At 60.2% G+C, this 45,786-nt stretch carries 36 protein-coding genes and 3 rRNA genes (1 of these 39 only partly in view); 15 read left to right on the plus strand and 24 right to left on the minus strand.

Going from position 1 to position 45,786, the window contains the following annotated elements:
• The 11 genes from pgaA to M2400_RS05940 form a co-directional block, all read right to left on the minus strand.
• Window positions 1-1,313, minus strand: the 5' portion of a protein-coding gene (gene pgaA / locus M2400_RS05890; protein WP_259195141.1) for a poly-beta-1,6 N-acetyl-D-glucosamine export porin PgaA. It extends 1,141 nt beyond the left edge of the window; the window shows 1,313 of its 2,454 coding nt (coding positions 1-1,313); its start codon is at window positions 1,311-1,313; its stop codon lies off the left edge, out of view.
• Window positions 1,314-1,494: 181 nt separating this feature from the next.
• Window positions 1,495-2,991: a YdgA family protein gene (locus M2400_RS05895; protein ID WP_177042380.1), complete on the minus strand. Its 1,497-nt coding sequence runs from the start codon at window positions 2,989-2,991 to the stop codon at window positions 1,495-1,497.
• Window positions 2,992-3,240: 249 nt separating this feature from the next.
• Window positions 3,241-3,873: an NADH:ubiquinone oxidoreductase subunit N gene (locus M2400_RS05900; RefSeq protein ID WP_177042382.1), complete on the minus strand. Its 633-nt coding sequence runs from the start codon at window positions 3,871-3,873 to the stop codon at window positions 3,241-3,243.
• Between the two features lie 95 nt (window positions 3,874-3,968).
• Window positions 3,969-5,411 (minus strand): efflux transporter outer membrane subunit, encoded by a 1,443-nt coding sequence (locus M2400_RS05905; protein ID WP_177042384.1) that lies wholly within the window; start codon window positions 5,409-5,411, stop codon window positions 3,969-3,971.
• The gene (locus M2400_RS05910) at window positions 5,408-6,298 is read right to left on the minus strand and encodes an efflux RND transporter periplasmic adaptor subunit (RefSeq protein ID WP_177042386.1); all 891 of its coding nucleotides are present in this window, start codon (window positions 6,296-6,298) and stop codon (window positions 5,408-5,410) included. The genes M2400_RS05905 and M2400_RS05910 overlap by 4 nt, the downstream gene beginning before the upstream one ends.
• Window positions 6,295-6,504, minus strand: a complete 210-nt coding sequence (locus M2400_RS05915; RefSeq protein WP_003218193.1) for a DUF1656 domain-containing protein — start codon at window positions 6,502-6,504, stop codon at window positions 6,295-6,297. The genes M2400_RS05910 and M2400_RS05915 overlap by 4 nt, the downstream gene beginning before the upstream one ends.
• Window positions 6,501-8,579 carry an FUSC family protein gene (locus M2400_RS05920; RefSeq protein ID WP_259195137.1) on the minus strand — a complete coding sequence of 693 codons (2,079 nt, stop codon included), beginning with the start codon at window positions 8,577-8,579 and terminating at the stop codon, window positions 6,501-6,503. The genes M2400_RS05915 and M2400_RS05920 overlap by 4 nt, the downstream gene beginning before the upstream one ends.
• The gene (locus M2400_RS05925) at window positions 8,576-9,007 is read right to left on the minus strand and encodes a MarR family winged helix-turn-helix transcriptional regulator (protein WP_010168758.1); all 432 of its coding nucleotides are present in this window, start codon (window positions 9,005-9,007) and stop codon (window positions 8,576-8,578) included. Before M2400_RS05925 ends, M2400_RS05920 begins: the two co-directional genes overlap by 4 nt.
• Before the next feature lie 218 nt (window positions 9,008-9,225).
• Entirely contained in the window at window positions 9,226-10,695 is a 1,470-nt protein-coding gene (locus M2400_RS05930; protein ID WP_259195136.1) for a Fic family protein, read from the minus strand.
• Between the two features lie 101 nt (window positions 10,696-10,796).
• A complete protein-coding gene (locus tag M2400_RS05935; RefSeq protein WP_177042391.1) occupies window positions 10,797-11,042 on the minus strand; it encodes a DUF2789 domain-containing protein in 246 nt (81 codons plus the stop codon).
• A gap of 73 nt (window positions 11,043-11,115) precedes the next feature.
• The gene (locus M2400_RS05940; RefSeq protein ID WP_405046148.1) at window positions 11,116-12,723 is read right to left on the minus strand and encodes a glycosyltransferase family 39 protein; all 1,608 of its coding nucleotides are present in this window, start codon (window positions 12,721-12,723) and stop codon (window positions 11,116-11,118) included.
• Window positions 12,724-12,932: 209 nt separating this feature from the next.
• Between M2400_RS05940 and M2400_RS05945 the strand changes: the two genes are divergently transcribed.
• The 6 genes from M2400_RS05945 (at window position 12,933) to M2400_RS05970 (ending at window position 17,976) form a co-directional block, all read left to right on the plus strand.
• On the plus strand, window positions 12,933-15,095 hold the full coding sequence (locus tag M2400_RS05945; protein WP_259195135.1) for an outer membrane assembly lipoprotein YfiO: 2,163 nt from the start codon (window positions 12,933-12,935) through the stop codon (window positions 15,093-15,095).
• Between the two features lie 3 nt (window positions 15,096-15,098).
• The gene (locus M2400_RS05950) at window positions 15,099-15,806 is read left to right on the plus strand and encodes a DUF3142 domain-containing protein (protein WP_177042395.1); all 708 of its coding nucleotides are present in this window, start codon (window positions 15,099-15,101) and stop codon (window positions 15,804-15,806) included.
• Between the two features lie 77 nt (window positions 15,807-15,883).
• Complete coding sequence (locus M2400_RS05955) at window positions 15,884-16,609, plus strand: hypothetical protein (RefSeq protein WP_259195134.1); 726 nt, start codon at window positions 15,884-15,886, stop codon at window positions 16,607-16,609.
• Window positions 16,606-16,812, plus strand: a complete 207-nt coding sequence (locus tag M2400_RS05960) for a hypothetical protein (protein ID WP_256352174.1) — start codon at window positions 16,606-16,608, stop codon at window positions 16,810-16,812. Before M2400_RS05955 ends, M2400_RS05960 begins: the two co-directional genes overlap by 4 nt.
• 88 nt (window positions 16,813-16,900) lie before the next feature.
• Complete coding sequence (locus tag M2400_RS05965; protein WP_256352175.1) at window positions 16,901-17,308, plus strand: hypothetical protein; 408 nt, start codon at window positions 16,901-16,903, stop codon at window positions 17,306-17,308.
• Window positions 17,305-17,976, plus strand: coding sequence for a protein phosphatase 2C domain-containing protein (locus M2400_RS05970; protein WP_177042399.1), 672 nt, complete (start codon window positions 17,305-17,307; stop codon window positions 17,974-17,976). The genes M2400_RS05965 and M2400_RS05970 overlap by 4 nt, the downstream gene beginning before the upstream one ends.
• Window positions 17,977-17,978: 2 nt before the next feature.
• Here M2400_RS05970 and M2400_RS05975 read toward each other — a convergent pair whose 3' ends face one another.
• The 9 genes from M2400_RS05975 to M2400_RS06015 form a co-directional block, all read right to left on the minus strand.
• On the minus strand, window positions 17,979-18,554 hold the full coding sequence (locus tag M2400_RS05975) for a hypothetical protein (protein ID WP_259195130.1): 576 nt from the start codon (window positions 18,552-18,554) through the stop codon (window positions 17,979-17,981).
• Between the two features lie 98 nt (window positions 18,555-18,652).
• Window positions 18,653-20,095 (minus strand): efflux transporter outer membrane subunit, encoded by a 1,443-nt coding sequence (locus M2400_RS05980; RefSeq protein ID WP_177115424.1) that lies wholly within the window; start codon window positions 20,093-20,095, stop codon window positions 18,653-18,655.
• Window positions 20,092-21,150, minus strand: coding sequence for an HlyD family secretion protein (locus tag M2400_RS05985; RefSeq protein ID WP_177134520.1), 1,059 nt, complete (start codon window positions 21,148-21,150; stop codon window positions 20,092-20,094). Before M2400_RS05985 ends, M2400_RS05980 begins: the two co-directional genes overlap by 4 nt.
• Before the next feature lie 26 nt (window positions 21,151-21,176).
• Window positions 21,177-22,712 carry an MFS transporter gene (locus tag M2400_RS05990; RefSeq protein WP_177042406.1) on the minus strand — a complete coding sequence of 512 codons (1,536 nt, stop codon included), beginning with the start codon at window positions 22,710-22,712 and terminating at the stop codon, window positions 21,177-21,179.
• Between the two features lie 228 nt (window positions 22,713-22,940).
• Entirely contained in the window at window positions 22,941-23,861 is a 921-nt protein-coding gene (locus M2400_RS05995) for a LysR family transcriptional regulator (protein ID WP_177042409.1), read from the minus strand.
• 198 nt (window positions 23,862-24,059) lie between these two features.
• The gene (locus tag M2400_RS06000; RefSeq protein ID WP_003218225.1) at window positions 24,060-24,908 is read right to left on the minus strand and encodes an ABC transporter permease; all 849 of its coding nucleotides are present in this window, start codon (window positions 24,906-24,908) and stop codon (window positions 24,060-24,062) included.
• Window positions 24,909-24,920: 12 nt separating this feature from the next.
• On the minus strand, window positions 24,921-25,772 hold the full coding sequence (locus tag M2400_RS06005) for an ABC transporter ATP-binding protein (RefSeq protein ID WP_259195129.1): 852 nt from the start codon (window positions 25,770-25,772) through the stop codon (window positions 24,921-24,923).
• 1 nt (window position 25,773) lies between these two features.
• Complete coding sequence (locus tag M2400_RS06010) at window positions 25,774-26,799, minus strand: ABC transporter substrate-binding protein (RefSeq protein WP_177042412.1); 1,026 nt, start codon at window positions 26,797-26,799, stop codon at window positions 25,774-25,776.
• Between the two features lie 14 nt (window positions 26,800-26,813).
• On the minus strand, window positions 26,814-27,707 hold the full coding sequence (locus tag M2400_RS06015; protein WP_177042414.1) for a TauD/TfdA family dioxygenase: 894 nt from the start codon (window positions 27,705-27,707) through the stop codon (window positions 26,814-26,816).
• Window positions 27,708-28,005: 298 nt separating this feature from the next.
• Here M2400_RS06015 and M2400_RS06020 point away from each other — a divergent pair, with 298 nt between their 5' ends.
• The 5 genes from M2400_RS06020 to M2400_RS06040 all read left to right on the plus strand — a co-directional run bounded on the left by M2400_RS06020 (window position 28,006) and on the right by M2400_RS06040 (window position 34,653).
• Window positions 28,006-28,716 (plus strand): GntR family transcriptional regulator, encoded by a 711-nt coding sequence (locus M2400_RS06020; protein WP_177042416.1) that lies wholly within the window; start codon window positions 28,006-28,008, stop codon window positions 28,714-28,716.
• 375 nt (window positions 28,717-29,091) lie between these two features.
• Window positions 29,092-29,856, plus strand: coding sequence for a DUF3050 domain-containing protein (locus tag M2400_RS06025; RefSeq protein WP_259195127.1), 765 nt, complete (start codon window positions 29,092-29,094; stop codon window positions 29,854-29,856).
• Window positions 29,853-30,800: a diiron oxygenase gene (locus tag M2400_RS06030; protein ID WP_177134530.1), complete on the plus strand. Its 948-nt coding sequence runs from the start codon at window positions 29,853-29,855 to the stop codon at window positions 30,798-30,800. The genes M2400_RS06025 and M2400_RS06030 overlap by 4 nt, the downstream gene beginning before the upstream one ends.
• The gene (locus M2400_RS06035; RefSeq protein WP_259195126.1) at window positions 30,797-34,177 is read left to right on the plus strand and encodes an amino acid adenylation domain-containing protein; all 3,381 of its coding nucleotides are present in this window, start codon (window positions 30,797-30,799) and stop codon (window positions 34,175-34,177) included. Before M2400_RS06030 ends, M2400_RS06035 begins: the two co-directional genes overlap by 4 nt.
• A gap of 26 nt (window positions 34,178-34,203) precedes the next feature.
• Window positions 34,204-34,653 carry an SRPBCC family protein gene (locus tag M2400_RS06040; protein WP_259195124.1) on the plus strand — a complete coding sequence of 150 codons (450 nt, stop codon included), beginning with the start codon at window positions 34,204-34,206 and terminating at the stop codon, window positions 34,651-34,653.
• Window positions 34,654-34,769: 116 nt separating this feature from the next.
• Here M2400_RS06040 and M2400_RS06045 read toward each other — a convergent pair whose 3' ends face one another.
• Window positions 34,770-36,650 (minus strand): methyl-accepting chemotaxis protein, encoded by a 1,881-nt coding sequence (locus tag M2400_RS06045; RefSeq protein ID WP_177042422.1) that lies wholly within the window; start codon window positions 36,648-36,650, stop codon window positions 34,770-34,772.
• 279 nt (window positions 36,651-36,929) lie between these two features.
• On the opposite strand from M2400_RS06045, the gene M2400_RS06050 reads away from it, so the two are divergent.
• From M2400_RS06050 to M2400_RS06065, 4 genes are all read left to right on the plus strand, one after another.
• Window positions 36,930-37,430 (plus strand): sigma-70 family RNA polymerase sigma factor, encoded by a 501-nt coding sequence (locus M2400_RS06050; protein WP_177078910.1) that lies wholly within the window; start codon window positions 36,930-36,932, stop codon window positions 37,428-37,430.
• Complete coding sequence (locus tag M2400_RS06055; RefSeq protein ID WP_177042424.1) at window positions 37,427-38,410, plus strand: FecR domain-containing protein; 984 nt, start codon at window positions 37,427-37,429, stop codon at window positions 38,408-38,410. The genes M2400_RS06050 and M2400_RS06055 overlap by 4 nt, the downstream gene beginning before the upstream one ends.
• Before the next feature lie 105 nt (window positions 38,411-38,515).
• The gene (locus M2400_RS06060) at window positions 38,516-41,008 is read left to right on the plus strand and encodes a TonB-dependent siderophore receptor (protein WP_259195121.1); all 2,493 of its coding nucleotides are present in this window, start codon (window positions 38,516-38,518) and stop codon (window positions 41,006-41,008) included.
• A gap of 71 nt (window positions 41,009-41,079) precedes the next feature.
• Window positions 41,080-42,255, plus strand: a complete 1,176-nt coding sequence (locus M2400_RS06065) for a PepSY domain-containing protein (RefSeq protein ID WP_177042426.1) — start codon at window positions 41,080-41,082, stop codon at window positions 42,253-42,255.
• Between the two features lie 70 nt (window positions 42,256-42,325).
• Here the strand turns inward: M2400_RS06065 and rrf (M2400_RS06070) are convergent.
• The 3 genes from rrf (M2400_RS06070) to M2400_RS06080 all read right to left on the minus strand — a co-directional run bounded on the left by rrf (M2400_RS06070) (window position 42,326) and on the right by M2400_RS06080 (window position 45,716).
• Window positions 42,326-42,441: ribosomal RNA gene (gene rrf / locus M2400_RS06070) — 5S ribosomal RNA — on the minus strand.
• Window positions 42,442-42,550: 109 nt separating this feature from the next.
• Window positions 42,551-42,666 (minus strand): 5S ribosomal RNA (gene rrf / locus M2400_RS06075).
• 156 nt (window positions 42,667-42,822) lie between these two features.
• Window positions 42,823-45,716, minus strand: a 23S ribosomal RNA gene (locus M2400_RS06080).
• Window positions 45,717-45,786 lie beyond the last annotated feature (70 nt).

Raw genomic sequence — 45,786 nt, forward strand, 5'->3', positions numbered from 1 at the left:
TTGCCGGGAGCCTGTTGCACCAGGGCTTCCAGGCCTTTTTCGCTGGCGGGCAGGTCGGCGCCATAGGTGCCGGCCTGGGCGGCCAATTGTTGGGCGTCCATCCAGGCATCGTTGGGGTTGCCGATGGGCAGGCCCTTGAGTTCGACCCGGGGTTTCTGGGTACTTGCCAGGTTGTCGGCGACTTCGCGAGCCTCTACGACCTGATCGTTTTCCAGCAAGGCGTAGAACAACGCGGTGCTGTCTTCGACGTGATCGCCGGCGTCTGCATCGCTCGCCGCCAGGGCCTGGCGATACAGCGGCGCCGCCTTTTCCGGCTGGCGCTGGTCGAGGTAGGCGGCGGCGACCCAACGCAATGCGTAGGTCGGCAGTTGCACGCCTTCGCCCTTCAGCACTTCGTAATCGCGCACTACGTCGGCGGTGCGCGCCCGGGCTTTCAGCGCGCCCAGACGGTCGATGCGCCAGCGCACCACGTCGTCATGGGCACTGGCATCCGGCGTCCAGGTGGCGAGCAGTTGGTCGTAATCCTTGAGGGCGCGGTCGGCAATCACGTAGCGCTCTTTCTCACTGCGGGTGGCGAACTCGGCCAGGCGCACGCGTTCGGCGGCCAGGTCGCCTTCGAGGCGGCGCTGGGTGACCGGGTCCAGCAGGCCCGGGCGCTTGGCAGCCAGGCGCAACGCCGGCTCCGGCAGGCGTGCGCGCTGCAGGGCGATGATGTATTCCCGGGCGACTTCCGGTTTGTTGCCGGCGCGGATGAACGCCTGGTCGAATTCGAACAGCGCGTCATAGGTGGAACCGGCGCGGGTCAGCGCGTAGCCCAGGGCCATGCGGCGATCGGCGTCGTCGGGCTTGGCGGCCACCAGGGCACGGGTGCGCTGCACGGCTTCGGCGGTCTGGCCGGCGTCCGCCTGCGTCAGGGCCAGGCCCAGTTGCAGGTCGGGGTTATTCGGTTCGCGTTGCAGCGCCTGGCGATACACGGCAATCGCCGGTTCCCAGCGCTGCTGGTTGCGATAGGTGCGGGCGACGGTGGCCAGCGCTTGGGTAGTGAGGCTGCGATTGCGGCCCTGGGCCTCGTAGACCGTCAGCACTTCGGCGTCCTGGCGCGCCCAGCTGGCGATCAGCAAATGATCACTGACCTGCCCCGGCGTCTGGCGCTCGGCAGGCAGTTGGCGCAGCAGGTTGAGGGCCGGACCGTAGTTGCCGCTGCGGGCCTGGTTGATCAGCGAATCATAGGCCGCATCGGCCGAGGCCACGACGGGCCACAGCAGTTGGCTGCAAAGCGCCAAGCGGATAAAGGGATGAACATTACGCGACATGTCGTCAGCTTCCTCACCTGGGAAAGCTGTAGCGATAAATTCACCTGCACGACACACCAGGCGGCCGACATCTGATGACGCGGCCAAGCTTTCCTGGGGCGCAATATCCTTGAGAGGGGTACAAAAAAGGCCAATTCAGAACAATTGTTCAGAATTGGCCTACATCACTTTAAGCCGAGTCTTATTGAGCGCCGCTGACCGCGCCGAACTTGCCCAGCACAAAACCAATGAATTGCTCGACGGTCATTTTCTGGCCGTTGAAGGTCACTTCATTGTTGGCGTAGTGCAGCTTGGACACGATATCGGTGCCCACCAGGGTCGCCAGTTGAGTGCCCACGGCCATGCCGCTGATCATCTCGCTGGCCGCCTGGGATTGCTGCTCGATGGCTTTCGGATCGGTCAAACCACCGATCTGCGCCTGCAGGCCGGCAACGTCCTGGATCATCGGCTTGGACAGGCTCAGGTTGGCGTCCAGCAGCGCAACGATTTGCTTGCCCAGTTCAACCGGCGGCAAGTCCATGCTCGACGGCTTGGCCAGGTCCAGCACCAGGTTGAAGCGGCTCTCGCCATTGGTGGTTTTCAGCGACAGGTTTTCTACCGCCACTTGCGGCTTGGCAGCCAGCAGTTGGTCGACGTTGGCCTGGGCCAGGGCCTGCTCGGCTTCGGTCAGTTGCAACTCAGGCACCGGCTTGCCGGCAGCCGCAGCGGCCTGGGCTGGTTGGACTTTTTCCTGGTAGAGCTTGGTCAGGACCAGCATCGACGGGATATCGACGTTCTTCATGCTGACCGCCATGGCGGCCGAACCCACTGGCTTGCCCTGGTAACCGATCTCGTCGATCTTGTAGTCGACACGGCCGGCCAGGTTGTTGTCCTTGGTTTCGCTGCTGTCTTTCTGCTCAAAGTTCTTGAGGGTCAGCACCGCTTGCTGCGGGCCGAAGGTGACCTTGGTGTTGGTCAGCTCGACAGTGTTCTGCCCGGTGTAGAAACCGAAGGTGGTTTTTTCCAGGTTGCTGGCGATGGTCAGGCCGCTGAGCTCGGCATCCAGCTTGGCGTTGTTGGCATCGACGACCGAGACCTTGAGGCTGTCCATGTAGCCGCTGGCCTTGACCTTCTTGCCTTCGGCAGTGGAGTCGAAGTCCAGGTTGGCGCCGGAGAAGCTCACGGCCGACTTGTCGTCCTTGAGTTCCAGGGGCAGCAGTTCAATGTTGCCGGTCACCGAGCGGTCATAGCCAATGTTGGCCACGCCTTTGAGGGGCGATACGTCCTTGCTGGCGGCGAACCATTTTTCGGTGGTGGGGTTTTTCTCGAGTTCGTAGTGACTGGTGGCCATGACCGGCAGCCACTTCAGCGACACCAGGCGCGAGAACGGCAGCGGGCCGTGTTCGATATGGTCGACGAACAGCAGTTCGGTGTCCTGGTGGTTTTCGCCGAACACCGCGCCCTGGGCCTTGAGGCGATAGTGGGCGGTACTGCTGAACAGCTGGCGGTCGAGGGAGACCAGTTCGAGGGTCACGGTGCCGTCGACCCCGGCCATGGAGGTCTGCAGCTCCTTGTTGGCGTCCTGGATAGCGGTTTGCAGCACCGGCTCCAGTTGCTTGCCGGTGTACCAGGCACCGCCTGCGCTGATTGCACCAATGGCGACGACGATACCCAAGAGAACGACTGCTGGCTTATTCATGTAGTGACCTGATCAAATCCTGTGAAGTGGGCTGTCTTCCCTGAACCCCGTAGGGTGTCGGCTCAAGCCCGCCGAAATCCGGGGAAGATTAGCACTGGGTGAGGTGCAGAGCCCAGTTTTTCACTGACAGGGGACTACCGTGGCGAATATTAAATCGCCATCGCAGGCAAGCCAGCTCCCACATTCGATCGCATTCCACATGTGGGAGCTGGCTTGCCTGCGATGGCGCCAGTAAAGCCACCACAGCGCTCAGGAATACTCAGTCTCGATCTCATCGAGCTGATGGTCAAAACTCTTCAGCCGCGCCGTCCACGTATACACCAGCACTTCAAACTCACGATGAATCACCGCATTGCCCGGCGTATCCGACTTGGGGTCATAAAAATCCAGCTGGTAACGCTCCCGCGCCATCGCGGTGGCCACGTCGGATAATTCCCGCGCGTTATTCAGCCAATGCCGTCCGTCGGCCGTTTGCCGATCGAGCATCACGCATTGTTTTTTCAGGGCTTCGAGGCTTTTTTCCAGGGGCGTGCCGGTCAGTTCGCCCATGACTTCCTGGAATGTGCGCCCCGGTTGCCAGTAGCTGCCCCAGAAGTAGCGGTCGAACACGGTCTCGACCCGGCGCAGGGCGACCTTGGTGTCCCAGATGGCCACGCGAGTCTTGCCTTGTTCAAGAAGTCTTCGCTTGATGCGTTGGCCCTGGTAAGAAGCCCAGGCCACCACGCCGATGGACAACACCGCGATCAGCGCGCTGGCGCTGTCGAGGAACACCATGGCCTTGTCGATTTGATGGGCCAGCATGATGCCGTAGAAGTAAGTCGCCGATAGCAACACCAGTGCGAAGAACACGCACCAGAAAGCGGGAGCATAAGGGTTTTTCATTATTGGAATCCCCATGAGCAAACGCGAGCAGTGACAAGCGGCTGCCCCACTTATAAAAAGCACGGGAGGCCGCCTGTCAAAGCATAGCAATCAGCTCAGGGTTTGCTGGCTTGTGTGGCTTGCGTTCGTCCACTTTCCCAGCCGCCGCCCAGGGCCAGGAACAAATCGATCTGGCTCATGGCAACCTGGGTGTTCGCCGCAGCCAGTTGCGCGCGCACATCGGTGTAGGTGCGGGTGGCTTGCAGGTCGGCCAGGAACGACGCGCGGCCTGCCTGGAAGAACCGGTGCGTCTGCTCCGCCGCCTCTTTGGCCGACGCGCCGGCATCGGCCAGTGCATCGCGGCGTTGCAGTTGCGCGGTGTATTGCGCCAGGCCCGTCTGGGTTTCGCGAATGGCGTTGAGCACCACGCCGTCGAAGTGCGCCAGGGCGCCCTGGGTCGCGGCTTCGGCCTCGTGGATGCGCGCCCGGGCGCCGTTGGTCGGCAGCGTCCAGCTGATCAGCGGGCCAAAGCCCCAACGGTTGGTGGCCGGGGTGCCGAGGTCATCCAGGATGCCGACGGTGCCCACGGTGGCGCCGATGCTGATATCCGGGTACAGCGCGCCGGTGGCCACGCCGATACGCGCGGTGGCCGCCGCCAGTTGGCGTTCGGCCTGGCGCACGTCAGGGCGGCGCTTGAGCAGCGTCGCGCCATCGCCTACCGGCAACAGTTGAGCGATATGCGGCAGCTCGGCGCACTGGGCGGTGCCGGCTGGCAGTTGATCCAGCGGTTTGGCCAGCAACATCGACAGGCGGAACAGCCCGGCCTGGCGCAGCGCTTCATAGCGCGGCATTTCAGCGCGCAGGGATTTGTATTGGGTTTGCGAACGGGTGACCTGGGTTTCATCACCGCGCCCGGCGTCTCGCAGGCGTTGGGTGAGGTGGGTGCTCTGGGCTTGCAGGTCGAGGGACTCGTTGGCGATCGCCAGCTCTTCGTTGGCCGCACACACCTGGGTGTAGGAGCGCACCACGTCCGCCACCAGGGTGATGCGGGCAATATCGGCGGCCGCCTGGGCCGCATCGGCAGTGGCCTGGGAGCTTTCAATGCCACGCTGCAAGGTGCCGAACAAATCAAACTGGTAGGAGGTACTGATGCTCGCGGCGCCGATATTGGCCACCGGGACTTTTTCCGTCAGCAAATAGGCTTCGCCGGACTCTTGCAGGCGCTGGGCCTCAGCCTTGGCGCCGACACTCCAGCCCCCGGCCGATTCGGCTTGCTGCACCTGATAGCGCGAGCGCTGCAAGTTGGCCGCGGCCACCCGCAGGTCGGTGTTGGAGGCCATGGCCTGCTCCACCAACTTGTCCAGGCGCGGGTCTTGATAGAGCTTCCACCAATCCGCCGGCACCGGCGCCGACACCACGTTGTTGCCCTCACCGGCCAACTGGCCCTGGAGGTCACCACGGTTCAAGGCCGCCTTGTCCGGCAGTTTGTAATCGGGCCCCACCACCTGGCAGGCCGACAGCAACAACCCCAGCCCGGCGGTTGCTAAAAGCCGTTTCATGGCTTGGTCTCCGACTGGGGTTTGTCGCCGATGATCGATACCGTGGCGGTGCGCCCGGCAATCATGCGGAAGTCTGCCGGCACGTCGTCAAATGCGATACGCACCGGAATCCGCTGGGCCAGGCGCACCCAGCTGAACGCCGGGTTGACGTTGGGCAGCAGGTTGGAGCCGCTGCTGCGGTCGCGGTCTTCAATGCCGGCGACGATGCTCTGCACATGCCCGCGCAGGCGGGCGTTGTCGCCGATCACGCGGATGTCGACGCTCATTCCGACATGGATACCGTCGAGCTTGGTCTCTTCGAAATAACCGTCGATGTGGAACGAGTTGCTGTCCACCACCGACAACACCGGGCGCCCGGCCGTCACGAACTCCTGGGCACGCGGCGCCCGGTCGTTGACGTAGCCGTCCACGGGGCTGCGGATCACCGAGCGGTCGAGGTTGAGTTGAGCGGCGTCCACAGTCACTTGCGCTTCTGCCAGGGCCGATTGGGCACGGGCCACGCGGGACTGGCTCTCTTCCAGTTGCTCGCTGGCCACCAGGTTGCCGAGGCCACGGTTACGCTTGTTCTCGCGCACGGCCTGGGCCAGGGTTTCCTGGCGGTCGGCCACGGCGGCCTGGGCCTGGCGCAGCGCCAGCTTGAAGCGGTCCTGGTCGACGGAGAACAGCACCTGGCCGCGCACCACCAACTGGTTGTCGCGCACGTCCACTTGCTGGATCAGCCCGGATACGTCCGGGGCGATCTGCACGATGTCGGCACGGATGTGGCCGTCACGGGTCCACGGCGCGAACATGTAGTACATCACCATGCGCCACACCACGACGCAGGCGAAGGTCACCACCAGTAACGTCAGGACTACACGGCCGATGGTCAAAAAAGGTTTTTTCATGTCATCAGGTATCGACTGAGTGAATCCACTGCGCCCAGCAACAGAGCGTAGAGACCCACATTGAACAATGCCCGGTGCCAGACCAGGCGATAGAAGTGGACGCGGGTCAACAGCCCGTGCACCACCAGGTACAACACATACGTAATGCCCATCAGCACCAGCAGCGTGGGCAGGAACACCCCGCTGATATCCAGATCACCGATCATAAAGGCGCTCCATCGGGTAACGGCGCTTCCATCTCTGTGCCGCCAAGAAATTCCACGCCCGGCAGCAGCGCCAGGCGCAAGCCGCTGAGGGCGTGCAGCAAGTGCAGGCGGGTTTCGTCCTCGCCTTGCAGGCCCTGGCCGTTGAGGGCGCGGCGGGTACGGTCGAGGGTCATCAGCAGACCGCTGGGGGCCGGCAGACGTTCACCGGCTTTCAGGCAGGCCTTGAAGTAACCGCCGACGCCTTCCACCACCTGGTTGAGCAGCACCCGCGGCACCCCGAGGATGCGTGGCGAGTAGGCCAGCAAGTCCAGCAGGTTCAGCGCCACGCGCACTTCGCGCAGGGCGATGCCGGTGTCCTGGCCGGTCATGGCCAGGCGCGGCAGGTGTTGCATCAGGCGGTCGAGCATTTGCACACCCATCTTGCGGTGTTCGGCCAGGGTCGCAGGCTCGGTGAGGGTGACGATGTCGCGCCAGCTGAAACGGGTCAGGCGCTTGGCCGCCAGCTCGGCGCCGAATGGCCGGGCGATCAGGGTCCAGACGAAGGCGAACAGCAAGCCCACCGGGCCGGCCAGGTTGGAGTTGGCGAAGGCCAGGAAGTCCGCGTCGTAGGCGCCCTGGATGCTGATGAACGACGAGGTGTTGACCAGCGTCAGCAGCATGCCCAAGTAGAAACGCGGCTGTACCGTGAGCGTGCCGATGCAGATAAAGGGCACCGCAAACGCCAGCACCAGCATCGGGAAATCGTGCAGGTTGGGCAGCACCAGAAACAGGTAGAGGCTGGCGAACAGCACCGACATCGCGGTCCAGAAAAAGAACCGGTAGATCTGCGGCGCCGGGTCATCCATGGAGGCGAAGAAGCTGCACGCCACCGCCGCCAGGATCACCGCGCTGCCACCGTCGGTCCAGCCCAGCAGGATCCACAGCACCGAGGCGACGATGATCGCGGTGACGGTGGAAAATGCCGAATAGAACATCAGGCCACGGTCGAGGAATGGCGTCAGCCGGCCCAACCGCCAGTGGCGGTACACCGCGCGCCAGTTGTCCTGACTTTCGCACTGGATGGCGGCTTGCAGGCTGCGGCAGTCTTGCCACAAATCCACCCACTCGCCCAGGCGGAACAGGGCGTTGGAGAACAGCAACTGGTGGCGATCATCCAGGGCTTCGGCGTCGGGCTGCAGGGCTTCGATCTGGTCCCGCAGGGCACGCCAGCGTTCGAGGGGTGCGTCCTTTTGCGTGCTGTCGAGCCACTCGGTGGCGGCGCTCAGCAGCGGCGTGAAGCGGTCGAGCAACTCCGGGGCGCGATGTTCCAGGGCGTACACGGCGTCGTCGAGGGCGTCGATCACCGGCAGCAGGTGGATCATGCGCCCGCGCAGCTCTTTGGTATTGCGCACCGTCTGCGGCCGCGAGCCCTCGTGGGGCAACTGGCCGATCATCAATTCCAGGGTGTTGAAGGTGGCAACCATGCCACCGCGCAAGGTGCTGATTTCTTCGGGTTGCACGTTGCGGCTGAGGAAGCGTTGGCTGTAGACCTGCGCGTCGGCAAACCACTTGCTCACCGAATCATCAAACACCGGCGCCAGGCGTCGTGGCCAGAACATTGCCCCCACCACTGCCGCCACGGCGATGCCGAGGAAGATTTCTTCGGTACGCGCTTCTGCCACGTCCCACACCGCCAGCGGGTTATCCACCACCGGCAGGGCGATCAGCGGCAAGGTGTAGCCGGCCAGCATCAGCGCATAGCTGTTGGCGGTGCGCAGGTGCAGGGACAGGAACAGCAGAATCCCGGTCCACAGCGCGATCACCACCACCAACACGTAAGGCGTCTGCACAAACATCGGCACAAAAAACACCGCCGCGGCCGCACCCATAAAGGTACCGACCGCCCGGTACAGCGCCTTGGAGCTGGTAGGGCCGACAAACGGGCTGGAAACGATATACACCGTGGCCATCGCCCAATACGGACGCGGCATCTGCATCAGCATGGCGATGTACAAAGCGATCATTGAAGCGGCGAATGTCCTGACGCCATAGAACCAATCCCTGGCCGGCGGCATGCCGGTAAAAAATCCGTTCAAGAACTCACAACCATGGGATGTTGATTGGCGCCTTCGAAGGCCCGCAGTACACGCAGGGCCGCTTCCAGGTCATCGGGGTCGATCGTCGCCAGCACTTCGCGGCGCAGGCGCACCAGTTGTTCTTCCACCGCCTGCACCAGCTCGCGGCCACGCTCGGTGAGGCTCAAGGCCTTGGCGCGGCGGTCGTGGATATCTTCGGTGCGGCATACGTAGCCGGAACTGCACAGCTGGTCCAACAGGCGCACCAGGGACGGGCTTTCCATCCCGGCGGCCTGGGCTACCTTGACCTGATGCACACCGTCGCCGAGGCGGCCGATCATCAGCAGCGGCACGGCGCAGGCTTCGGAGATGCCATAGCTCACAAGCGTGGTCTGGCAGATTTTGCGCCAGGTCCTGGCACCTACCACCATGCTGCTGCTGATGTTCATCTGGAGTTGTTCGAGGGTCTGGGACACTGGATTATTCGCATACAGTTAGTTTGCTAACTATCAATATGGTCGATGGATCCAAGACCGTCAAGTTTTGATACAAATTTTGGGATGGGTGGCAAAGCGGTGTGGCACGTGGCACTGCTGCTCTTTACCCTAGTTCATGCGCCGGAAATGTCCGGGTGACACTCGATTTTTTTGTACCGCTCCACGCGCCCCTATGCCGTCACCCTTTCGACCTCCTCCTCAATAAACTCAAACACCTCCTCTGGGATGCTGTACTGGAACTGCTTGCGCCGGTGCCTGGAAACCTTGCCCTCGTTATCCAGGCACATCATCACCAGCTTCGACAGATCACTGCCGCGCACGTCGTAGCGCTCGTTCACGGCTTTAACCACGCGATCGTAACGGTCCAGGAATTCGGTTTCCTCGCGCAGTTCGATTTCAAGCGCCCGGAGGGCCATGCGCAGGGTGAACTCAACACAGCGAGTGGCATCCCAATAGCGGTAAATCGACGGATGGCCAATGAAGTCAAAAGCCATTTGGTCTCCATCCAGCCAAGTGACATTCCAGAATTCCCGAGAGGGCTGTGAGAATGCCTTGAGAGCTTGCAGGTAGGCTTGTTCTTCGTGCTTCATCGCGACCGATACCGGCAGCAGCAGTCCGTTGTCCAAAGCACCGTAATGGCAAAGCGTCTGATGGACCAGGAAACGCGACAAGCGTCCATTGCCGTCCATAAACGGGTGCAGGAACACAAAGCCGAAGGCGGTCACCGCCGCGGCGACCAATGGTTCTACGTCACGCACTGGCTGGTTGGCAAAGGCCATCAACTCTTCCATCAGCTCCTGGCACACATCCGGAGGAGGTGGCACATAGCTGACGCCGGCGGCGCCCCGTAGGCCGTTGTGCAAGTGATTCTGCTCGTGGCGAAAGGCAACAGCCTTGTCGAAGGGATTGGAGACGGTGCTGTTTTGCAGCTCTACCAGGTAATCCTCAGTAAGCAGCCGGCCTTCGTGGGCCTGGCGCAGCAGTTGAACGAAGCGGCGGGACTTTTCTTCGCTGGGTTGTTCTTTTTCAATGGCAAACGAGTCGCGGGTTTCATGCAGATAGGCCCATTGGATCGCGCGGTCCATCATTTCCGGTGGAAGGGTGGCCATAAAGGCTTTGGCTCGACCCAATACATCCAGCGCCAGTAACGTCTCTATCTCGGGAGTGCGCTCTACGGTGGCGCAGTAGTGCAACGAGCCCAGGCCGTTGAAATCGACTCGCCAGCGGCTGTTGCGGGTACTGGGACCGGTTACATAGCGCTTTGGATCGAACAGGAAAACAACACTTCCACGGACCGGCGTTGTGTAATCCAGCGAGCGTCCGGTGAGCCCCTCCCACAGGAAGCAGGCTTTGCGAATGAACACACCATTGGGTGACTTGGCGAGTTCAGCCAGCAAAGGCTCAGGCCCGAACCGCTCAAATGCCTGCGCCAAAACAGGCAGGTTGATGCCTTCATGCTTGAGGGCGAACAGCACGTGTTCGAATAATGAATCCTTTCCGGGTGCCACCGCTTGCGGGACCGCCAGGCAATCACCAATCAGGGTGATGCGGGTCACCGGCTTGATCATGGCGACGCGTTTGGGAGCGATGACCTTAAGGCTCAACGCCTCACATAAGTAAGCGTAACCAACGATGGGCATGGTGGGTGTCCCCAGAAAAAATTAACTGGAGCGATTAAAGCTCAGTTTTTTTTACCTCTCACCATTTATTTTTACATTATGGCCATTTCACAAAATTTTTTTTACACGTCGCGCCCCTCTCTCAACCGCAAATTCAACTCATCCACCACCTCCGCCCAATCCGCATCCTCCAATATCTCTTCACGCAAAAACGCCCGCTGGCCAGGCGTCCAGAAAAACGCATCCGCCAGATGCAGTTCGGGTTTGAGTGGGGAATGAACCGCGATAAACCGCTCGATACTCACCGGGTCATCCGGCAAACCGAGCTGTTTGAACAAGGATGGCAAGCTGTGGACTGGGGATTCCATGGTGTGTTCCTGAAGAGAAGGTTCACCTGAGTCTATCCCCCCAGGCGAACATAAACCTCAGGTGTCTGGCGGATTAATCACAACCCTCGCGATGCACACCCGCCGGCACGTTACACAACACGAACAGCCGGGCCCGTGCGCCACCGCCATCCTGCTGGCTGAGCTGGCGCCAGCCTGCCGGCAACGGCGCAAAATCATCCGGCGGCTCAGCGCCGCTGATCAGCCAGACGCGCTGGATTTCGGCGGGCAACGCCGACAAGCGATCCAGGTAGATGCGCCCGCCGTCCTGGTCCACCAGGGTGCCGAACCCGTAGGCGTTCGGCCGGGTCGATTTGCCGGCGGCGGTGGGCGGTGTGAAGAGCTGCAACTGGGCGTCGGTCTCGTCGTAATAGACGTAAGGCAGGTACCACAGCATGTCGCTGATGACGATGCGGTCATCTTCCTGATAGTTGCGGTTGACGAACTCCACCATGGTGTTGAATTGATCATGCTCACCGACAGCGGTGTTGGTCTTCACGCCCACCACCTCGACCCCGACAAACAGCACGAGAAGTGCCGCCCCGGCAAGCGGCAGGCGCGACGACAGACGATCGACTGCCAACGCCACGATGATCGGCAAGCTCAGCGCATAGGCGGTGAGATAACGCTCGATAAACACCGGGGAAACAAACGAAACCCCATATACCAGCAGTACCGGCAGCATGAAAAAAAGCGCCAGCAGCCAGCCGAACCGATAGCGGCTTTGATCGCGCCAGGCGGTTACGCCCACCAGCGCTATCAGCAATAACGGAAACACCACAAACAGTGGCCGCCACAGGTGATCGCCCGGGTCCTGGATAAGGAACTGCCACACCATCGAAGGTAAGGAATACAGATCGACAGGGTCTTCCCAGCCAATATCACCGCCCACCTTGAGCTCTTCGGTGTGCTGCACCAGGCCCAGCAAATTCGGCAGCCAGGGCAGGTACAGCAGCACAATCGCAACGTTGGCCAACCACCAGCCCGGACGCGTGACAAGCCGCAGGCCGCCGGCCCGTGGCATGCGCAGCAACACCAGCCATGACCAGTGCACCAGCACGCACAACGCAGTGAAGTAGTGGGTATAGAAGGCGGCTGTCATCAACAATGCATAGGCCACCAGGTACCGCTTGCGCTCAGGCTGGCGGACCCAGTACACCAAGGCCAGGGTGGCAGCCAGCAGCCACACACCCAGCAGCGAGTACATTCGCACTTCCTGGCTATAGCGCACCGCCGTGGGCAGCAACGCCAGCAGAATCCCCGCCAGCACCGCCGCGCGGCGGGTCGCGATCAGCCGCGTCAGCCAGATGCCCAGGCCCACGGCGGCGACACCAGGGATCGCACTCATGCTGCGCAGGGAGAAAATACTGTCGCCAAACACCTCGATCCAGCCCCGCAGCATGACGAAATACAGCGGCGGGTGAACGTCATGGGCGGCGTGAAACCACAGGTCTTCCAGGGAATACTCGGCAAGCAGCAGGCTTGAACCTTCATCGCCCCAGATCGCGGAGGCGGTCAAACCGTAGAAGCGCACGGCCACGGCCAACGCCAAAAGCGGTACCCACCACAATCGCGCGAGCCAGCCGGCGTTCTCCCACAGGCCAGGATTGAGCACGGGAAATGCCCCGGCCTTGTTGTCTTGTTCCGCCACAGAGCGTCGCACCTCTACTTCCTCACCTACTACTGAACTACGCTTGCGCGAACACCCGCCACTCTAGGTCAAAAGGCCTCGATTCGCCTGCTGTTTTGCGCGCATTTGAACAGCGATCCGCTAATCGGACAAATCTGAATTTTGCGCAGGGCTTCTCCGACGCTTTGGTGGGTTCACGCTATGATTGCCACCTTCCATGGATTCAGGATCAAGGACACTTCATGCGTATCGGTCTTCTGTCACCCCTGGCACTGACATTGCTCGCCACCCTTCCCCTCCAGGCCCACGCCAGTGGCGATGACTCCTGCTACCCGGATTGGCGGGTGTCGCGTAACAGCCTGGAAGTGTGCAGCAACCTGCCGTTCCTGAGCCCGGGCAATGACAGCCGAGTCAACCTGCGCCTGTTGCTGGCAGACAAGAACGTCATGCCGCTGGCGCCGAATGCCCTAGGCGAGCAGGACTTTTCCGAAGGCTTTGGCCCGGTGCCATTCCCGGTGTATCGGCTCACGCCCGCGGCGGATGAGCCCGACAACAAGCCAGACGACTCTCGCACCGCCGAACTGGACGAACTGCTCAGCCCGCTGGGCATCAAGCGCGATGACTACAAGACCGCTGGTGAAGCTTTCCTTTCCGGCGAGGGCAGTCGCTGCCGCAGCAACGCCGATGACAGCGCCGCCGCGTTTATCAGCCAGGTGGTGAAGGCCGATGTACCGCAGGCCGAGCGCCAGTTGCTGGCAAAACTGCGCTTGCAGATGCTCGGCAGCTGTTCCTCGGACGGCGTAGCGGCAGGCGAGGCCGACCTGATTAAATCGGCAGACGGCCAGGCATTGCTGGCCTACCTGAAAGCCGCCGGGGACTTTTACAGCGGTCGCTTCAGCGATGCGCAAACAGGTTTTGCCGGGCTGACGAGCAGTTCGCTGCCCTGGCTCAAGGAAACAGCGCTGTACATGACCGCCCGCACCGCGCTGAACGACGCTCAGCAAAATGCCTTCGACGAATACGGCACGCCGTCCCTTGAGCATGTGGATAAGTCCGCCCTGCAGCGGGCCGAGAGTGGTTTTGACGACTACCTGAAAACTTATCCACAGGGCGAATACACCGCCTCCGCTCGTGGCCTGCTGCGCCGGGTGCACTGGCTCGCGCCCAACCCCGACAAACTGGCGAACGACTTTGCCTGGCAACTGACCCAGGCCACCGATGCCCAGCGCAACGTTTCGCTGGATGAACTGGTGCAGGAAGCCGACACCAAGCTGCTGACCAGTACCACGGCACCGGTGGGCAACCCGTTGATCCTGGCCATCAACGACCTGATGTGGATGCGCGCCGGCGAGCCGCCGAAGCTCACTCGCGAAGCGCTTGACGGGCAGAAGTCGATATTCACTCAGGAGCCGGCGCTATATGCCTACGTACAGGCGGCGTTTGCGCTGTACGTCGAGCACCAACCCGACCGCGCCTTGAAGCTGTTGCCGCAAGACGTGCCGTCGAATCTCGATTACTTCGCCTTCAGCCAACAGACCCTGCGCGGCCTGGCGCTGGAAGCCAAGGAAGACTGGAAAACCGCCGAAGCGTTGTGGCTGCAACTGCTGCCGTTGGCCAAGCAACCGTTGCAACGGGATCAGCTTGAGCTGGCACTGGCGATGAACTATGAACGCAGCGGGCAGTTGGCCAAGGTGTTCGCCGCCGATTCGCCAATCAGCGCCAAGCAGGTGCGTTACATCCTGCTGCGCAATGTTGCCGGCCCCGAGTTGCTGCGCCAGCAGCTTGCCAATGCCGACGACCCGGTGGAACGTCAGACCGCGCAATTCGTGCTGCTCTATAAAGACCTGCTGCGCGGCCAGTTCGAGACCTTTGCCGAGGACCTCAAGCAACTGCCCGCCTCGCTTCCCGACGACAAGCTCGGCACCAGCCTGGGCTACGTCTACAGCGGCGGCCAGTCGCTGAAACTGTTCCGTTGGAATGGCGACAAGGCCGAGTCCGGCTACACCTGCCCGAGCATCGCGCAAATCGCCAGCACCTTGCAGGCCGAGCCGAAAAACCCCCAGGGTCTGAACTGCCTGGGTGAATTCGTGCTGCGCAACGGCCTGGACGGCATGCCTCTGGAACAAGCGCGCTCCGCCGGCAGCCTGGGCAGCACCGCCTCACCCTTCAAAGGTGAAACCTTCTCGCGGCTCGAAGGCTACAAGCTCGTCATCAAAAACCCCAAGGCACCGCATAACGACAAGGCCTACGCGCTGTTTCGCGCGATCAACTGCTACGGGCCTTCGGGCTACAACAGTTGTGGCGGCGAAGACGTCGACAAGGCCGTGCGCAAAGGCTGGTTCCGCCAGTTGAAAACCGGGTTTGCCGATACCCAGTGGGGCAAGTCGCTGCAGTACTACTGGTAAGCCGTGAAGCGTTTCTGGCTGGCCCTGCTGCTGCTGACGAGCCCGGCCTTCGGCGCGGTGGACGCCCGCGACCATGATGCGTTCTGGCTGTGGAGCGGCGTCGCCCCGCAGCCGGTGCTCAAGCAGGCGAAAACCCTGTACATCCTCCAGGGCCAGATCAACTCCACCCGCCGCGCGCCCGCGCGTGGCGTGCAGTTCATCGCCCAGGGCATGAGCGTGCCGCGCATCACCCAAGGCGAAATCTGGGTGGTGTACCGCGCCCACACCCTGCACTGGCCAGAGTCGGTCTACCGCCAGATGCTCGGCCAGGTGCAACGCTGGCGGGACGCGGGCAACCCGGTGGTGGGTATCCAGATCGACTTCGACGCCCGCACGCAATACCTCAACGAATACGCCGACTTCCTGCGCGACCTGCGCCAGCGCCTGCCCAAGGACTTGCGCCTGAGCATCACCGGGCTGATGGACTGGAGCAGCAATGCAGATCCTGCAGCCATCGCACAACTCAAAGGCGTGATTGATGAGGTGGTGGTGCAAACCTATCAGGGCCGCCGCAGCATTCCGGATTACGCGGCGTATCTGCCACGGATGAACCGGTTGGGGGTGCCGTTCAAGATTGGGTTGATTCAGGGTGGAGAGTGGGAGGAGCCGGGGTATTTGAAGGGGAATGAGTGGTTTCGGGGGTACGTGGTGTTTTTGCAGAATCCGACGTGACGCTTGACATGCGCTAAGACTCCATGCAAAAAAGTGTCCACGGTCCATGGACAGTGGACACTTGAGCTTGAATCAGCATGAAAAGTCAAGACATCGTAATCCTCTTCAAACTAATCAGCTTGGACCTCCAGGCTCAGAACGATCGGGTTAAAAAGCGCGAGTTCACTGTAATACTTGATATTGAGGATGCAATGAGTCTCGTATCAAGTGAGTCCCAAACTTATCTCGACCGTTTTCTTGATCTACGCCTAACTGGGAATGTGGAGAAAATAGCCCTGTCCCACACCAAAAACTGGGAAGGGTGGGAGGATATCGATAACGAATCGATCGCGCCCAATATTGATAGTTACTCTGTCCGAGCCCTGTCCGCTTCACTTGCACTCAGCAAAAGTGAGGTTTCCAACGCCCTGAACCGCTGTCGCGATATCGGCCTCATTCATACTGACCGATCAAGCGGACAACCATCCGTTCGGAAAGATGCGCTTCTAGACTTGATTAAATACGGAATTCGCTACGTATTCCCCGCCAAGCCTGGACCCATCGTGCGTGGCATCCCAACCGCCTTCGCAGCCCCTGTAATGGCAGGTAAGCTCATGAGCGGTGGAGACCTGATACCCGTTTGGCCTGATGCTTACGGAAAAAGCAAAGGACAGGAAATAATTCCCTTGTTTAAAACCGTACCGGGAGCCGTGAAAAAAGACGAACTCCTCTACCACTTCCTCGCCCTGGTCGATGCCATTCGCATCGGTGGCCCACGAGAAACCAAAGTGGCCGACGCCATGCTGAGGGAGTGGATCCTGTGAATTCAAACAGAGCCATGATGCTGCACATGCTGGAAGAGGTTGCCGAAGCACTGGGAGAAGAACTGCGCGAACAGGTGGCTTTCGTCGGTGGATGTACCACTGTCCTGCTCATCACCGATGAATACACTCAAGAATCCATTCGTGGCACCGACGACGTCGATCTGGTCATTCACCTGACCAGTACCGCTGACTGGTCGGCTTGAAGAACATCTCAAGCCCAAGGGGTTCAGGAACACCGGGCAAGACGCTGTCACCTGCCGTTTGCGCCTGGGCGCCCTGAAAGTCGATTTCATGCCTACGGATGAAAGGGTACTGGGGTTTTCAAATACCTGGTTTGTCGGAGGACTGGAAAACGCCACCTATCACCCTTTACCCAACGGCATTCGAATCAAGGTCTTCGCGGCGCCGTGGTTTCTTGCCGCGAAACTGCAGGCGTATCAGGGGCGAGGAAACGGCGATGTGCTGATGTCCAACGACATTGAAGACATCATCGCGCTGGTGGATGGGCGCGAGGAGTTGAGCGGGGAAATGAAGCAGGCGCCAAACGCGCTACAAAAATTCGTCAGCGAACAACTCTCTGAACTGCTGCGGCTCAGGGCATTTCAGGACGTGATTCAAAGTACTGCCCAGACCCCTGATCGCGAGACGCTGATTCATGATCGCCTCAACGCAATGATCGCATTCGGGGCGCCCACTTGAACCTGCATCTGAGCGTAACCCGCCAAGGCACCCACAGATCAGAAAACAGGGATGTCACAGGCTCGGCACACAACAGCGGTGTCTTTCTCTACGTGATAGCAGACGGGGCCTCAAAGCCCGGCAGTGGGGCGTTGGCGCAGGCACTGATTCAACATTTGCTGACATCCTTTTCCAGCATCGCCTCCCCTGATCTTGCCTGCCCTGACAGGACCCTAGACCTGACGCTCACCTCACTCAATGAAGTGAGTTCAACGCTTTGCTCAAGCTACCCCTTCGCCGCCACCAGCTATCTCGCACTCCTGGTTCATGGCAACACAGCCATCTCCATTCATGCGGGCGACTGCTGCCTGGGACGACTGGAAGCAAACCACGCCGTAACCTGGTTAAGTCCGCCTCACTGCGGCCCCAATTGGAAAAGCGATCTTGGCCACGCCCTCATCGCCAGCAGCCCGGCACGTAAAACACTGTGGAACTGCATGAGCTATCGCAGGCCCCATGAACCGCATATCCAATCGTTGCAAGCAGACCCGGGCACCCGGTGGGTCCTGGCTACGGACGGTTTCTGGGCCGAGCTATCGGTTGAAAGTCAGCTCTGCGCGATCGCAAGCCATAGCCTTGCTGACTTCCCAGGTGAGGACGACAGTACCTTCATGTTGTCGCAGCCTTAAAATCAGGGCACCAACGGCACCCGCAATGCTGACATGATCCCGATCGTGTACAAACACAGCCCGATCACGATCCAGGTGCCATTGGCCCAGGTCAGGCGCTTGTTCGCTTCTCCCTCGGGATCGCTCTCTACCTGATTCACCGCACGCTGTAACTGCGCGGCCAGGGCTATCTGCACGATCGAGAGGCAGATACCGATCTTGACGGCAGTAAACGGCGCAATGAACCCTATGTAAGCAAACGGCAGGCACCCACAGACGATCAGCCCGATGGCTACGCTGCGCGGCCACCAGCGATACGAAGCACCACTGAGCTCGCGCTTTTTCTCAACCTTCATCACCAGTGAATAGAAGAAAAAGACCGGAAAAAAAGCCCGGACCATCGGCCAGATTTTCGCACCAGTTTCCTGCCGATAGCCGCTCCATTGTTTGTACGACCAATACAAAACATACAAACCTTGTGACAGCAGCGCCATCAGCACCAGCTTGCGAGGCGCTACCACAAAGAACCCGGAGCGGCTGACAGACGGCTCGCTCAACACGGCTTGCGGCGGCGCATAAGGGTTATCGATCACGGACATCGGCAAATCTTCCAGGAAGTTATTCGGCGGAAAAGCTTAACGACCCCGCAGCCCGAATGTTTACCGCCATGAAAATAGAGAACGGTCCTACTTGGCTATCAGCGCCCAGCGGTTTGCAACGGATACACCGACTCCCAGCCCCCACCCAGCGCCTTGTACAACCCGACCATGGCCAGGGAAACACCGGTGGAGCTTTCCACCCACTGCTCCTGAGTCGCCAGCAACGCACTTTGCACCGTCAGCACGTTGACAAAATCCACCACGCCTTCGACGTACTGGTGTTGCGCCGTGGTGAGGGCGATCTGGTTCTGGCGTACCGCTTCGGCAAGGCTGTCGCGGCGCAGTTGGCTGGCGTTGTAGCGGGTCAACTGGTCGTCGATTTCATGCCAGGCCCGCAGTACCGTTTGCTGGTAGGCCAGGGCCGCTTCCTGTTGCTGGGCTTCGCGCAAATCGAGCATGCCTTGCAAGCGACCACCGTTGAAAATCGGCAAGCTCAACTGTGGGCCAAAAGCGAATGCGCGCGAACTCCAAGAGCCGAAATCCGCCAGCTGCAAGGCCTGGGAGCCCACGCTGCCGGACAGGGTAATGCGCGGGTAGAAGTCGCCCTTGGCCACACCGATGGAGGCGGTGGCGGCATGCAAACGCGCTTCGGCCTGGCGGATGTCAGGGCGGCGCTCGGCCAGTTGCGACGGCAGGCCGATGGCGACCTGGCGCTGGGTTTGCGGCACGGCGGCGTCCTTGGACAGCTCGGCGTACAAGGCTTGCGGCGGCTCGCCCATCAGCAGGCTCAGGGCGTTGATCAACTGGTCCTGGCGTTGCTGCAAGTCCGGCAGGCGCGCCTCGATGGCAGCGACTTGAGCGGCGGCCTCGGCGACGTCCAGGTCCGTGGCCACACCGTCGGCCAGGCGCAGTTGCGACAGCTTGAGGCTGTGACGGGCTACGTCGAGGTTTTGCTCGGTGACGGCCCGGGTGTTCTGCACGCCGCGCAGTTGGATGTAATCCTGGGCGGTTTCAGCCAGCACTGACAACAGCACGGCCCGGCGGTCGTTTTCGGCGACTTGCAGGGTGGCGTCGGCGGCTTCGGTTTCGCGTTTTACCCGGCCCCAGAAGTCCAGTTCCCAGGCAGCGGAGAAGCCCATATCCCACTGGTTGTAGGCTGCGCGGCCGTTCTTGCCCGAGGCGTCGCTCAAGCCATCGGCACTGTTGCGCTGGCGCAGGTAGTCGCCGGTGGCGTTGACGGTGGGGTAGCGCTCGGCGGTGATCACCTGGCGCGCGGCGCGGCTTTCTTGCAGGCGGCTGCTGGCGAGCTTCAGGTCGAGGTTATCGGTGAGTGCACGCCGTGTCAGCGCGGTGAGTTGCGCGTCGTGGAACACTTCCCACCAGCGCTCTTCCAGCGGGTCGTTGACCGCGTGGCTGGCGGCTTGCTGGCCATGAGGCGCGGTCCATTGGCCGACGGGATTTTGCGGGCGCTGGAAGTCCGGGCCGACGGTGCAGGCACTCAGGCTGAGCAGGCTCAAGGTAAACCAGGCGAGGTGTCTCATTGCTGCGCCACCTCGCGTGGCTGGGCGGCGACGTGGGTGTCGACGCTGGCTTCCACCGACATGCCGACCCGCAGGCGTTCGGTCAGCGCCTGGCCGGGCTCCAGGATGATTTTCACCGGAATGCGCTGCACCACCTTGGTGAAGTTGCCGGTAGCGTTGTCGGGTTTGACCGAGGCAAACGTGACCCCGGTGGCCGGCGCCAGGCTTTCGAGATGCCCCTTGAGCACTTCGCCGTCGAGGCTGTCGACCTTCACGTCCACCGTCTGGCCGGCGTGCATGTGGGACAACTGGGTCTCCTGGAAATTGGCCACCACGTAGGCCTCGGCCAGCGGTACCACGGCGAGGATCTTGCTGCCCGGCGTCACATAGGCGCCGACCCGCACCGCCCGCTCGCCGACCATGCCGTCCACCGGCGCGACGATGCGGGTGTACGACAGCTGATAGCTGGCCATTTCCAGCGCCGCCTGGGCGCGTTTCAGGCCGCCTTCTGCCGCATCGCGCTGGGCGCTGAGGATTTCCACTTGCTTGCGTTCGGCCGCCAGCACCGCCGTGGCACTGGCCAGGCGCGCGGTAGCCTGGTCGATGCGGGTCTTGGCCTGCTGGGCGTTTTGCACCGTGCCGGCGCCGACGCCTGCGAGGTGGTTGTAGCGGTTCAGTTCGTGCTCGGCAAACGCCACTTCGGCACGGTCCGCCGCCACCGTGGCCTGGGCCTGGGCGATCACCGAGCTCTGGCGTTCCAGGGTCGCCGTGGCATTTTTCAGCTGCGCCTGGGCCACCAGCGTATCGGCATCGGCCGCCTGGGCAGCGGCGCGAAAGTCACGGTCATCGATCAGCGCCAGCAACTGGCCGGCCTTGACCCGCTGGTTGTCTTCCACCAGCACTTCCTTGATAAACCCGGCCACACGCGGCGCCACCAGGGTGTAGTCGGCGGCGACGAAGGCATCGTTGGTGCTCTGGCGCTTGCTGCCGAACACGCCCGGCGCCAGCAGGTAAACCAGCACCCCCACGGCGAACACGGTGATGACGGTTACAGCGATTTTGTCTTTGCGTTTCATAGCAATCCCTTTGGCTCAGTGAGCAATCAAGTCGGCGCGCGGGGCGGATAAATCCGCGTCGGCATCCAGAAAATCAGCAGGATCAACACCGCCGCGACACCGGCCATGACGTAGTAGAGATCCGAAGAAGTAAGCACCACGGCCTGCTCGTGCAGCCGGTGAGCGAGGCCGGCGGCATCGCTGTCGGCCAGGGGCGAGTTGCCCAGGCTGTCCACCAACATGGTCGAGTGGAAATGCAGGCGGTGGGTGGTCAGGGCATCGAGTACGCCGGTGGCGACCACGGCGGCCAGGCCTTTGACGGTGTTGAACCAGGCCGAGGCGAACGGCCCGTCCTGGGGTGTGATGCTGCCGGTGGAGAGCATCAGCAGCGGCAGCACCGCCATGGGTTGCCCGAAGATTTGCAGCAGTTGCAGCACGTAGAAATCATCGCGAATCCAGGCCGACGTCAGTTGCGCCCCGCCCACGCAGGACAGGATCAGCATGCTCAGGCCGATGCCCAGTACCCAGCGGCAATCCACCCAACGCAGGTTGCACAGCGCCGCCACCAACGGCAGCGCGATCAACTGCGGCAGCGCCATGATCAGCATCACCGGGGCGGTTTGCAGCGGGCGGTAGCCTTGCACCTGAGCCAGGTAGCTGGACGGAATGATGGTCACCGCCAGCAGCACAATCAGCACCCCGGCCAGTACGATCAGGGCGAATGACAGGTTACGAATGCCGAGCATCTGCAGCTTGAAAAACGGCATCGGGTGCGACCACTCGTTGATCATGAACAGCACCAGCAGCACCAGGCCGCCGATCAGCAAGGTGGCAATCAGCGGCGACTCGAACCAGTCCAGCCGATTGCCCTGCAACAGGCCGATCACCAGCATGCAGATCGCCGGGAAGCCCAGCAGCAGGCCGCGCCAGTTGAATTGCTTGAAGCGCTCCAGGCGCAGCGGATCCTGAGGCAAGCCGTAGGCCACGGCCGCCATGGCCAGCAGGCACGGCCCGACGATCTGCCAGAACGCCCATTGCCAGCCGACGTATTCGGTCCAGAATGCGGCCAACGGTGTGCCCAGGCTGGGGCCGAATGTGGCCGTGAGGGCGTAGCCGGCCAGGCCGTACAGCTTGACGTTGGCTGGCAGGAACCGCAGGGCCACGGTCATCAGCATCGGCGGCAAGGCACCACCGGCCAGGCCTTGCACGGTGCGCAAAATCAACAGGCTTTCGTAGTTCGGCGCGAACGGGCACAGCACGCCGAGCACGGTGAACAGGCCGATGGCGCAGAGGGTGAAACGGCGCAGGGAAAAGGTCACCGAGCACCAGGGCGCGAATGCCATCGCCGACACGGAGGTGGCGGTGTACGCGGCCACCAGCCAGGTGCCTTCGTCGAAGCCGATGTACATCGCACCGCGAATATCGGCGAGGGCGACTTTGGTCACCATCTCGTTGAGGCCGGACACCAGCACCGCGAGCAATACGCCTACCAGGCCGATGATGATGCGTGGACCGAAAACGGGCGGGGCGATGGCGGTCGGCTTGGCTGCGGCCAGAGGTGCGGGGGCAGCGAGGGACGTCATGAACTACAACTCGGAATAGAAATACCCGAGCAGTTTAATAAGGCTTAGACATGACAAAAAGTGACTTATAGGAAGCTTATAAGTGCGCCAGACGCAACGATCAGAACCTACGCGATCCCTGTGGGAGCCGGGCTTGCCCGCGATGGCATCACCTCGCTATTCCTGAAAAACCGGGTCGCCCGCATCGCAGGCAAGCCAGCTCCCACATTGACCGAGCTCACTTCCGACTCACGTGGGCTGCGCTTCCTGCCATGTCGCATCGCAGCATTCACGCATGGTCTCGCGCAGCCACTTATGGGCCGGGTCTTTGTCGAAGCGCGGGTGCCAGGCCTGGGTCAGCACCAGGGTCGGCAGGGAGATGGGCAGGGTGAACGCGCGCAGCGGCAGCTTCAGGCGATTGGCGCTGTAGAGCGCTTCCTTGGGCACCGGCAGGATCAGGTCGGAGTCCGGCAGCATGAACATCGCGCCGTGAAACCCCGGGGCGATCATCGCGACTCGACGCTCCAGGCCCTGGGCATTCAGGGCGGTGTCGATCGGCCCACGGGCGATGCCGCGCCGGGAGATGCTGATGTGGGAATAGCTGGCGAACCGGGCGGCGGTGATTTCCCCATCGAACAACGGGTGCCCTTCCCGCGCCAGCCCGACGAAGGTGGTGGTGAACAGGTTCTGTACTTTCACTTCCGGGGTGATCGGCATGGTGTTGCCCACCCGCAGGTCGAGCCGGCCTTCACGCAGGGCTTCATCGTCGGTGTCGCCCTCGGGCACGAAGCGCAGCTCGCACAGCGGCGCCATGCGCTCCATGGTGTCGAACAAACGCCCGCCATACACGCCGACAAAAAAGTCATTGGCCCGCACGCTGAACCGTCGACGCAGGGTGCGCAGGTCTACTTCGTCCGCCGAGCGGAACAGCAGCGCCGCCTGTTCCACCACGTTACGCACCTGGCCTTGCAGCTCCAGGGCCTTGGGCGTCGGCACCAGGCCGCGGCCGGCGCGTACCAGGATGGGGTCGCCCACCGCCTCGCGGATGCGTGTGAGGGTGCGACTCATGGCGGCCGGGCTCAGGTTCATCCGCCGCGCGGCGCCCACCACGCTGCCCTCGTCGAGTAGCGCGTCGAGGGCGACCAGCAGGTTCATGTCCGGTAATTGCATGCCAAGCACTCGTGATCGGTTGGGAGTGAACTTGGCGCAATCGTAGCAGACTGTGGCGAGGGAGCTTGCTCCCGTTGGGCTGCGAAGCAGCCCAGAAATTTTCAATCGGGATTTGTCTGAAAGAATGCGGTGATCTTATTGGGGCCGCCTCGCGACCCAGCGGGAGCAAGCTCCCTCGCCACAGGATGGGTGTTTCAGTCAGCGTTGCATGCCCCAGCGCTTCACGGTGACCCGCTCCAGGGTGTCGAATACCAGGTTCTCCACCAGCAGCCCGATCAGGATCACCACCGCCAGGCCGGCAAACACCTTGTCGGTGTACAGCTCGTTGCGGTTCTGGAAGATGTACCAGCCCAGCCCGCCCTTGCCGCTGGTGGCGCCGAATACCAGCTCGGCGGCAATCAGCGTGCGCCAGGCAAACGCCCAGCCGATTTTCAGCCCGGCAAGGATCGACGGCAGCGCGGCCGGGATCAGGATGAACAGCACGAAGCGCATGCCCTTGAGGCCGTAATTGCGGCCGGCCATGCGCAGGGTTTCCGAGACGCCGAGGAAACCGGAATAGGTATTGAGCGCCAGCGCCCACAGCACCGAATGCACCAGCACAAAGATCAGGCTGTTCTGCCCCAGGCCAAACCACAGCAGCGCCAGCGGCAGCAGGGCAATCGCCGGCAACGGGTTGAACATCGAGGTGAGCGTGCTCAGCAGGTCGCGGCCCAGTTGGGTCGACACCGCAAGCGTCGTCAGGGCAAACGCCAGCACAATGCCGATCAGATAGCCCTTGATCAGCACCACCAGCGAGATACTGACCTTGCTCAACAGCTCGCCACTGGCCATGCCGTCGTAGAACGCGCTCAGCGTCTGCAGGAAGCTCGGCAGCAGCAGGTCGTTGTTCTGATAACGCGCGGCCGCTTCCCACAGGATCGCAAGCACGATCAGGATCAGGCTTTTGCGCAGCCAGCCTTGTTGCCACAGGCGCTGACGCCACGGTAATTCGCGTTCTACGCGAACACCGGGCAACGGTTCGAGCGTGATTTCATATTCCTGGCGCATGGTGAAAACCCTTCAATAAGCGATGCGGATATCGGCGAAACCCAGTTCGGTTTCCGCCTCGGGCGCTTCATCAAACAACAGCCGATGAATGCGCCGCGCCGAAGCCTGGAACTCCACACCGCCGAGGCTGTGAAGGTCGTATTGATGGCTGTGGATTTCCGCCCGTACCCGGCCCGGGTGCGGCGACAGCAACAGGATGCGGTTGCCCACCACCAGCGCCTCTTCGATGGAATGCGTGACGAACAACAGGGTGAAACGCACCTCTTCCCAGAGCAGCAGCAGTTCTTCCTGCATCTTGCGGCGGGTCAGGGCGTCGAGGGCGGCGAAGGGCTCGTCCATCAGCAGGATTTTCGGCTGCATGGCCAATGCCCGGGCGATCGCCACGCGGGCTTTCATACCGCCGGACAAGGTGTGCGGGTAAGCATCGGCAAACGCCGTCAGGCCGACTTTTTCCAGGTAATACAGCGCCCGCTCTTCGGCCTCGCGACGCTTGAGGGTCTTGGAGGCGAGCAGCGGGAACATGACGTTCTGCCTGACGGTTTTCCAGGGCGGCAGTTGGTCGAATTCCTGGAACACCACGATGCGATCCGGGCCCGGTTGCTCGACTTTTTGCCCGAGCAAGCGGATCTCGCCTTCGCAGGGTTTGATAAAGCCGGCGATGGATTTCAGCAGCGTGGATTTGCCGCAGCCCGAAGGCCCCAGCAGTACGAAGCGGTCGGCCGGGTCGATCGCGAAACTGACTTGGTGGGTGGCCCGCACGACCCGTTCAGGCGTGCGGTATTCAAGGCTGACTTTATCTACCGAAAGCAGTGCTTCGGTAGTCGTCGGGTTGCTGGCCGTGTGGCCTTGCAAGGGCGCGTTCATGTCAGCTCCCTTGCAGCGGTTTGGCGTCCTGGAAGAAGTAGTCCTTCCACGATTCGGGTTTGTTTTTGATCGCGCCGACGCGGTAGAGGAATTCCGCCAGCGGGTAGGTATTTTTCGGGGTGACGCTGAATTCGAACTGCGGGTTCTCGATGATTTTCAGCAACTCGGCGCGGTCGATCTTGGCCTTGGTCACGCGGATGTAGGTGTCGGCGGCGGCGCCTTTGTCGTTCTGGGCGAACTGCGCCGCTTCGGTCAGGGCCTCGACGAACGCCTTGTAGGTTTTCGGGTTGTCGTTGCGGAATTTCTCGGTGGCGAACAGCACCGTCGGTGAGTTGGGACCGAGGATGTCGTAGGAGTTGAGCACCACGTGCACGTTCGGGTTGGTCAGGGCCTGTTCCTGGAACGGCGGGTTGGAGAAGTGCCCGGTCAGCTCGGTGCCACCGGCAATCAGCGCTGCCGTCGCATCCGGGTGCGGAACGGCGACGGTGTACTTGTCGAGGCGATTGAATTCCTTGTCGCCCCATTGCTTGGCAGCGGCGTATTGCAGGAAGCGCGACTGCACGGAGACGCCCACTGCCGGTACGGCAATGCGGTCTTTTTCGGTGAAGTCCGCAATGGTCTTGACCTTGGGATTGTTGCTCACCAGGTAGTAGGGGAAGTTGCCCAGGGAGGCGACGGCTTTCACGTTCTGTTTGCCGTGGGTGCGGTCCCAGATGGTCAGCAGCGGGCCAACGCCCGCGCCGGCGATGTCGATGGAGCCGGAGAGCAAGGCGTCATTGACGGCGGCGCCGCCGGACAATTGGGTCCAGTCGACCTTGATGTCGATGCCTTCCTGCTTGCCGTATTTCTCGATCAGGTTCTGGTCGCGCACCACGTTGAGCAGCAGGTAGACGATGCCGAACTGCTCGGCGATGCGAATCTCGCCTTCGGCCTGGGCGGCGGCAGGTGCAACCAGGCTGCCGGCCAGCAGGCTGACGCCCAGGCCGACCGTAGCGGCCAGGCGCGCAAATGGGATTTTCTTGGACATGGTCATGCTCCGGATCAGAAAGGCGCGTCGCCCTGGATGGTGGTGCGGTACAGCTTGCGCCGCAGGTGGGCTGGGCAGCCGGCCGCCAGGTGGATCAGTGAGCGGTTGTCCCAGAACACCATGTCGTGGGGCTGCCACTGGTGGCGGTAGATGTTTTCCGGCAGCACGCTGTGGGCGTAGAGCTGGGCCAGCAGGTCGCGGCTTTCGTCTTCCGGCAAGCCGACGATGCGGGTGGTGAAACCTTCACTGACGAACAACGCCTTGCGGCCATTTTCCGGGTGGGTGCGTACGATGGGGTGCACCACTTCCGCCACTTGAGCCAGTTGCTCGGGGGTGAGGGTCGGGCGCCAGTTACCTTCGAATTTGGTTTCGCTGTAGCGCGCGGTGTACGAATGCGCGGCGCTGCGGCCTTCTACAGCCTTGCGCAGGGGCTCGGGCAGGTTGTCCCAGGCTTTGTGCATGTCGGCGAACAAGGTGTCGCCACCCTCGGACGGCAGCTCCTGGGCATGGAGCATCGAGCCCAGGCTCGGCAGCTCTTTATAGGAGAGGTCCGAGTGCCAGAACTTGCCGGCGTCTCCCAGGCCGATGGACTGGCCGTTTTCGATGATGTTGGAGACGATCAGGATTTCCGGGTGGTTGGCCAGCAGAAACTGTTTGAGCACGTGGATCTGCAACACACCGAAGCGGCGGCTGAAGGCGATCTGTTGTTCGGGGGTGATGCGTTGGTCGCGGAAGACCACGACGTGATGGTCCAGGTGCGCGCGGTGAATGCGCGCGAAGTCCGGGTCGCTGACCGGGCGGGTCAAGTCCAGGCCTATGATCTCGGCGCCGACGCTGCCGGGAAATGGACGGATCTCGAAGGTTTGTGTGGTGTCGGTCGCTGTTGGAACAGTAGAGGTGGCAGACATGAGTTCACTCCCGGGCGGTCAGGAGAGTGACTTTATAGTCATAAGAACGGCATTTTAAATACCGTTAGTGAATATCGATATGCAGCAATACCGCTGTAGCCGCGACTTTCGGGAATAAAGTGTGTCTCACAGACGTTAAGCCTGTAAGACCTGACAAAAGGTCGTTGTGGGCCCACGGAACGCGCTGTTGAGTCGCTTACAAGCCGAAACCTTGCCCGTTTGACAAGCTTGTGGACAATCTCTAGTGTGCATTGGATCCAATTAGCCACATCACCCTGAAAAGGAGGATAGCGTAGTCGTGACGCAGAAGCCGAACCCTTTGAGCAGCATCCAGATCAGCGGGCCTATCCCCGCCCATCTCGCCCGCTCCGTGATTGAAGAAACATTGCGCAACGCCATCCTCGATGGTCGCTTGCCCTGCGGCACCGCCATGCGCCAACAGGAGTTGGCCAGCTTGTTCGGGGTCAGCCGGATGCCGGTGCGCGAGGCATTGCGTCAACTGGAAGCCCAGTCGCTGCTGCATGTGGTGACCCACAAAGGAGCGGTGGTGGCGCCACTGATTGAGGACCATTCGGCGGAAACCTATGCGCTGCGCATACTGCTGGAGTCCGAAGCGCTGCGCTTGTCGATTCCCTTGCTCACGCCCGAAGACATTGCCCAGGCCGGCGCCTTCATTGATGCGCTGGAACAGGAAAGCGACTACACCGAAATTGGTCGCCTCAACCGCCTGTTCCACATGGCGCTGTATAGCAAGGCGGGCAACCAGCGGTTGCTCAAGCTGGTTGAGCACGGCTTGAACGAAGAGGAGCGTTTCCTGCGCTTCAACCTCGAGGCCATGGGCCTGGGCGAGACGTCCCAGGAAGACCACCGTGAACTGCTCGACCTGGTGGCGAAAAAGAAGGTCGAGGAAAGCATCCTGACCTTGCGCAACCACCTCACCCGCGGCATGGAGGTGATTACCGGTTATCTCAAGAGCCTTGAAGAGACGGCACAAAACGCTGCACCGTAAATTCTCCGTGGAACCGAGACGCCTCCCTCGACCACAAAGCGCTGCGCAGCGACTTTGGCCGATGGAGGTCAGCGCATAACAGTCAAACCATTAATTCGAAAGAACACTTCCTACACTTCGCAGAGCAATTCAACTACAGCACTATTTTTACTCGCAAAACTTATAAAACCAAAAACGCCTGAATACTTAATCAGATTATTACCAACACCCCAATTCTCCCCAATCGACAGCGTGAACCCTGCTCGGGCGTCACTGCGCGTGGCGTTCCTTTAAATAAAGCTTTGGTGTTTTGTCACCGCGTGCTGCTTGCTTGATCAATAACAGCACGTGGCTGCTTGTTATCAGGGAAGAAATAACGACTTATAGGCATCAATCATGCTCCAGCACTCACACCTGCTTAAACAAAAAAAGCAGAAGTTACACAGCCATCCATTATTTACACAAATAAACACACTTCCAAAGTTGCGATACTTTATGGAAAACCATGTGTTCGCTGTTTGGGACTTCATGACGCTGACCAAACGCCTGCAGCATGACCTAACCGGAATGCGCTTGCCGTGGTTGCCGCCACCGGACCCACAAGCGGCACGCCTGATCAATGAGATCGTGTTGGGCGAAGAATCGGACGCCTATCCTGGTCACGGACACGGCAGCCACTTCGAGTTGTATCTGCAAGCCATGGCTGAAGTTGGCGCGAGCACCACGGCCATCGACAGATTCATCACCCTGCAACGTGACGGCAGCGATGCGCAAACGGCCCTGCAAAAAATCGATATCCATCCTGCCGTGGCCCGTTTCGTCAGAAGCACGTTGCAGGTTGCCCTGGACGCACCCACCCACTGCGTCGCGGCCGCCTTTCTCCATGGCCGCGAGAGCGTCATCCCAACGATGTTCAAACGCATCCTGGGAGGGTGCGAGATGCTTCACCGCCAGGCACCGACCTTCTGCTACTACCTCAAGCGCCACATTGAGCTTGATGCCGACGAGCATGGCCCCGCGGCGGCGCAGTTGCTGCAACGCCTCACGCTTGGCGACCCGAGTCGCGAGCAGCAGGCTGACACTGCCGCGCTGAGCGCCGTGGAAAACCGCCTGGCCTTATGGGACGGGCTGCACCTGCGCCTGCCGGAGGTGAGCGTATGAACCCGGCCGATTACCGCTCATTCGCCGAAGACTGGGAGCGCCGCGCGACCATCCGCACCCGCCCGCGCCGATTGCTGGAAAACGATCAGAAACTGATCTTTCCCTTGAGCCGTCAACCCTTGGTATTGAGCGCGACCTTTGTCGAGCAATGCCCGCAGTGCCGCGACTTTGTCTTGTTGCAGACGTTCTACAAGTTCATCAACGATGTGGTGATCTTTGAAACCGAAATCGTCGACAAGACCGCACGCAGCATTGCCAAGAATCGATTTTCGGTGCCCTTCCCGCTCGCCTGTCGCTACGACGCCATGACCGTCGTGGTGGATGAGGATTACCACGCCCTCGTCGCCCTCGACTTCATGCAACAGGCCGTCGAGATGACCGGCACTGCGCCTCTTGAACTGCCCGGGGAAATCGAGCTGAGCCGCGCCTTGCCTGCCGCGCTGGCGCTGGCTCCCGAACACCTGCGCGATGCCATGGAGCTGATCGCCGTGGCCATCGCCGAAAACACCGTGACCCATGACGTGGCGGCGTTCTCCAGGGACGACAGCGTCAAGCAATCCATCCGTGGATTGATGGCCGACCACTTGTTTGACGAGGGGCGTCATGGCCTGTTCTGGACGCGCCTGGTGCGAATCTATTGGCAGTCTGCAAACGCCGAAGACCGTGACTGCATCGCCCGGATCCTGCCGGTATTCCTCCAGCATTACCTGACCCACGACCTGCAAAAAAATTTCGACCTGCAGTTGATCGAGCACCTGGATATCAGCGCCGGCACGCGTGCTGCCTTGCGCGCTGAAGTGCTGGCGATGGACTTTCCCATTACCCGCCAGCATCCGCTGCTCGGCAATATCATGGGATTCCTGAATCACAGCGGCCTGCTGCAAACGCCGAGTGTGGTCCAGGCCCTGGACGCCTTTCTTCCAGCAACAGGAGCCCACCCATGAGGCGTTTGAAGATTGGGCTGGCAGGCTGCAGCGCGGCGTTGAAAGAAGTCGGGCTGACACTGGAGCAATACGGTCACGAGGTAGCGCAGTCAGACGAGGAAAAGGGCGTGGACCTGCTGATTGATGACGGTAGCGAGTCGATCCCGCCGGGCTTGGCCTACACGGCCTTGATGAGCCTGCGCCTGGGGCTCGGAGCACTGACCGACAACGGGCTGCCGACGCTGCAACTCAGGTGCTACGCCAGCCCACATCGACTGCTGGCGACCCTGGACATCGCTGGAGAACCCAGCGGCAACGGCCAACGGCTGCGGCAGCAGGCGATAAGCCGCTTGGTGGAATGGGTAGCCCAGCACGTCAGCGGCTTATCGCGGGACGCGGGCTATTTTTCGCAAACCGCAGTCGCCTGCGATGCTCCCGAACACGGCCTGCAAGCCCTCGAATCGTTGGCCTACCTGCATCGCTTCAACCAGACCGCCGACCTGGCACTGCTGGAGCAAGCCCGGGTGCCCATGATCGAACGGCTGGAGCGCAGCCTTGAAACCTTCGCCGAACGACCGGCGCTGAACATCGCTGGCAGCGTGCTGAGTTATCGCCAGTTGCAGCGCAAGAGCCTGGCTATCCAGCAGCATCTGTGGCCGTTGCTTGGGGCCAGCGATACACCGCAGGTGATCGGCGTCTGCCTGGGCAAATCCCTTGAGCTGTACGCCAGCATTCTCGCCGTACTGGGCTGCGGCGCGGTGTACCTGCCACTGGAGCCGGGCCATCCGCTGCAACGACAGCAGGCCATGCTGGAGAACGCCGGCGTCTCGGTGCTACTGGACGACGGCCGACATCCGCTGCGGGAGTTTTTTTCGGCGCTGGATGTCAGCGCCCTCGACACTCACGCCAACCCGCCGCCACCGCGCCAGCGCCCAGCGATGGACGCGCCCTGCATGGTGCTCCACACCTCGGGCACCAGCGGCCAGCCCAAAGGCGTGCTGCTCAGCCAGCACAACCTGGCCCACTTCACCGCCTGGTTCGGCGGCCATGTGCAACTGAGTGAACACAGCCGGGTCTTGCAGTTCTCGCCGTTGAGCTTCGACTCTTCGCTGATTGATATTTTCGCGCCCCTGATAGCGGGCGCCGAGCTGATCGTGCCCGGTGAAGACCCGCGCCGCGACCCGCAACAACTGGTGGACTTCATCCGGCAACAGCGCGTCACCCATGCCTTCCTGCCGCCGGCGCTGCTGAGCATCCTCCCGCTGGATCAACCCTTGGGCCTGGCGCACCTGATGACCGGAGGCGACGTATGCGAGCCCTATGTCATCGAGCGGCTGGCGAGACAGTGTTCCTTGCACAACTTCTATGGGCCGACGGAAGCCACCGTGCTGGTGTCATGCCGCACGCTGCAGCGAGGCGACAGCAATCGCAATGTGGGCACGCCCATCGCCAACAGCCGGGTGCTGATCCTCGACGAGCAACGGCAACCGGTGGATGAACAAGTGACAGGCGAGCTGTACATCGTCGGCCCCGGTGTCGGGCTGGGTTACCTCAACCAGCCACAGCAGACCGCCGAGCATTTCGTACACCTGAAGTTGCCGGACGGCCAGACCTTGCGGGCCTACCGCAGCGGCGATCTGGCGAAGTGGACAGAGGACGGCATCGAGCTGGGCGGGCGCCGGGATCAGCAGGTGAAAATCCGTGGCTTTCGGGTCGAGCCCCAAGAGATCGAACACTGCCTGCGCGCCAGCCAGCTGTTTCGCCAGGTGGCGGTGGTGATCGACCCTGATCAGCGGATCCTGGCCTTTGTCGCGCAGCCTGAGGCCCAAGGCGCCCTGGCTGTGCTCCAGCAACATGCCCGGCAGGCGCTGCCGGATTATCTGCAGCCAACCCTGTGCATGGAGCTTGCGAGCATGCCGTGCACGCCCAACGGCAAGGTCGACCGCCAGGCCTTGCTGGCGCTGCCGACTCTACCGCTGCCAGCCACCAACCGCTGTCCGCCGCAAACGCCGGTGCAAGCACAGTTGCTGAACCTGTGGAGCGAGTTGCTGGGCGTGCCGGTCGCGCAGTTGTCGACGGAGGACAGCTTCTTCAATCTCGGCGGTCATTCCATCCTGTTGTCGACGATGTTGCTGCGTATCCGCGAGCAGTTCGGGCGCAGCCTTTCCCTCAACCGTTTTTTCGAAACGCCCACCGTCCGTACCCTGGCTGCGCTGATGGGTGACGGTGCGGCCCCTGAAGCACCGGCCGGCCAGGCGATACGGGATACTCTGCGTGAACTGGACAGGCCGATATTGCCGGCGGACCAGGCAGGTGAACGCCGCAAGGTCATCGTGACCGGCGCCAACAGTTTTCTCGGCGTCCATATCGTCGAGGCGTTACTGGCCGAGGACGCACTTGAAGTGGCGTGCCTGGTACGCGAACGCCCTGGACATCCGGCTGCGGTGAGGTTCGCCGAGGCGCTGCGTGAGTACCGCCTGGAACACCTGGACCTGAGCCGGGTACGGGTGTATGCCGCCGACATCAGTCAGCCGCGCCTTGGCTTGACCAGCGAGGTGTATGAGTACCTCGCCGGGGAGTTCGGCGTTCTGGTGCACAACGCCGCCCACGTCAATCATGTGATGGATTACGCCACCCTGGCCAAGGACAACGTCGAGCCGGTGCTGGAATGCCTGCGCCTGTGTGAAACCCGGCGCAAGAAGGTCTTCAATTTTATCTCCACACTGTCGGCGGCCAGCAGCATCGATGCCCAAGGCCAGGTCCTGGAAACGCTCGCCGCGACCACGCCACCGCTCTACCTCCAGAACGGCTACAACCTGTCCAAGTGGGTCGCCGAACGCCTGCTGGGACGCGCCGCCGAGGAAGGTGCCTGGGTCACTATCCATCGCCCCGGGAACATCAGTTTCAACAGCCGCAACGGTGCTTGCGAGCCACAGAAAAATCGCCTGATGTTGATGCTCAAGGGCTCGCTGCAACTGGGCCTGGTGCCCAACCTGGGGATGAACTTTGACCTGATGCCCGTGGACTTTCTCGCGCGGTTTATTGCCTTCCACTGTGGCCGCCACTGTGCCGGAGGAAACGTGTTCAATCTGCACAATCCGCAGCCCTTGAGCTGGGAATCCTACGTCGATGCCTTTCGCCAGGCAGGCCATGTTTTCGAGCTGGTGAGCGTCGCCCACTGGCAACGTCACCTGCACACGGTGGATAGCCACAACGCGCTGTTCGGTGTGCTGGGGTTCTATCTCAATGGTGTGGACGGGGACATCGGCGATACGTCGATGATCCGTCATGACAACGCACGGCGCGGTGTCGAGCAGATGGGCGCGCATTACCCGGAAAAAAACCTGGCGCTGCTACGCAAGGGCTGCGCGTACCTCAAGAGCATCGGCTTCCTGTGATCGGGCGCCTAACAAAGGAAAACCGAATGAAACCCGATACGTTGATTCGCAACCCCTGCGCCAGGCCGGTGGTGTCTTCAGTGGTAATTGCCGGCGATGCCGCCCGCGTGTGGACGGTGGTGGGCAACTTTGCAGGGTTTGACAGATTCATCCCCGCGCTGTCGCACATCGAGATGACCGGCGCGGGCGCAGGGTCGCTGCGCAAAAAGTTCTTCCACGATGGAAACCTGGTGGTGGAGCAACTCAACAGCCGCGACGAACAGGCCATGCAGATGACCTGGACGACGATTTACAACACCCTCGGCGTGGCCCGGCTATGGGCGGGAATGCGTGTGGAGGCTGTGGGGGAACGCAGTTCGAGGGTGACCTGGACGATCATCGCCGAGCCGGTTGAACACGGTGTGGAAGGGTTTGATGCCTTTGTGCAGGCATTCGCCGACAGTGCGCTGGAGAATGTACGGCAGATGTTTGGCTGAACTTACCGTAGGAGCGGGCTTGCTCGCGAAAAACGAGAAGGCAGCACGGGCTATCTGATAGCGCTGCGTTATCGTTGACGCTCTTCGCGAGCAAGCTCGCTCCTACAGGTTCATCCTCAGATTTTGAAGCTGTCGACCAACTGCTTCAACCGGTTGGCCTGTTGAGACAACGCGTCGCAATCCTTCAGGGTTTCGTTGAGGTTGGCCACGCCCTGCTGGTTCAACAGGTTGATCTGGTTGATGTCGACGTTGAGGGTTTCCACCACGGCGGTCTGCTCCTCGGTGGCGGCCGCTACCGATTGGTTCATCCCGTCGATCTCGACGATCCGCTGCGTCACGCTGACCAGGCGCTCACCGGCCTGGTTAGCAACCTCGACGCTTTCTTCGCTGGAGGTCTGGCTGGCGTTCATCGTGGTCACGGCTTCACGCGAGCCAATCTGCAGCGAGGTGATCATTTTGTGGATCTCTTCCGCCGACTCCTGGGTGCGGTGTGCCAGGTTGCGCACTTCATCCGCCACTACGGCAAATCCGCGTCCGGCTTCACCCGCCCGTGCGGCTTCAATCGCGGCGTTGAGGGCCAGCAGGTTGGTTTGCTGGGAGATGCCTTTGATCACATCCAGGATGTGCCCGATGTTGTCGGTACTGGCGTTCAGGGTTTCAATCTGAGTGCAGGACAGGCTGATTTTCTGCGACAGTTCCGACATCGCCAGGATGGTTTTCTCCACCACTTTGCGGCCGTCATCGGCCTGCTCGCTGGCACCGCTGGCGTGCTGCGAAGCATCGGCGGCGTTGCGCGCGATTTCCTGGGTGGCGGCCCCCAGTTCGTTGATCGCCGCGGCCACGCTGTTGGTGCGGGCGCTTTGTTCGTCGGAACCGATGATCGATGCGTTGGACGAGGCCATTACCCGCTGGGACAGGTCGTGCACCTGGCGGGTGGCCGAGGACACTTCGGAAATTGACGCATGAATACGCTCGACGAACTGGTTGAAAGCGCTGCCCAAGTCGCCGAACTCATCTTTGCTTTCCACCGTCAGGCGGCGGGTCAAATCACCCTCGCCCTGGGCGATGTCCTGCATGGCGCGGCCCATGGTGGTCAGGGGACGCATCAGGACCTGGATCAGCAGGCTCAGGAACACTGCAATGGCGGCGACCGCGATGAACATGGCGATCAATGCCGAGGTGCGGAACTTGCCCAATGGTGCGTAGGCCTTGTCTTTGTCGATCGACAGGCCGATGTACCAGTCTGCATTCGGCAATCCGCTGATCGGGGTGAAGGACAGGATCCGGTCCTGCCCATTGAGCACCACTTCCTGATTGACCTTCTCGATGCGCACGTTGCTGCCAGGGTAGATGTCCTTGAGGTTTTTCATCACCTGGTCCTGATCCGGGCTGACGATCACCTGGCCGTCACCGCTGACCAGAAACGCATGGCCGATACCGCCAAAATCCACCGAGTTGATGATCTTCACCAGGGTTTGAAGGCTCAGGTCACCACCGACCACGCCGAGCAATTCGCCATTCTTTTTCACCGGCATCGCGATGGTCACGATCAGCCCACCGACTGCGGCCATGTAGGGCGGCGTGAGCATGGTCTTGTCGGCTGCGACGGCTTGCTTGTACCAGGGACGCTGACGCGGGTCATAGCCATCAGGCATTTTGGCATCGGGCCGTTGGGTGAACACGCCGTTGGTTGAACCGACGTAGGTGAACTGGAAGTTGGAGGTAAATGCCGACTGGTCGACCAACCCCGCAAGATCGGCAGCGCTGCCTTGATGGGCGACGTTTTGCGCCAGGCTTTCCAGCACCAGCACACGGCCACTGAGCCAGTTCTGCACACTGCTGGCGGTCAGTTCACCGGATTGCTGAATCGAAGACTCCAGGTTTTGCCTGATGGTGTTGCGCTGCAGGTAGTCGTTGTAGAACGTGAATAACGCGAAGGCCAGAACCACAACGCCTGACGCGGCCAACAGAATTTTATGACTGAACTTGAGATTCATTTCATTGACTTCTTTTTGCCAAAAGGGGGTGAGCGTGCCGGATGCAACATTCCATGTAACGGTATAGGCAGACTCTGCGACTGCTCTATTTCGGTGCACGCATGGCTCGTCAGGCTTTCGGCCACTCCAGGATAAATCTTAGGAATTTGTGAGAAGCATCCGCTTTTAACGTCAGAAGCCGACCGGCGGTAGCCATGTAACGCCAGGAGTTGCAAAATTTTTCCACCTTGTCGACAATGCGACTAATTATCATTTGTGACGCTTTGCCAGGCCGTGTGAATGCCCTCTTCCGAGTACGCAGTACAGACGCTTTACAGCAACCATCACGGCTGGCTCAACACCTGGTTGCGCAGCCGCCTGGGTAACGCCGCGGATGCTGCGGACCTGGCCCAGGACACATTCGTGCGCCTGCTGCAAAAAACCGAACGCTTCGAACTCAAGGCCCCTCGCGCCTTCCTGCGCACCATCGCCCGGGGCTTGGTGATCGATCACTGGCGCCGCGAAGAAATCGAACGGGCTTATCTGGAATCCATCGCCCATTTGCCCGAAGCCGTGGCACCGAGCACTGAGGAGCGTGCGTTGATTCTGGAATTGCTGGAGTCCATCGCCCGACTTCTGGACGGGCTCAAGCCCAAGGTGCGTAAGGCGTTTTTACTGGCTCAGTGCGACGGCCTGACTTACAAGCAGATTGCGCAGCAGATGGGCGTGTCGTTGCGCTCGGTGGAACGGTATGTCGCCGAGGCGCTGTATCACTGTTATGTACTGCGGTATGAGGCATGACTTCGAGGGATAACGCGGCACGCGCAGGAATCGATCCGCAAGTGGTCAAGCAGGCCATCAGCTGGATGCTGCGCTTGCGTAACAATCGCGCCAATGTCCGCCTGAAGATGCAATGCGAGCACTGGCGCGAGGCTCATCATGAACACGAGCTGGCCTGGCAACGGGTGCAGGCTTTGCAACATGAATTGAGCAGCCAACTGGCGGCAATTCCCGGGGCCCATGTGGCGCTGGAGAGCAGCGCCCAGCAGCTCGGGCGCCGGCAAGCGTTGAAGGTGTTGTCGGGTGTGCTGTTAATGGGGTCGGCGGCCTGGGTCAGCCGGGACCTTACCGGCTGGCAACGCTGGACCTCGGACCTGGCCACCACCACCGGCGAACGCCGCAGCGTGCAATTGCCGGACGGCACACGCCTGCAGCTCAATACCGACAGCGCAGTGGACCTGGACTTCAATCCGCAGCAACGCTTGATCACGCTGGTACGCGGGGAAATCCTGGTGACCTGTGCCGCGGCTGCGACTGCACCGCTGCTGGTTCGCAGCCGCCATGGTTTGTTTGAAGGCATCGACGGGCGTTTTGTCGTACGCCAGGACAGCGACTGCACCCGATTGAGCGTCACCTCAGGCAACGTGGCGATTCACTCGCCGCACACCGCAGACGGCCTTTTCACTCAGGTGCATGCAGGAGAAAGCTACCTGGTGCGTCAGAACGAGGCCATCCTCGCGCCGCCTCTGGATATGGACGCCGGGGCCTGGGCAGATGGATTGATCGTCACCCGTAACATGCGCCTTGCCGACTTCCTGGCAGAGGTGGGGCGCTATCGCCATGGGTATCTGGGCTGCTCAAACGATATTGCAGACCTGCGTTTGTCCGGCGTTTTTCGACTGGAAGATCCCGAGAAATTGTTGGCGATTCTTCCGCAGACCTTACCTGTGCGCTTGCGCTACCGCACCCGCTGGTGGGTGAGCCTGGAGCGTCAGGCCTGATTATTGTTGTCGCGCCTGATTTATTTTTGGCGGCTTTTTTCCGTGAGTCCGGCTTAGACAGTAAGCATTTCAATCTGCCTTCAGCGACCTCTACGGATCTCGATAATGACTGTGCGTTTTTTCAGTAACTCACCCTCTTCCTACCCTCTGCTCGGTAAAGCCGTACGTGCAGCGTTGCTGTCGACCACGATGGGCATCGGCTTGTTGCCGGTGGCCGGTGTCGCGGCTGATAGTGGGGTCGAGCGCATCAGCCAGCGCTATGACATCCCTGCCGGGGCGCTGAGCGATGTGCTCAACCAGTTTGCCCGCCAGGCAGGTATCACTCTTTCCAGCACGCCTGCGCAAACTCAGGGCCGCCAGTCTGCCGGGCTGCACGGCGAGTATTCCGCGGAGCAGGGCCTTAGCCAGTTGCTCAATGGATCCGGCTTGCAGGCACAGCCACAGGACGACGTGAGTTTCGTGTTGCAGGCCCAACCCGAGAGCGAGGCGCTGACCTTGCCGACCACCGACATCAAAGGCTTCGCCCTGGGTAACGCCTTGGGCAGCATGGACGGCTACAACGCAACCCACAGCCAGATCGCCACCAAGACCAGTACCGCGCTGCTGGAGACATCACAGACGGTCTCAGTGGTGACCCGCGAGCAGATGGACGATCAGGGCTCGCAAACCGTTGCCCAGGCCATGCGTTACACCCCTGGTGTGCTGACCAACCCGTATGGCGCCACTCACCGCTATGACTATGTGGCGATGCGCGGCTTTAACGACGGTTCGGTGGATAACATTTATCTCGACGGTTTGAAGTCCATGGGGGACAGCGGGACCTACAGCACTATGCAGGTGGACCCGTATTTCCTCGAGCGGGTGGATATTCTCAAGGGGCCGTCGTCGGTACTGTACGGCCGCAGCTCGCCGGGTGGGCTGGTGGCGTTGACCAGCAAGAAGCCGCTGTTTGAGCCTTACCATCAGGTACAGGCCACCGTGGGCTCGCAAGGGCAGCGCGGCATGGGTTTCGACTTCAGCGGCCCGGTGGATGACGACAAGCGTATTGCTTACCGCCTGACCGGGCTTGCGGATAAGTCCGACACACAATTCGACCATGCCAAGGAAAAACGCTACGCGCTGGCGCCGACCTTGAGCATCGACTTTACCGATGACACGTCGCTCACGCTCCAGGCCTACCTGCAACACGATCCCGACGGTGGCTACCACGGAGGCATGCCAGCAGATGGCGCGTTGCATCAGCGCAATGGCCAGCGGATCTCCAATCACTTCTTCGAGGGTGAGCCGGGCATTGATGGGTACAAGCGTGATCAGCAGTCGTTCGGCTATCAATTTGAGCACCGCTTCAACGATGTTTTCACGGCGCGACAGAACTTTCGTTATCTGGACTCCAAGGTCCGCTTGGATCAGGTGTACGCCTATGGGTGGACTACGCCCACCAGTAATGAGCTGAACCGCTATTACTCAGGCGGTGACGAGAAGCTGCATGCATTCATCATCGACAACATGTTGCAGGCCGAATTTTTTACCGGCGCGACCAAACACACGGTGTTGATGGGGGCTGACTATCAACGGCGCAAAACCGTGGTGGACTGGAGCAGCGGTTCGCTGGCACCGATCAATGCGTTCAATCCGGTGTATGGCAACTCCGAGATCAGTTATTACAGCCCGACCAGCTACCTGCGTCGGCTTGAGCAGACCGGCGTTTACCTGCAAGACCTGATTGAAATGGACAAGTGGCGGTTCTCCCTCGGGCTACGTCAGGACTGGGTCGAGACCTCTGATGAGAATCGCATTGCTGAGGTTGGCCGGCCGTTAGGTACCGAGATCAGCGATAAACGTACCAAGCTAACCGGGCGTGCAGGAGCGCTTTATCTATTCGATAACGGTCTCGCGCCTTACGTCAGCTATTCGGAATCCTTCAACCCGAACTCCTACTCGGACAGCGCTGGTAATCCTTTGGCGCCTACCGACGGCACCCAGTGGGAGGTCGGCTTGAAATATCAGCCGCCGGGTACCGACAACCTGTTCACCGCTTCGCTGTTCCGCATCGATCAGGAAAACCTGGCGACCAAGCTGCCGCAGGAAAACTTCTATCGCGCGGTAGGTGCTGTGCGCTCCCAAGGCCTGGAGTTGGAGGCGCATATGCAATTGACAGACAACCTCAAGTTGTTGGGCAGCTACACCTTCACCGACATCGAGTATTCGAAATCGATGGTCAGCACGTTGAGCACTGCGGACAACGTGATCGAGAACAAGGGTAATTCGCCGACCCAGGCGCCGCGCCATATGGCTTCGGTGTGGGCAGACTACAAATTCGATAGCCGCGCCCTGGATGGCCTGCGCCTCGGTGGCGGTGTCCGTTATGTCGGCTACAGCTGGGCGGATGCGGAAAACACCATGAAGGTGCCCGCCTACACATTGTTTGATGCCTCGATGGGCTATGACTTGGGCAAGGTGGGGTTGAAGGGTGTGGACGTACGCCTGAATGCCAACAACCTGACAAACGAGTCCTACGTGGCGTCGTGCGCCAGTCTGAACTTCTGTTACCTGGGTGAAGAGCGCAACGTGAGTGCAACGGTGAGCTACCAGTTCTAATCCCACTCGATTCATACAAAGCCAGTTCCTGACTCCAGGCACTGGCTTTGTCGTCTCTGCAGGAAAATTTTATGCGCGCATTGATGGTTTTACTTCATCGCTACATCGGATTGGCGACGGCGTTGTTTTTGATGATGGCGGGGATCACGGGCAGCCTTTTGGCGTTTAACCATGAGCTGGATGAGTGGCTCAATCCCGGCTTCTATGAGGCGACGGCCAAGGGCTCGGCATTGCCACCAGGCGAACTGGTGGACACGCTGCAGGGGCAGCATCCCAAGCTGCAAGTCTGGTACATGGAGTATCCGCAGGAGGCCGGTCATACCGCCATGTTGGCGGCAGTTGCGAGAAACGATCCGGCGACCGGCAAACCCTTTGAGGAACCCAACCAGGTCTTCTATCTCGATCCGGTCAGCGGCGAAGAAATGGGCCGGCGTTTTTGGGGCGCATGCTGCTTTCAGCGTGAGAACTTAATACCGTTCATTTTAGAGTTTCACTACAACCTCACGCTGCCGGGCAATTGGGGGTTGTGGCTGATGGGGCTGGTGGCGATTGCGTGGGTGTTAGATTGTTTTATCGCGCTGTGGCTGACCCTCCCGAGGGGCAAACCGTTCTGGAAGAAATGGTCGACGGCGTGGAAGATCAAGGGCGGTCATGCTTATCGGTTGAACTTCGATCTTCATCGCGCTGGCGGGTTGTGGCTTTGGCTGTTGTTGCTACCGATAGCGGTCAGCAGCGTGGCGATGAACTTGCCGAGCCAGGTGTTCAAGCCAGTTGTCTCGCTGTTTTCACCGGTTGAGCCAAGCGTCTATGAGGCTCGTGGCAGGCTGCCAAGCGAGCAATTGGGCGTGACGCAACTGAGTTATCAACAGGCCTATGAACGGGCACTGGAGGAAGGCAAGCGTCTGGGACTTACGGCTGCGATCGGAGAGCTGTATTACAGCTTTGAGTACAACTTCTATGGCGCGGGTTTTGGGCAACATGATACCGAGGCCCATGGGAAATCCTGGTTGTTTTTCCACGGGACGGACGGGCGTTTATTAGGGCAGGAAATAGCAGGGCAAGGTACGTTGGGAGAGCGCTTTTATCGGCTGCAACTACCGATCCATGGGGGCAGGATCATCGGGCTGACGGGGCAGGTGTTGATTGCACTGCTGGGCGTTGTGATCGCGATGCTATCTGCTACCGGGATCTATATCTGGTGGCGCAAGCTACTGGCCAGAAGAAGCGGTAAAGCACGCAGGGGTTGAGTCTGCTTTGCTTAGCCCTTAAACGACAAAACCCCTGTCTGCGCTAGCAGACAGGGGTTTCGGAATTCAATCTTGACGATGACCTACTCTCACATGGGGAAACCCCACACTACCATCGGCGATGCATCGTTTCACTGCTGAGTTCGGGATGGGATCAGGTGGTTCCAATGCTCTATGGTCGTCAAGAAATTCTGTGTACCAGACCGTTGCGCTGGCAACGTGCCGGTGAAAATCATGTACTTCTACATAAACAAAACCCCTGATTGCGTTAGCAATCAGGGGTTCTGGAATTTAATCTTGACGATGACCTACTCTCACATGGGGAAACCCCACACTACCATCGGCGATGCATCGTTTCACTGCTGAGTTCGGGATGGGATCAGGTGGTTCCAATGCTCTATGGTCGTCAAGAAATTCGGGTACTGAGTCGTGACCAGTTGGCCTCGCTTCAGCAAATTGGGTATGTGATAGCTTCGGTGTTTTGTGAGATTCGAACTTTCGGTTCATTTCGTCTTCACACACCGCAATCTGGTGCCTTTTCAGGTCAGCAAATTGCTTGGGTGTTATATGGTCAAGCCTCACGGGCAATTAGTATTGGTTAGCTCAACGCCTCACAGCGCTTACACACCCAACCTATCAACGTCGTAGTCTTCGACGGCCCTTCAGGGAACTCAAGGTTCCAGTGAGATCTCATCTTGAGGCTAGTTTCCCGCTTAGATGCTTTCAGCGGTTATCTATTCCGAACATAGCTACCCGGCAATGCCACTGGCGTGACAACCGGAACACCAGAGGTTCGTCCACTCCGGTCCTCTCGTACTAGGAGCAGCCCCTCTCAAATCTCAAACGTCCACGGCAGATAGGGACCGAACTGTCTCACGACGTTCTAAACCCAGCTCGCGTACCACTTTAAATGGCGAACAGCCATACCCTTGGGACCGGCTTCAGCCCCAGGATGTGATGAGCCGACATCGAGGTGCCAAACACCGCCGTCGATATGAACTCTTGGGCGGTATCAGCCTGTTATCCCCGGAGTACCTTTTATCCGTTGAGCGATGGCCCTTCCATACAGAACCACCGGATCACTAAGACCTACTTTCGTACCTGCTCGACGTGTCTGTCTCGCAGTCAAGCGCGCTTTTGCCTTTATACTCTACGACCGATTTCCGACCGGTCTGAGCGCACCTTCGTACTCCTCCGTTACTCTTTAGGAGGAGACCGCCCCAGTCAAACTACCCACCATACACTGTCCTCGATCCGGATAACGGACCTGAGTTAGAACCTCAAAGTTGCCAGGGTGGTATTTCAAGGTTGGCTCCACGCGAACTGGCGTCCACGCTTCAAAGCCTCCCACCTATCCTACACAAGCAAATTCAAAGTCCAGTGCAAAGCTATAGTAAAGGTTCACGGGGTCTTTCCGTCTAGCCGCGGATACACTGCATCTTCACAGCGATTTCAATTTCACTGAGTCTCGGGTGGAGACAGCGCCGCCATCGTTACGCCATTCGTGCAGGTCGGAACTTACCCGACAAGGAATTTCGCTACCTTAGGACCGTTATAGTTACGGCCGCCGTTTACCGGGGCTTCGATCAAGAGCTTCGCGTTAGCTAACCCCATCAATTAACCTTCCGGCACCGGGCAGGCGTCACACCCTATACGTCCACTTTCGTGTTTGCAGAGTGCTGTGTTTTTAATAAACAGTCGCAGCGGCCTGGTATCTTCGACCGGCATGAGCTTACGGAGCAAGTCCTTCACCCTCACCGGCGCACCTTCTCCCGAAGTTACGGTGCCATTTTGCCTAGTTCCTTCACCCGAGTTCTCTCAAGCGCCTTGGTATTCTCTACCCAACCACCTGTGTCGGTTTGGGGTACGGTTCCTGGTTACCTGAAGCTTAGAAGCTTTTCTTGGAAGCATGGCATCAACCACTTCGTTAACTAAAAGTTAACTCGTCATCAGCTCTCGGCCTTAGAATCCCGGATTTACCTAAGATTCCAGCCTACCACCTTAAACTTGGACAACCAACGCCAAGCTGGCCTAGCCTTCTCCGTCCCTCCATCGCAATAACCAGAAGTACAGGAATATTAACCTGTTTTCCATCGACTACGCTTTTCAGCCTCGCCTTAGGGACCGACTAACCCTGCGTCGATTAACGTTGCGCAGGAAACCTTGGTCTTTCGGCGTGGGTGTTTTTCACACCCATTATCGTTACTCATGTCAGCATTCGCACTTCTGATACCTCCAGCAAGCTTCTCAACTCACCTTCACAGGCTTACAGAACGCTCCTCTACCGCATCACCCGAAGGTGATACCCGTAGCTTCGGTGTATGGTTTGAGCCCCGTTACATCTTCCGCGCAGGCCGACTCGACTAGTGAGCTATTACGCTTTCTTTAAAGGGTGGCTGCTTCTAAGCCAACCTCCTAGCTGTCTAAGCCTTCCCACATCGTTTCCCACTTAACCATAACTTTGGGACCTTAGCTGACGGTCTGGGTTGTTTCCCTTTTCACGACGGACGTTAGCACCCGCCGTGTGTCTCCCATGCTCGGCACTTGTAGGTATTCGGAGTTTGCATCGGTTTGGTAAGTCGGGATGACCCCCTAGCCGAAACAGTGCTCTACCCCCTACAGTGATACATGAGGCGCTACCTAAATAGCTTTCGAGGAGAACCAGCTATCTCCGAGCTTGATTAGCCTTTCACTCCGATCCACAGGTCATCCGCTAACTTTTCAACGGTAGTCGGTTCGGTCCTCCAGTTAGTGTTACCCAACCTTCAACCTGCCCATGGATAGATCGCCCGGTTTCGGGTCTATTCCCAGCGACTAGACGCCCTATTAAGACTCGCTTTCGCTACGCCTCCCCTATTCGGTTAAGCTCGCCACTGAAAATAAGTCGCTGACCCATTATACAAAAGGTACGCAGTCACCCAACAAAGTGGGCTCCCACTGCTTGTACGCATACGGTTTCAGGATCTATTTCACTCCCCTCTCCGGGGTTCTTTTCGCCTTTCCCTCACGGTACTAGTTCACTATCGGTCAGTCAGTAGTATTTAGCCTTGGAGGATGGTCCCCCCATATTCAGACAAAGTTTCTCGTGCTCCGTCCTACTCGATTTCATGACTAAGAGATTTTCGCGTACAGGGCTATCACCCACTATGGCCGCACTTTCCAGAGCGTTCCGCTAATCTCAAAGCCACTTAAGGGCTAGTCCCCGTTCGCTCGCCACTACTAAGGGAATCTCGGTTGATTTCTTTTCCTCAGGGTACTTAGATGTTTCAGTTCCCCTGGTTCGCTCCATACACCTATGTATTCAGTGTAAGGTAACCATCTTATGATGGCTGGGTTCCCCCATTCAGACATCTCCGGATCAAAGTCTGTTTGCCGACTCCCCGAAGCTTTTCGCAGGCTACCACGTCTTTCATCGCCTCTGACTGCCAAGGCATCCACCGTATGCGCTTCTTCACTTGACCATATAACCCCAAGCAATCTGGTTATACTGTGAAGACGACATTCGCCGAAAATTCGAATTTCTCAATTAAG

The sequence above is a fragment of the Pseudomonas sp. BIGb0558 genome (assembly GCF_024807515.1).
Lineage (GTDB): Bacteria > Pseudomonadota > Gammaproteobacteria > Pseudomonadales > Pseudomonadaceae > Aquipseudomonas > Aquipseudomonas yamanorum_A.

What these genes read in the sequence shown, in the direction of transcription:
- M2400_RS05965 (WP_256352175.1), top strand. Translation starts at nt 16,901, where the DNA reads ATGCCTACGGATGAAAGGGTACTGGGGTTTTCAAATACCTGGTTTGTC.
- M2400_RS06015 (WP_177042414.1), bottom strand. Translation starts at nt 27,707, where the DNA reads ATGTCTGCCACCTCTACTGTTCCAACAGCGACCGACACCACACAAACC.
- M2400_RS05980 (WP_177115424.1), bottom strand. Translation starts at nt 20,095, where the DNA reads ATGAGACACCTCGCCTGGTTTACCTTGAGCCTGCTCAGCCTGAGTGCC.
- M2400_RS06000 (WP_003218225.1), bottom strand. Translation starts at nt 24,908, where the DNA reads ATGCGCCAGGAATATGAAATCACGCTCGAACCGTTGCCCGGTGTTCGC.
- M2400_RS05910 (WP_177042386.1), bottom strand. Translation starts at nt 6,298, where the DNA reads ATGAAAAAACCTTTTTTGACCATCGGCCGTGTAGTCCTGACGTTACTG.
- M2400_RS05975 (WP_259195130.1), bottom strand. Translation starts at nt 18,554, where the DNA reads ATGTCCGTGATCGATAACCCTTATGCGCCGCCGCAAGCCGTGTTGAGC.
- M2400_RS05925 (WP_010168758.1), bottom strand. Translation starts at nt 9,007, where the DNA reads ATGAACATCAGCAGCAGCATGGTGGTAGGTGCCAGGACCTGGCGCAAA.
- M2400_RS06025 (WP_259195127.1), top strand. Translation starts at nt 29,092, where the DNA reads ATGCTCCAGCACTCACACCTGCTTAAACAAAAAAAGCAGAAGTTACAC.
- M2400_RS05900 (WP_177042382.1), bottom strand. Translation starts at nt 3,873, where the DNA reads ATGAAAAACCCTTATGCTCCCGCTTTCTGGTGCGTGTTCTTCGCACTG.
- M2400_RS05955 (WP_259195134.1), top strand. Translation starts at nt 15,884, where the DNA reads ATGAAAAGTCAAGACATCGTAATCCTCTTCAAACTAATCAGCTTGGAC.
- M2400_RS05895 (WP_177042380.1), bottom strand. Translation starts at nt 2,991, where the DNA reads ATGAATAAGCCAGCAGTCGTTCTCTTGGGTATCGTCGTCGCCATTGGT.
- M2400_RS06060 (WP_259195121.1), top strand. Translation starts at nt 38,516, where the DNA reads ATGACTGTGCGTTTTTTCAGTAACTCACCCTCTTCCTACCCTCTGCTC.
- M2400_RS06010 (WP_177042412.1), bottom strand. Translation starts at nt 26,799, where the DNA reads ATGTCCAAGAAAATCCCATTTGCGCGCCTGGCCGCTACGGTCGGCCTG.
- M2400_RS05905 (WP_177042384.1), bottom strand. Translation starts at nt 5,411, where the DNA reads ATGAAACGGCTTTTAGCAACCGCCGGGCTGGGGTTGTTGCTGTCGGCC.
- M2400_RS06040 (WP_259195124.1), top strand. Translation starts at nt 34,204, where the DNA reads ATGAAACCCGATACGTTGATTCGCAACCCCTGCGCCAGGCCGGTGGTG.
- M2400_RS06065 (WP_177042426.1), top strand. Translation starts at nt 41,080, where the DNA reads ATGCGCGCATTGATGGTTTTACTTCATCGCTACATCGGATTGGCGACG.
- M2400_RS06035 (WP_259195126.1), top strand. Translation starts at nt 30,797, where the DNA reads ATGAGGCGTTTGAAGATTGGGCTGGCAGGCTGCAGCGCGGCGTTGAAA.
- M2400_RS05985 (WP_177134520.1), bottom strand. Translation starts at nt 21,150, where the DNA reads ATGAAACGCAAAGACAAAATCGCTGTAACCGTCATCACCGTGTTCGCC.
- M2400_RS06030 (WP_177134530.1), top strand. Translation starts at nt 29,853, where the DNA reads ATGAACCCGGCCGATTACCGCTCATTCGCCGAAGACTGGGAGCGCCGC.
- M2400_RS05930 (WP_259195136.1), bottom strand. Translation starts at nt 10,695, where the DNA reads ATGCCCATCGTTGGTTACGCTTACTTATGTGAGGCGTTGAGCCTTAAG.
- M2400_RS05915 (WP_003218193.1), bottom strand. Translation starts at nt 6,504, where the DNA reads ATGATCGGTGATCTGGATATCAGCGGGGTGTTCCTGCCCACGCTGCTG.
- M2400_RS05990 (WP_177042406.1), bottom strand. Translation starts at nt 22,712, where the DNA reads ATGACGTCCCTCGCTGCCCCCGCACCTCTGGCCGCAGCCAAGCCGACC.
- M2400_RS06050 (WP_177078910.1), top strand. Translation starts at nt 36,930, where the DNA reads ATGCCCTCTTCCGAGTACGCAGTACAGACGCTTTACAGCAACCATCAC.
- M2400_RS06045 (WP_177042422.1), bottom strand. Translation starts at nt 36,650, where the DNA reads ATGAATCTCAAGTTCAGTCATAAAATTCTGTTGGCCGCGTCAGGCGTT.
- M2400_RS05995 (WP_177042409.1), bottom strand. Translation starts at nt 23,861, where the DNA reads ATGCAATTACCGGACATGAACCTGCTGGTCGCCCTCGACGCGCTACTC.
- M2400_RS05935 (WP_177042391.1), bottom strand. Translation starts at nt 11,042, where the DNA reads ATGGAATCCCCAGTCCACAGCTTGCCATCCTTGTTCAAACAGCTCGGT.
- M2400_RS06005 (WP_259195129.1), bottom strand. Translation starts at nt 25,772, where the DNA reads ATGAACGCGCCCTTGCAAGGCCACACGGCCAGCAACCCGACGACTACC.
- M2400_RS06055 (WP_177042424.1), top strand. Translation starts at nt 37,427, where the DNA reads ATGACTTCGAGGGATAACGCGGCACGCGCAGGAATCGATCCGCAAGTG.
- M2400_RS05945 (WP_259195135.1), top strand. Translation starts at nt 12,933, where the DNA reads ATGCGTATCGGTCTTCTGTCACCCCTGGCACTGACATTGCTCGCCACC.